The sequence below is a fragment of the Sphingomonas piscis genome (genome assembly GCF_011300455.1).
GTDB classification, from domain to species: Bacteria; Pseudomonadota; Alphaproteobacteria; order Sphingomonadales; family Sphingomonadaceae; genus Sphingomicrobium; species Sphingomicrobium piscis.
In genome coordinates, this window is record NZ_CP049869.1 from 282,074 (window position 1) to 339,744 (window position 57,671).

Sequence of the window (57,671 nt, forward strand, 5' to 3'; positions counted from 1 at the left end):
TCCGGCGAGGCGTTGCTGTCAGGGCGCAACGTCACCGTCGTTGCCAACGGCGCCAGGTTTGAAGGTCCAAGCTGCCGCCTGACACTCAGTGCGCAATCGAGTGCGATAAGCATCGTCGGCCTGAGCCTGATCGACACGTCCGGCGATAAGGAAACTTACCTGCTCAACGTTCTCGGCTCCGCCTGCCGGTTCCAGGATGTGCACCTTGAGAAACGGCCGGCCGCCGGCGGCTACATCGCCTATTGCCGTGAGAATACGATCGACAACCTCTTCGAGAATCTGTCGTTCGCCGGCTCGAACGGGGTATTCCTTGGCGGGCGCGATCACCGGATCATCGGCGGCTGGGCGAGGTCGGCGGGCGGCGACGACTGCTGGGTGCTGAAGTCGACGATCTACCCCTGCAGCAACATCCGCATCAGCGGCTTTCGCGCACAGGGCTTTGCCGCACTCGTGTCGATCGGGTCCGAGGTGGGGCGCCGCGCCGGCGTCACCCCGCTCGGTCCAACCCTGGTCCGCGACGTGCTAGTGGAAAATTGCCAGGCCTCGGAGTGCAGCTATTTCGCTTATATCAAGCCGGGCGGTGTGGGTGCCGGACGGGCGGCGTACGACTGGCAAGACGGCGTGGTCGAAGACGTGACCATTCGCAATTGCCAGTGCGACGACGCAAACGGCACGCGATTTCGTGACGGGGTGTATGTCAGCCCCGGACGAGGAGCCACCGTGCGAAGGCTCGTCATCGACAATCTCCAGATCCGGGCACGGGCGAACTCGCCCCCGTGCAGGCTGTTGCCGGAGTTTATCTGCACGTCCTCCCGATCACCGCGCACGATGGGCGCGGCGCGGTCATCGAGGATGTGACGGTCTCGCGCCTTCGCTGCATTGACCCAGTTGGCGGCGCACCGCCCAGCAGCGGGCATGGCGGGGGTCCGATCCAGCATGCGGTGATCGTCGAAAAGCAGGATCCGCGCATCGGTCGCATCGGGCGCGTCACCATTGCCGATGCGTTCGCCGATGGCATGTCGCGCAGCGCAGTGGTGATTGGAACTGCGGTCGATGGCCCCGTCCGGGTCAGTGCCAGCGAGTTCCGGAACTTCGCCGCCGGAATTGCCGCAGCCTACGACAAGCAGGCCATACTTGGCCGGTCGCCGGTTGTGGTGGAGCGAACCCGAGCAACGCCCTCACCAAAGGCGCCACCGGGTACGCTACCGCTGCACTGAGTTGCGCGGCGAAAGTTTCCCGACCAATCCTGCGGCGATCAGCAAGGAGCACGCGTTGCATATTCCTCGCCGGACCTTTCTTGGAGCAGCAATGACCCTTTTGGCCTCCACCGCCGTTTCCGCGCAGCAGTGGGGCGACCCGCCCCTGCCCGCCGGCAAGGATCCCGAGACACCCTCGTGGCCTCCCCGCGAGCGGCTAGCCCTTTGGCCCGGCCGCCCGCCCGGCGGGCCGGCACAGCCGATCGCGCTCGACTGGACGATGAACGGGCCGACCGGCGGCCGGCAGCTCTGGGTTCGCGGTGTCGAAACGCCCGAGATTAACGTCTTCCGAGCACCAGAACCCGATGGCTCGGCGGTGCTCGTGATCCCGGGCGGCGGGTACGACTTCGTCTCCGTTCAGAGCGAAGGCCTGGAGATTGCGGATTTTCTGAACACGAAAGGGACGACTGCTTTTGTTCTGACCTATCGCCTGCCCGGTGAGGGCTGGACCCCTTGTCACCTTGCGCCCTTGCAGGACGCGCAGCGGGCGATGCGGCTGATCCGCGCCAAAGCATCGACCTTCGGCATCGATCCGGAACGGCTCGGCGTTCTGGGCTTCTCGGCCGGCGGGCACCTCGCGGCCGACCTCACGGTGTCTCACGGCCAGAGGGTGCACGACGCCGTCGACGCGGTGGACAGCTTGTCGGCGCGTCCAGCCTTCTCCGGCCTCATCTATCCGGTTGCGACGGTCCAGCCCGGTGCCAGTCACGGCGGATCGCGTGATAAATTGCTAGGACCGAACCCCAGCCAACCCCTGGCGGATGCGCGTTCACCGCTCCGGCATATCACGGGCGAGACCGCACCCACCTTCCTGGTCCACGCGATCGACGACGATCTGGTGCCGGTGGCCAACACGATCGACTGGTTGGCCGCATGCCGCGCCGCCGAGGTGCCGTGCGAAGCGCACCTCTACTCGGAGGGCGGACATGGCTTCGCGCTGCGCGCGCCAAAGGACAGTTCCGCGTCGCAGTGGGGCGAGATGTTCGCCCGCTGGATGCGCAAGCACGGGGGCTGAGTTGCGGCCCGTCAGCGAAGGCCGATCAACTTGACTATTAACTCTACATAGGTAGAGTTAGTCAATGCAGCGACGTAGACGACTTTCTCCTCAGGCTCTTTTGTTGCTGGATGCGCTCGCCGCTAGACCGGCGGATTGGCAGTACGGGCTGGAGTTGGCCCACGTCACTGGGCTGCAATCTGGAAGCCTCTATCCGATCCTCATCCGCCTTGCCGACCGGGGTCTTCTTGAATCGCGTTGGCTTGAGCCGAGCGAGCCGGGCCGGCCAGCTCGGCACGCCTATCGGGCCTCCGCTGCAGGGTTGAAGGCGCTTGTCGAGGCGCAAGCAGCGGAACGAACGGTCAGAGAGGCGTTGGCATGAGCCGCTTGGCGGCTCTCATCTTTCGCGCCGCACGGCAGATTGCGGGCAGGAAGCGCTCTGAGTGGATCGATGCGATGGAGGCGGAAGCCGCCACCTTGCGGGGCAACTCCGCACCATGGGCGTGGGGGTGCCTGTGGTCAGCGATCAGGGATCGTGCAGCCAGGGATTGGTGGATCGCGACAACCCTCTTTCTTTTCCCGATCATTCTTGTCGCGTGGAGAGGTTACGTCTTCTTCTCGACGGCATCCTTGCTTAACAAGGGCGTGATCACCGATCTGGCTGCCGTCGGTTTCTGGATCGTCAGCCCCTTCCCACTCGTGCTGCTACTGGCGCTCTTGACGCGAGGAACTTCGGGCAATACCCTCATCATTACCTCCTTCCTCGCGATGGAGTGCTTCAACCCCGTGATGATGTGGATTTATTTGGACGTGTCGCCGCTCGTCTGGCTCGGTCCGAATGCCAACTGGTACAAGGCCGATCCTGGCATCACGATCAAACCGCTCGCCGGCATTCTACTCGACGGGGTGGTATGGTTCACCGCCGCATGGATCGGTTCACGTCTGAGGATTAAGCTTGCGAAGCTTGGCTAAAGAACAAAATATGGCTGCCAGGTAGCTCCTAAGCCTCTGCCGCGCGAATCAGCCCACGTCCGTTTGATCAATCCAGCGCGGCGTGTTGCGGGCCGGCACCGCCCGCCTGGCTTCCTTTGCGCATCAGGAACAGCAGCGGAAGGACGGCAAAGGTGACGATCATCATCAGCTTGAAGTCGTCGAGATAGGCGATGAACACCGCCTGGCGGGTCACCTCCCCGTTGAGGATCGCCATTGCGGTTTCCGTCGGCAGGCCGAGACCCGAAACGATGCTGGTATCATTGGTCGGCGTGTTGGTCCCGATCTGGCTGGCAAGGTCGTTGTGCGCAACCTGGGTCATGCGCACGAGCTGCGAACTCACCACCGAGATACCGATCGAGCCGCCGATGTTGCGGGACAGGTTCAGCATCGCCGCCGCCGTGGTGCGCAGCCGCGGCGCGAGAGTCTGGAAGGCGAGGCTCTGCAGCGGGACGAAGATGAGGCCGAGGCCAAGGCCCTGGACAAGACCGCTGACGATGACCGGCCGGGACGGTTGGTCGAGCGCGAAGCCAGTCATCATCCACAGGCTTGCGCCCATCAGGACGACGCCGAGGCCGACCATGATCCGTGCGTCGACCTTGTTGCTCAGCCGTCCGGCGAGCAGCATGGACACCAACGTGCCGACGCCGCGTGGGACCGTGAGGATCCCAGACTGAAGCACCGAATAGCCGTAGATGTTCTGGAGCAGGGGCGGCAACAGCGCGAGACCCGCCAGCAGGAGAACGCCCGTCACCGCCATGAACAATAGGCCGGTCGAGAAATTGCGGTCCGCAAACATGCCCTTTTCGAACAAGGGCTCCTTGCCGGTGATGGTATGGACAACAAACATCCAGAAGGCTCCGGCGGCAATTCCCGCCTCGGCGATGATCTCCCAGCTTTGGAACCAGTCCTCCTGCTCGCCACGGTCGAGACAGAGCTGGAGTGCCCCCACCGAAATGGCCAACAGCAGAAAGCCGAACAGGTCGAACTTTCGTTTGATCACGTCCGTCTTCGGTAAATAGCGCAGTAGCATGAAGGTACAGAGGACGCCGACCGGCAGGTTGACGAGGAACACCCAGCGCCAATTGTAATTTTCGGTCAGCCAGCCGCCGAGCATCGGTCCGAGGATCGGCCCGATCATGATGCCGCCACCGAACAGGGCCATGGCCTGCCCGTGCTTCTCGGGCGGGTTGATGTCGAACATGGTCGCCTGGGCCAGCGGCACGAGAAACGCGCCGCTGACGCCTTGCAACGCACGGAAGATCACCATCTCGCTGAGGGAGGTCGCCATGGCGCAGAGCACCGAAGCGACGGTGAAGCCGATCACTGAGATGACGAGCAAGCGCTTGCGTCCGACGCGGTCCGACATCCAGCCGCTGATCGGCAGGGCAATCGCGGAGGCGACAATGTAGCTCGTCAGCACCCAGTTGATCGTGTCCTGAGTGGCGCTGAGGCTGGCCTGCATGTGCGGCAAGGCGACGTTGGCGATGGTGGTGTCGAGCACCTGGAGCAGCACGGCCATCATCACAGCAATAGTGACGATGACGCGCTGCCCGGACGGGAGGACGTGACTTGCCGGCTGCGACACGTTTCTAGCTTTCGAGACGAACCGTCACGTTGGCGGACAGACCGGCAATCATCGGCCGCTTGGGCACCTCGTCGAACTTGATTCGGACCGGCACGCGCTGGGTGACCTTGACCCAGTTGCCGTTGGCATTCTGCGCCGGGATGACGGAGAATTGCGCGCCCGTGCCGGCGCCAATGCTCTCGACATGGCCTTTGATCTTAAGGTCAGGGTAAGCGTCGATCTCGACCGTGGCCGGCTCTCCGGGAAGCATACGGGCGAGGTCCTTCTCCTTGAAGTTCGCTTCCACCCAGGCATCGCTGCCGTGAACGATCGACATCAGGCCCACGCCCGTGACGACGGCGGTGCCGAGCTGAACCCGGTCGGCGTTGGCGACGATGCCGTCCATGGTCGCGCGCACTTCCGTCCGGGACAGGTCGAGGCGAGCCTTGTCGACCGCAGCTTGCGCAAGCGCGATGCTGGGCTGCTCACCCGGAGCGATGGCGGCCTGGGCATTGGCGGCGCGAGCACGGGCATCCTGTAGTTCCGTCTCCGACTTGCGAACCTCAGCAACCGCGTCGTCATGGGCAGCGCGCGTTGTGAAGCCCTGGCGCAAAAGCTCGTTCTGTCGGGCTAACGCGCGGCGATCGATCTCGAGCTGCGCCTGCGCGCCGATGATATCTGCGCCCGTACCCGCGGCTTGCGTGTTCAACTGGCGAGTCTGAAGCCGGGCAGCGGCGAGCTGCGCTTGAGCTTGCTCGAGCGCGACGCGATAGGGTTGCGGGTCGATGCGGAACAGCAATTGTCCGCGCTTCACGCGATCGCCGTTCTCGACGAGCACCTCGACCACCGGCCCATTCACCTGCGCGGCAACGGAGACGATGTCCTGCTTCACCGCCGCATTGTCGGTGGACACCGTCTTGCCGCTGGTCAGCCAGAAATAGCCGCCCGCGAGCAATAGCAGCGCCGGTACGACCAGCATGAAAAATAGGCGGAGCACGTTGCGCCTCGGCTTCGGACGGGCGTCCTCGACGACGGCAACCGTGTCCTGGTCAACTTCGGCGGGCGTTCCCTGCATGGCTTCGCTCTTCATCTGGTTCATTCGTTCGATGCCTTCTTCGTCGTACCGCCGCCGGAGACGAGATTCTCGCGCACCCGAGCAAGCGCCCGCTGCAATTGTTCCAGCTCGGACTCCTCGATCCCGCCGAACGCTTCACGTGCCAAATCGTCCGCAAGCAAGCGCAATTTCCCGACCAGCGGTTCCGACTTCGGTGTCAACGCCAACCTCCAGGCACGCCGGTCGGCGGGGTCGCGGCGGCGTTCAACCATTCCGCTGTCTTCCAGCCTGTCGACGATCCGGCAGAGGGTGATCGGTTCGACGTCCAGCAGGTCGGCAAGTTCAACCTGTCGCAGGTTGGGATGACGGCCCAGCTTCACCAGCACCCGCCACTGCGCCCGGGTTACGCCAAGCGCCGCCGCACGGCGATCGAACGCTCGCCGCAAGGCGTGCGCGGTCTCCCCAATCTGCAACAGGTTCGTTTCCATTCGCAACTTATATGATAAGCATGCTTATTGAATCAAGGGGCGACGGCGGTAATGCTCGGCCCATGAACGACGATCAGCCTTCCGACCTTCGTCCCGCCACCCGCCTCGTGCAGGCCGGACGCCGCAAGGAATGGACGGGGGACCTGATCAACGTGCCCGTCGCTCGGACCTCGACCATCCTTTTCGACAGCGTGGCAGGGATGAACGCTTCCTATCCGCCGAAGGACGGACGGGGCAGCTATGGCCGCAATGGCACCCAGACCCACTGGTCGCTGGCCGAAGCGCTGACCCAGTTTGAGCCCGGCGCGGCGGGTACCAAGCTGTTCCCCTCCGGAGCGGCCGCGGTCGCGATGGCGCTGCTGACGGTACTGAAAAGCGGCGACGAGCTGTTGATGATCGACAGCGCCTACGGCCCCACCCGAAGCTTCTGTGACGATGTGCTCGCCAAGCAGGGCGTCACCACCATCTACTATGATCCGCGCAGCAGCCCCGAGGAGATCGCCGCGCTGTGCACCGATCGGACGGGCGCGATCTTCCTGGAAAGCCCGGGATCGCTGACCTTTGAGGTTCAGGACGTGCCAGGCATTTGCGCAATGGCTCGAGACCGCGGCATCCCCACCTTGGTCGACAATACCTGGGCAACCCCCCTCTTCTTCCCGGCGATCGAGAATGGCGTGGACCTTACTATCCTCGCGTGCACCAAATATATCGGCGGGCATTCGGACGTGATGCTCGGCTCCGTCACCACAACCGAGCGCTTCCACGATGCGCTGGTGCAGACCTACCGCTCTTACGGGCAGCATGTCAGCGCCGACGACGCCTTCCTAGCTTCGCGCGGTCTTCGAACCTTGGGCGTTCGGTTGCAGGCGCATCAGGAAAATGCGCTGGCCGTCGCCCGCTGGTTGAAAGGGCAGCCGCAGGTAGATCTGATCCTTCACCCGGCGTTCGAGGAGTGCCCTGGTCACGAATATTGGAAACGGGACTTCAAGGGCGCAAGTGGGCTGTTCTCTTTCGTCCTGCGCGCCGGCGGGCCGAAGGAAGCGGCGACCATTGTCGATCGCTTCAAATTGTTCGGCATCGGCTTCAGCTGGGGCGGATATGAAAGCCTCGCCATTCCAACCAGCCCGCACCGGAGCACCAATCGCGAACTGAAGGGCCGCGCGATCATCCGGCTGCAGATTGGCCTCGAAGACCCTGCGGATTTGATCGCGGACCTGGAGCAAGCCTTCACGGCCTGAAAAGCAAAGCCGCATTCCGCTGCAACTGCTGGCTAACGAAAGACCACCGTCCGGACGCCGTTAAGGAACACCCGCCGTTCGGCGGTCCAGCGCACGGCTCGGGCGAGGACCTTTGCCTCGACGTCGCGGCCGATGCGGATCATGTCCTGCTCGGTTGCACGATGATCGACGCGCTCGACATCCTGTTCGATGATTGGCCCTTCATCGAGATCGCCGGTGACGAAGTGGGCAGTCGCGCCGATCAGTTTCACCCCGCGGTCGTGCGCCCGCCGGTAGGGCCGTGCGCCTTTGAAGCTGGGCAGAAAGCTGTGGTGGATGTTGATGCAGCGGCCGAGCAGCCGCTCCGACAAGCCGCTCGACAGGATCTGCATATATCGAGCAAGGATCAGATAATTGGCGCCGCTTTCCTGGAAGAGCGACCAGAGCGCCTCCTCTTGATGCTCCTTCGTCTCGGGAGCGACCGGCAGGTGATGGAAGCGGACGCCATGCCACTCGGTAAGGCTTCGCAAATCATCATGGTTCGAGACCACGCCTACGATCTCCACTGGCAACAGGCCCGTGTGCCAGCGGTGCAGCAGGTCGTTCAGGCAATGGCTGCCCTTGGAAACCGCGATCAGCAGCTTGGGCCGGTGATCGGCCGCCACCATGTCCCAGTCGAGCGCGAACATGTCGGCGACCGGTGCGAAGCCCGACCGCAATGCCTCGACCGAAGACGGAAACGTCTCGGCGGCAGCCCGAAACTCCACCCGCATAAAGAAGCGGTTGGAGTCTGGGTCCGCATATTGCTGGCTGTCCAGGATGAAGCCGCCGATCACCGCCAGGTGGCCGCTGACGGCGGCGACGATCCCGACGCGGTCCTCACAGGATAACGTCAGGATAAATCCGCCGCTCACAGCGGCAGGCCGACATAATTTTCCGCGATGCTGGTCTGCGCAGCGGCGGAGGCCGCGATATAATCGAGATCGGCGATCTGCATCCGCCGCTCGAACGCACCCGTCTCCGGAAAGCGGTGCATCAGGCTGGTGAGTTGCCAGCTGAACCGTTCCGACTTCCACACCCTTGCCAGCGCCTTCGACGAGTAAGTTGCAATCTCGTCGTTGTCATTCGCACGGAAGAACCCGATCAGCGAATCGGAAAGATAGGCGACGTCGGACGCCGCGAGGTTCAGCCCTTTGGCGCCGGTCGGCGGAACGATGTGCGCGCTGTCGCCGGCAAGAAACAGGCTGCCGTGCCGCATCGGTTCGAACACGAAGGAGCGAAGCGGTGCGATGCTTTTCTCGATCGCCGGACCGCGCGTGATGTTCGCGGCTGCCTCCGGACCGAGCCGAACCGAAAGCTCGTCCCACAGCCGCTCGTCGGGCCAGTCCTCCAGCTTCTCGTCGACCGGTACCTGGATGTAATAGCGGCTCCGCGTCGCCGACCGCATCGACGCGAGCGCGAAACCGCGGTCGTGGTTGGCGTAGATCAGCTCGTGATTGCACGGCGGCACGTCGGCCAGGATGCCGAGCCAGCCGAACGGATAGACTTTCTCGAACACGCTGGCGACGCTCGCCGGAATTGCCATGCGCGACGGCCCGTGGAAGCCGTCGCACCCGGCGATGAAACGGGCGTCTATGCGGTGTTCGGATCCATCCATTGTGTAGGTGACGAAGGGTGCATCGCCCTCGACGTCGTGAAGCGTGACGTCCGCTGCTTCGTAAACGATCTCGAGTCCGCGGTCGTCCGCCGCTTCCATCAGGTCGCGGGTCAGTTCCGTCTGGCCGTAGACCATGACCTGCTTGCCCGTGAGCGCGGCGATGTCGATGCGGATCAGGCGTTCGCCATCGGCGAGATTGAAGCCGTCGTGCGGAATGCCTTCGGCCTTCATCCGCGCGTCGAGCCCGAGCCGCTCCATCAGCCCTGTCGTGACTCGCTCCAGTACGCCGGCGCGAATGCGGGACGCGACATAGTCTGCCGACTGGCGCTCGACGACGACGACTGCGATCCCCTCGGCGCGCAGCAGATGGCCGAGCAGCAGCCCCGCCGGCCCTGCACCGATGATCGCGACCTGGGTCTTCACTGGCCTAGCTGCCGCTCCAGCGCGTCGAGTACGCGGTAGCAAGGCAGGACCTGCGCCACGCTGGCATTCGGCTCCCTGCCCTCCCGGATGGCAGCGACGAATTCACGGTCCTGAAGCTCGATGCCGTTCATCGACACGTCGACTTCGCTGACGTCGACCGGCTCCTCGCGTCCGGTCACCAGATCGTCGTAGCGGGCGATCCAGGTGCCCTTGTCGCAAATGTAGCGGAAGAAAGTGCCGAGCGGCCCGTCATTGTTGAAGCTCAGCGAGAGGGTGCAGATAGCGCCGCTCTCGCTCTTGAGCTGGATCGACATATCCATCGCGATGCCGAGGTCCGGGTGAAGCGGTCCCTGCAGCGCCTGCGCCTGGACGATAGGGCCTGCCTGATAGGCGAACAGGTCGACCGTGTGCGCGGCATGGTGCCACAGCAGATGATCGGTCCAGCTGCGCGGCTCGCCCTTGGCGTTGATGTTCGTGCGCCGGAAGAAATAGGTTTGAACGTCCATCTGCTGGACGGCGAGTTCACCAGCCGCGACCTTCTTGTGGATATACTGGTGGCTCGGGTTGAAGCGACGGGTGTGGCCGACCATTGCAACCAAGCCGGTCTCCTGCTGCTTGGCGAGTACCGCTTCGCCGTCGGCGAGATTGTCGCACAAAGGGATCTCGACCTGGACATGCTTGCCCGCCTCCATGCACTGGATCGCCTGGGCCGCGTGCATCTGCGTCGGCGTGGCCAGGATCACCGCGTCGAGGCCAGGCTGCTCCAGCGCGTCCGCAAGCTCGGTCGTTGCATGACCGATGCCGTACTTCGCGGCCACCGCCTGGGTCGGTTCCAGCCGCCGTCCGACCACCGACACGACCTCGACGCCGCCGATCAGCTTGAGCGCGTCGAGATGCTTTTCACCAAATGCGCCGGCCCCGGCGAGTGCGATTTTCATGTGTTGCTCCGTGAGGGTTCAGGCTGCGGGTTCGAGCACGAGGTGCCCGATCGCCGTGTTGCTGCAGGGGACGTGGTAATGGCGGTGAAGCGCGCGAGTGGCCGGGCCCATGGTGCCGCGCATGATCAGCCACATGACCATCTCGATCCCTTCGGATCCGGTTTCGCGCAGATATTCGATATGCGGGATGTGGCGCAGGCGATCGCTGTCCCCGATCATCCCGTCGAGGAAGTCGTTGTCCCATTCCTTGTTGATGAGGCCGGCGCGCGCACCCTGGAGCTGGTGGCTCATGCCGCCCGTGCCCCACACCTGGACGTTCAAGTCCTCGCCATAGCATTCCACCGCGCGGCGGATAGCCTCGCCCAGCGCCCAGCAGCGATTGCCCGAGGGCGGCGGGTAAGTAACGACGTTCACGGCCAGCGGGATGACCTTGACCGGCCATTCCTCCACCGCCCCAAACATCATGCTGAGCGGCACGGTCAGACCGTGGTCGACGTCCATCTCGTTGATGATGGTCATGTCGAACTCGTCGAGGATCAGGCACTGCGCGATGTGCCAGGCGAGGTCGGCATGGCCGATCACGTCCGGCACCTTGCGCGGTCCCCAGCCCTCGTCCGCCGGCTTGTATCGCTCGCCGCAGCCGATCGCGAAGGTCGGGATCACCTTCATGTCGAAGGCGGAAGCGTGATCGTTGTAGACGAGAATGACGACGTCCGGCTTCTCGGACTTCTCCCACGCACGGGTCCATTCGTAGCCAGCGAAGATCGGTCCGAAATAATCGTCCTTGTCCTTGCCGAGATCGTGCGCGACGCCGAGCAAGGGAACGTGGCTGGTCGCGACGCCGGCGGTGATACGGGCCATTAGCGCTGATCCTTCTTCGAGCGGACGCCCTCGGGCGAGCGGCCGCCGGCGTTCATCATCGCCTGATAGTCCTCGACCGAGACTCCGGTCATGGTGCTGACCGCCTGCACGAAGCTGAGGCCGTCGGTGGAGAAGACCTTGGACAGGAAATAGATGTTGCCGCCGAGGTCGAGCAGCTTGTTGTAATCGCGGTTCAGCACCGCCTGCTTCTGCTCATCGGTAAGCTGCCACTCATCGAGATAGGCCCGCTCGTCGGCCTTCCAGCGCTCCCGATTCTCCGGCTTCATCAGGCTCATCGCGAATTGGTTGAGGTGATAGCCCTGGCGTGCCCGAGCCGCGGTGAAGACGCGGGTGCCCGGGATATCCTCGAACTCGGCAAGATAGGCGTGGATGTCGCGCGGTTTGGTCACAATCCTCGCTCCTTCAGCTTGGCGTCGAGCCGCGGGAAGACGCGGCGTGCATTGCCTTCGAAGATGGCGTGGCGCTGCTCCTCGCCGATCGGAAGCGCGTCGATGTAGCGCTTGGTTTCGTCGAAATAGTGGCCGGTCGTGGGATCGATGCCCCGCACGGCGCCAACCATCTCGCTTCCGAACAATATGTTCTTGGTGTCGATCACCTTCGCCAGAAGATCGATCCCCGGCTGATGATAGACGCAGGTGTCGAAATAGACGTTGTTCATGACGTGGGTCGCAAGATCCGGCTGCTTCAGCATGTCGGCCAGGCCTCGATAACGGCCCCAGTGATAAGGCACCGCGCCGCCACCATGGGGGATGATGAAGCGCAGGCTCGGGAAATCGCGGAACAGGTCACCCTGAATCAGCTGCATGAAGGCGATGGTGTCGGCGGCGATGTAGTAGGCGCCGGTGGCGTGCATCGCCGGATTGCAGCTGCCCGACACATGGATCATCGCCGGAACGTCCAGCTCGACCATCTTCTCATAGAACGGGTACCAGTAGCGGTCGGTGAGCGGTGGATGCTCGAACTTGCCGCCGGCCGGATCGGGGTTGAGATTGCAGCCGACGAAACCGAGTTCATTCACGCAGCGGTCCAGCTCGGCGATGGAGCCCTGCAGACCGGCCTTCGGGGACTGCGGCAACATGCACACCCCCACGAAGATGTCCGGGTAAAGGTCGACGCACCGCTTGATGAGGTCGTTGTTGACGCGCGACCAGGCGAGCGCCACGCCTTCGTCGCCGACATGCGGCGCCATGGCCGAGGCGCGAGGGCTGAACAACGTCATGTCGGCGCCGCGTTCGTGAAGCAGCCTGAGCTGGTTTGCCTCCAGCGTTTGGCGAATCTCGTCGTCGCTGATCGAAGGATAAGTCGGCGGTGTCTCACCCGCCTTGAACGCCGCCTTCTGCGCCTCGCGCCAGTCGCTGTGCGCGGCGGGAGCGGTCGTATAGTGACCGTGGCAGTCGATCACGAGAGTCATGCGGCCGCCCTCATTTGTTGTAGCTTGGCGGCGAGGCCGTTCTCCGGCGCGAGCTCCAGCGCGCCTATCCGGCGCTGCCGCTCGGCGGTGGCGCGGCTCATGACGGAACCGCTGCCGAGCGCGTCCAGCGTCTTGACCACCTCGTCCATCTCGGCAGCCCGTCGGGTGCCGTGCACCATCATCCGGTCGAGATTATAATCGAAGCGCCCGGCCCAATTCTGGGCCTGCCACGAGGCGTCCAGCGACGCGACGACTTGGTCGAGGACTCCAGCCGCATCCGCCGCGAGCGCACATTCGGCGGACAGCGCCTCCATTCCCTTCACCACTACCGAGCGGATCATCTTCACCGCCGACGCGTCACCGACACTCTCGCCGGCAATGTCGACGGAGGAAAAACCGATCTTGGCGAGCGCGGAAGCGCCTTCGGCAGCGTGCGGCCCAGCGACCAGCAGCGGAACGCCTCGCGCCTTTGGCTGCACCGGGGCCATCACAGCAACATCGACGTAGCGCCCGCCAGCGGCCTGAATCGTCCGAGCGGCCGCGCGCTTGGTGTCCGGAGCGACGGAGTTCATGTCGAAGTAGAGCGCGCCGCCAAGCGAGGCCTGCGCCACGCTCTGCGCAGCCGCAAGCGCCTGGTCGGCAGTCACCAGGGACAGGACCAAAGCCGCGCCCGATGCCGCCTCTGCGTGGCTTGAACAGCGGCGTACGCCCGCCGCCTCCATGGCAGCGACCATCGGATTGTCGTCGCGCAGGTCGAATGCGCGGCCAGGATGGGCCAGGCCACGCGCAAACGTCGTTGCCGCTTCACCGAAACCGATCCAGCACATCTCCATGGATCAAACTGCTAGGATCGCTTGCTCCACCTTCCCAATGCGAAGGCCATGGCTGCGATTAGATTTTACGAAGACTGCACGCCAAGCTCGGCGAGGAAATGCCGTTGCAGCGGCGTCGGGCGCCAGCCGGCGCGGGTGGTCACGCCGATCGTCCTGACGATGTCGGGCGGCGCCGGTCCGATCACGGTCAGCCAGCCCGCCTCCAGTTCTACCGCGACCTGGTCCGGGGACAGGAGGGTCAGGAAGTCGCTCGACATCAGCAGTTGCCGAATGGTGATGACCGACCCGCACTCGACCGGCACGCGCGGAACTGAAAGACCATGACCCGTGAACATGCTTTCCCAATGGTCTCGCAATGGCGCGCCTGACGCGGCAATGGTCCAAGGGTAGGAAGCCAGTGTTTCAAGAGACGGGCGACTTCCCGCCAACGGGTGCCCTGCCCGCGCAACTACCACTGGCCGGTCCTCGAACAATGGCTGCTGATTTAGGTCCGGCCCCGCCGAAGGCTCGCGCAATGCGCCGATCAGAAGGTCGAGTTCGCCCTCTCGGAGAGGGCCGACCAATTCGGCATGGCTGCCTTCGGCAACGACGACACGATAGTCTGGAAAGCGGGCGTGGAAACGTGCAATGGCCGAGGGCAGCAGCCGCGCCCGGCATAAGGGCATGGCACCGATCGCGATGCAGCCGGTCTCCCGCCCCGCCAGCGCCGCCACCTCCTCCAGGCCTGCCTCGAGTTCTGCGCCCGCAAGCGCCAGCGCTCGGGCGAGGCCTCTGCCTTTAGCGGTCAACGCGACCCCGCGGCCGCGTCGCTCGACCAGCTCTCGCCCAAGCGCCAGCGAAAGGTCGCGTACAGCGCGGTGGAGCGAAGGCTCGCTGGTGCCGATCGCCTGCGCGGCGCCTGCGTAACTGCCCGCGCGCGCCAGGGCGAGAAAGGAGCGCATCTGGGCAGCGGTGACCCTTGGACTCGCAATGCGGTGGAGGGCCGCCTCGATCCGTGGCACGAGCAGGTCGGCGGCGGCGGTTGGCGTCATCCCGCCGCTGCTGCGTTCGAACAGAGACAAACCCAATTGCTGTTCCACCCGAGCCAGGCCCTGGGTAATCGCCGGTTGGGTCAAATTGACCTCTCGCGCTGCCCCGCTGATGCTTCCGTGGCGATGGATGGCAAGCACCGCGCGAAGGTGGCGAAGGTTGAGGTCCGTTGCGCGCATCGGAACTGGACTTAGCAAATATTTATACGGGCGCGACAGATTTCGGTTCCTTGGTCGGACAGGCGGCGGCAAACACGCACCGTCAATCCTGGGAGAGCGATCATGAGCGGCGTGGTGGTGCAGAATATCGAGCGCGCCGAGCTTGCGCTGATCGACCGGCTGGCGGGCTTTGGGGTGGCGACCGTTCATGAGGCTCAGGGCCGCAAAGGCCTGCTTGCGCCCCACATGCGGCCAATCCAGAACGGTGCGCGGATCGCCGGTTCGGCGGTCACCATCTCCGCACCGCCTGGCGACAATTGGATGGTGCACGTCGCCATCGAGCAGCTGCGGGAGGGCGACATTCTTGTGCTCGCCCCGACCAGCCTCTGCGCCGATGGCTATTTCGGCGATCTGCTGGCGACTTCCGCCCAGGCGCGGGGCTGCCGCGGGCTGGTAATCGATGCCGGCGTGCGCGACGTCCGCGACCTTCGTGAGATGAACTTCCCGGTTTGGTCGGCGGCCGTTTTCGCGCAAGGAACGGTGAAGGCAACTTTGGGCTCGATCAACGTTCCGATTGTATGCGCTGGCGCGGCCATTGATCCCGGCGACGTGATCGTTGCGGACGACGATGGCGTCTGCGTGGTCAAGCGCATCGAGGTGGCCGAGGTGGCCGAGAAATCCGCCGCCCGAGAAGCCGCGGAGGAAGGCAAGCGCAAGCGGCTGGCCGCCGGAGAACTCGGCCTCGACATCTACGACATGCGCGGAAAGCTGGAGGCGATGGGCCTACGCTATGTCTGAGGGCGTTCCCGTCATGTGGATGCGCGGAGGCACGTCCAAAGGCGGCTTCTTCCTGAAAGAGGATTTGCCCGCCAACACCGCCGAGCGGGACGCCTTTCTGCTTCGCGTCATGGGATCGCCCGACCCGCGCCAGATCGACGGCATGGGCGGCGCCGATCCGCTCGCCTCCAAGGTGGCGGTTGTTTCCCGTTCCGCCCGAGAAGGTGTCGATCTCGATTATCTGTTCCTGCAGGTTTTCGTCGACGAAGCGATCGTCACCGACAAACAGAATTGCGGCAATATGCTAGCGGGCGTGGGCCCGTTCGGGATCGAGCGGGGCCTGGTGCCCGCCTCAGATGGGGAGACCAAGGTCTCCATCTTCATGGAAAACACTGGACAGGTCGCCATCGCGACCGTGCGGACGCCCGGCAGCAACGTCCGCTACGACGGCGACGCGCGGATCGACGGTGTGCCCGGCACCGCGGCACCGATCCCGGTCGAGTTTCGCGACACGGCTGGTTCCAGCTGCGGCGCGCTCCTTCCAACCGGAAATGCAGTTGACGTTATCGACGGGGTTCGCTGCACCCTGATCGACAACGGAATGCCCTGCATCGTCCTAAAAGCGGCGAACGTCGGCGCCACCGGCTACGAAGATCGCGACTCCTTGGACAAGGCTGAAGAGGTAAAGGCGAGGATAGAGGCGATCCGCCTGAAGGCGGGGCCGATGATGAACCTTGGCGATGTTGCGGAGCTGTCCGTACCGAAGATGATGCTGGTTGCGCCGCCACGCAACGGGGGCTCTGTGACCGTCCGCAGCTTCATCCCCAAGCGCGCGCACGCCTCAATCGGGTTCTAGGGGCGGTGAGTGTTGCCACAGCCTGCCTCATCCGCGGCTCCCCGGCAGCAGAGGTCGCGACCGTGCCGGATGGAGCGCGCAAGACGCTGTCGGTCGAACATCCGACCGGGGAGATGAGCTGCGTCCTGGAAATCGGCGACGACGGCACGGTGATCAGCGCCGGCATCCTGCGCACGGCACGCAAATTGATGGACGGAGTGATCTTCGCATGAGCCGGACCAAGACATGGGTCGACCGCCCTTCGCAGCCGACCTGGACGCCGCCGCCCGGCGCGGTGGATGCCCATGTTCATGTCTTCGGCCCGGAGGCCGAATTCCCTTTCAGTCCGAAGGCCAAATATCATCCCGAGGATGCGACGCCCGAGATGCTATTCGCACTTCGCGACCATCTCGGCTTTTCCAGGAACGTCATCGTCCAGGCGAGCTGCCACGGCACGAACAATGCCGCGACGCTGAACGGGATCGCCATGTCGAAGGGACGCGCACGCGGTGTCGCGGTGGTCGACCCGAACATTTCAGACGACGAACTCCAGAGCCTGCACGACGGCGGCATCCGCGGCGTACGCTTCAACTTTCTGAAGAGGCTCGTCGACGATGCGCCCAAGGACAAGTTCCTCGACATTGCCCGCCGTATCGCTCCGCTTGGCTGGCACGTGGTCGTCTACTTCGAGGCCGATTTGCTGGAGGAGCTTACGCCCTTCCTTGAAGCCATCCCGACCATCGTCGTCGTCGACCATCTCGGCCGTCCCGACATCGCGCAGGGCCCGGACGGTGCGGAAATCACGGCTTTCCGGCGCCTGCTGGACACGCATCCCACCATCTGGACCAAAGTATCGGGAGCGGAGCGGCTGTCGATCCACGGCCCACCATTCGACGACTTCGTCGAGGTCATCCGCCCCGTCGTGGAAGCGTATTCGGACCGGGTGCTGTGGGGCACCGACTGGCCGCATCCGAATATGGAGCATCGCATTCCCGACGACGGGCAGTTGGTCGACATCTTGCCGCGCCTGGCTCCAACCGCGGAGCTGCAACGCAAGCTCCTCGTCGACAATCCGATGCGGCTCTACTGGCCCGAAGAGATCTAGCGCGCCGCGCATGTGATTGACGCCGCCCTGCAAACATGGCTTGCAGGGCCCCAATGTCACGCGATCAAGTCAGTGTCGGCGCGCTTGCGCCTCTCGTCGGTTATCACCTTCGCCGAGCCTGGGGCGCCTTCTCCGCCGACTTTACCGCGGCGATGGAGGGCACAGGCCTTCGTCAGGTCCCGTTCGCCGTTCTCTCGGTTGTCGCCGCAAACCCGGGTATCAACCAGGGTGCGGTCGGGCGCATTCTCGGCATCAAGCGCGCGAACATGGTTTCGCTGATCAACGAACTGGTGGAAAAAGGCGTAATCGACCGTGCCGTCGACGCCAACGATCGCCGCGCCTTTTCGCTGAACGCAACGCCCCAAGGCAATGTTCTCCTCGCCGAGGCAGTGGGTCGTATCGAGCGGCATGAACAAGGCATGCTGGCGGACATGACGCCTGCCGAACGTTCAACTCTGCTAGACCTCCTGGCGCGGATAGAACGGCGCAGCCCGCCGACCGAAGCGGACGACGGCGCCGACGCTTAGGCGTCAGTCGGCGAGGATCAGCGCGTCCAGAGCGACGACGCCCTTCCCCTTCGGGTAGACGATCAGCGGGTTGAGATCGACTTCGCGGATCGACGGCGTCCCAAGCAGGATGCGCCCGAGGATCTGGATGACAGCGGCGGCGGCATCGACATCAAGCGCCGGCGAGCCGCGGTAGCCGTCCAGCAGCGCGCCTTGTTTGAGTGCGCGAAGCTCGGACGCGATGGCTTGGGCCGTTAGATCGCATGGCAGCAAGCGAATATCGTGAAGCAGTTCCGCTGTGACCCCGCCGAAGCCAACGAGGACGACCGGTCCCCAGTCGGGATCGTTGCGTGCGCCGACGATCAGCTCGGTGCCGCGCTCCCCCATTGCTTCCACCAGCGCGCCATCTAGTGAGATGCCGGCATCATAGGCCGCTACGTTGGCGAAGAGGCGATCCCAGGCGGCGGCGAGCGCGTCATCGTTCGCAATGCCGACGATCACCCCGCCGGCGTCGCTCTTGTGGCTGAGCTGCGCAGACTGTGCCTTCAGGACCACCGGATAGCCAAGGTCTGCTGCAATGGAACGCGCCTGCCCGGCGCTGGTCGCAAGCGCGGACTTGGGGAATGGGATGCCCGCCGGCGCAAGCAGCTCCTTCGCCCAATACTCCGGAACGACGCCGCTCGGCAGGTCGAGGCGGATTGGGTCGGCACCCGACGTCGCGAAGTCGCGCTCGGCACGGCGGCTGAGGTGGCGAAGTGCGCGGAAGGCGCGGTCCGGTGTGGGGAAATAAGGGACGCCGGCCTGGCGAAGTCCCGCGATATATTCGGCGGGCACCTCCGCGCCGTCGTCGAGCCCTGCGAAGATTACCGGCTTGTCCGGCGTTAGCCCTTCACCGCTTCGATGATCGGCGGGAATTTGCGGGCGCTGGTCGCCGGATCGGTCTGGATGATGCCGAGCACCAGCGCCGCGTAGCGGTCATCCCTAAGCAGAGGCTGGATGGTTCGGCGGTAGAGATCCGGGTCGACCAGAGCCTGGGCGGTGAGGTCCATCGGGTTGGACACCGGAATGAAGTCAGGAATGGCCGCGCGAAGGGCCTCCGCCGTCGCTCCGTCGACCGCCGGTAAGTCGAGGCCGATCTGCTCGGCAAGGTCCAGGGTCAGCGCCTTGAAGGCGCCGGACTCCGTCAGCACCGCGGTTCCGCCTATGCCCACCGGTTTGGCGCGGGCGACCAATTCCATGACGTCCCCAAGCGCCTCCAGGCTGTCGACCAGGATCACCCCTTCGCGCTCGACCTTGGCGCGCATCAGCTGCCAGTCGCCGGCCATCGCTCCAGTGTGGGTCGCCGCGGACTCGCGCGCTGCGCTGGAGGTGCCCGGGTGCAGAAGGACGATGGTCTTGCCCGCCTCGCGGGCCTGCCTGGCAAGATCTAGAAAGCGCGCCGGCCTACGGAACTGCTCAACGATCATTCCGATCACCGGCGTGGCTTGGTCGTCGATCAGGTGCGCGACATAATCCTCCACTCCACTCGCTGCTTCGTTGCCGGTCGAGACTGACAACGTGATGCCAAGATCCTTGGCCATCAGCGTCGTGCCAAGCACCACCGCCATCGCGCCGGACTGGCTGACGATCCCGACGGCAGGCTTACCCGCCAGGTCGAGCACTGGCGCTTCGACGAAGGTTAGCGGCACACCGGCCGCGTAGTTTACGAGGCCGAGGCAATTCGGTCCTTCGACCGTCATGCCGCTCGCCGCAGCGATGCGCGCGACCTCTGCCTGCGCGGCAAGCCCCTCTTCTCCGCCCTCTGCAAAGCCGGCGGAGAAAATGATCGCCGAACCAACGCCGCGCTCAGCGAGCGCTCGAACTGCATCCAGCACTGCCGGCCCAGGGATTGCCAGCACTGACGCATCAACACCGTGGGGAAGCTCGGCAATCGACTTCAGGCAGGGTCGACCATCAATCTCGTCACGCTTCGGATTGATCAGGTGGATCGCGCCGGAATAATTGTGCCGTTCCAGGTTGCGGAGCACGCTGTTGCCCAGCGCACCCGGCGTCGGCGAGGCGCCGACGATCGCTACCGACCTCGGCGTGATCAGACGAGACAGTTCGGCCATGATGTTTTCCTTAGGAGGCGTAAGGTTCAGGCCTTTACCCGGTCCTTGTCGTAGGCGCCGAGACCGGGCTTGTAGGTCTTCTCGTCGATGAACTGGCGGATGCCTTCCTTGCGGCCGTCGTTGTCGAACGAATTGGCGGCCTCCTGGGCGCGGACCAGATAATCCTCGGCATTCTCATAGGTCATTTCCGACACGCGGCGGATGGCGTCCTTGGTTGCCTTAAGCGCCACTGGGTTCTTTTGGAGCAGGACATTCGCGACTTCCTTCACTCGCGCCTTCAGCTGATCGAGCGGCAGCGATTCATTGACGAGGCCCCACTCGGCCGCGGTCTTGCCGTCGATATTCTCGCCCATCATCGCGTGGTACATCGCCTTGCGGAACGGCAGCAGTTCGACGGCGATCTTGGTCGCGCCGCCACCGGGCAGGATGCCCCAGTTGATTTCCGACAGGCCGAACTTCGCCTCGTCCGCGGCAAAGGCGAGATCGCAGGCGAACAAGGGACCGTAGCCGCCGCCGAAGCACCAGCCGTTGACCATCGCGATGGTTGCCTTTTGGTACCAGCGCAGGCGCCGCCACCAGCCGTACGCCTCGCGCTGCGCCTGGCGCGTGGCGCCGAGGCCCTTGGCTTCGTTTTCCCGGAAATATTCCTTAAGGTCCATGCCGGCGCACCAGGCGGATCCCTCCCCGCTCAGCACCAGCACGCCGACGTCGTCACGAAATTCCAGCGTATCGAGCACTTCCATCATGTCGCGGTTGAGCGTCGGGCTCATTGCATTGCGCTTGTCGGGGCGATTGAAGCGCACCCAGGCAACGCCGCCTTCGACGTCGTAAGAAACCACGCCGTTGCTGGAGGTCTCGGTCATATTCTTGTCCTTTCGATGCGCGCTTTCCAGCGGCGCCTATTCAACGATGTAGAAGTCGACGATCACGTGGTCGGGCTGACGGACACCGCGCCCGACGAAGGTCTTGGTGCGAAGCCACGCATGTGCGCCCGGAGGGGGGTCGAACACGGGCGTGGCACGGAAATAATAGCTGCCGGGATCGACGGCCTCACCGCGCGCGATCTTGGCCGTGACCTCGGCACTTGCGACCCGGACTCCGTCATTGGTGATGCCGATGACGGTGCCGTCCGAAGCCTTCAGAAAATATTGGGCGTGAAGCTTGGTCAACCCGCCGGGGTAGATGGTCTGCCAATCTCCGCCGCCGCTCATCACCGTGCCGCTGAACCGCGGGCCAGAGACGCTTCCGCCGGTGATCGGGATGAAGCGCTTCCGGCCGCCATCAATGGTGCCCTGCTCCACCGGCGCAGCAACGTCGATGCGCGCCGAAAAGGCATAGGTGAGGGTCGGCGCGGGCGCCGACTGACCCATCGCGCTCCCCGCAACGCTCGCGGCCAGAACGGCCGCCCCTGCCCCGCGCATTAACCGCATCATCAGATCGGATAATGACCCGGCTGGGTTTCGATGGTGATCCAGCGCAGCTCGGTAAAGGCATCGATCCCAGCCTTCCCGCCGAAGCGGCCGTAGCCGGACGCCTTCACACCGCCGAACGGCATCTGCGCCTCGTCGTGCACGGTCGGGCCGTTGACGTGGCAGATGCCCGACTTGATCTGCTTGGCGACGCGGAGGCCCCGTGCCGTGTCGCGGGTGAAGACCGCGGCGGACAGGCCGTATTCCGTGTCGTTGGCAAGCTCGATCGCATGCGCTTCGTCGCGGGCGCGGGTGATGCCGACGACCGGGCCGAAGCTTTCGTCACGGAACAGGCGCATGTCCTGCGTGACGCCGTCGATCACATGCGCCGGCATCAGCACGCCATTGGCATCGCCGCCGACCAGCTGACGGGCGCCATGGCCGAGCGCATCCTCGATCAAGCCCTTTACGCATTCAACGGTGGACTTGTCGACGACGGCGCCGAGCGGGGTCTTCCCCTCTCGCGGGTCGCCGACGGGCATGGACCGCGCCTTTTCGGCGAACTTCTCGGCAAAGGCATCTGCGACGGATTCGACAACGATGATCCGCTCGGTCGACATGCAGATCTGGCCCTGGTTCATGAAGGCGCCGAAGGCGGCGGCCTTTACCGCCTCGTCGAGATCGGCGTCCTCAAGGACGATCATCGGCGCCTTGCCGCCGAGCTCGAGAAGCACGGGCTTGAGATGTTCGGCGGCGCGCTTGGCGATGATCCTGCCGACGCCGGTGGAACCGGTAAAGTTGATCCGGCGGACATGCGGATTGTCGATCAGTGCGCCGACGATCTCACCCGCGTCCTTGGGCGCATTGGTGACGATGCTGACCGCGCCTTCGGGAAGGCCCGCTTCGGCAAAGGCTTCGGCGATCAGGCTATGGGTGCGGGGGCATTGTTCGCTGGCCTTCAGCACTACCGTATTGCCGCAGGCGAGCGGTACGGCGACCGCTCGGACGCCGAGGATGATCGGCGCGTTCCATGGTGCGATGCCCAGCATCACGCCGACCGGTTCGCGAAGCGCCATGGCAATGCAGCCCGGCTTGTCGGACGGGATGACCTCGCCGCCAATCTGCGTCGTCAGCGCCGCGGCTTCGCGGACCATGCCGGCCGCTAGCATCAGGTTGAAGCGCGCCCAGCCCTCGGTCGCGCCAATCTCGCCCATCATCGCGTCGACGAACTGGTCCGCCTTCGCCTCGAGCGCGGCCGCCGCCTTGTTGAGCATCGCGCGGCGGGCGTTGGGTCCGAGCGCCGACCAGGCGGGGAATGCGCGCGCGGCAGCTTCGGCAGCGGCGTTCGCGTCGGCAACGGTGAATGCCTTGGCGGTGGTTGCTTCGGCTCCGGTGACGGGGTTGTTGCGGGTAAAGGTCGTAGAGCCGGTTTCCGGCGGTGCAATCGTGGCCATCGTCTCTCTCCAATTAGCTATGTTGTATAACGTATAAAACGAAGCCGCAAGCACCTGCGTAAGCGCGGATGAGCCTAGGCAGACGCCTCGTCAGGCTGACGCCACCCGCGCATGCCGAGCAAGGTGATGCCGCCGACGACGGAACCGAGCGCCATCAGGATCGCGACCGTTTGCAGACTGTGGCCTGCAGCGAACAGCAGCCCGGCAACGGCCGGCGCCAACGCCGACCCGCCGCGTCCGACGCCGATCACCACGCCCGTCGCGCTGGCGCGAACGCCGGTGGGAAAGCTTTGCGCCATCAGGGCATAAAGTCCAACCACGCCGGCATTGGTGGCGAACCCGGCGAGGGCGGCGACGGTGGACAACTGTCCAAGGGTCGTCTGTTCGTTGCCGAACAGGATCACCAGCGCCGCCGACACTGCCATTGCGACGATCGTCAACCACAGCAGCGGAAGCCGCGACGTGAGAAGGCCGAGAAGCAGAGAGCCGGCCGCCCCGCCGATGCTCGCCCAGACGAGAACGCCCGCCGCTTCCGAAGGATGGAAGCCCATGTCGGTCACGATCTTCGGGATCCACTTCAGAATGAAGTAGAAGGTCATGATGTGGGCAAGATAGGCGATGGTGAGGAGCACCGTCGGGCGCGCCAGTTTCGACGAGAACAAGGCGGAGGTCCGAACCCGCTCCTTTTCGCTTTCCGGCTCCGGCAGCGCATCCACCGGAGCTTGGCGCATGCGTCCGAGCACGCGGTTGACCCGCTCCAACGCGTCAGCCGGACGGCGGTGCATCAGGAAGGCGATGGATTCCGGCGCAAACAGCAACACGATCGGGATGAATGCGGCACTTGCCAGGGCGCCGAAGACGAACACCGCGCGCCAGTCGAAATGGGAGAGCAGAACGGCGGAGATCAGGCCGCCGATGATTGTTCCTACCGGGTAGCCGGCTGCCATGAGGACCACGGCAAGCGAGCGCCGCCGGCCGTTCGCCGCTTCCGCCACCGCAGCATTGGTGGACGCCAGCATTCCGCCGATGCCCAGTCCGGTCAGAACTCGCCAGGCGGAGAGGACGGGGATCGAGTTCGCGGTTGCCGCGCCAAGCATGCCGACCGACATCAGCCCCAGACAGACGAGAATCGTTCCACGCCGGCCGATGCGATCGGCGAGTCCGCCCAGGAACAGCGACCCGAGCGACATCCCGATGAGTTCCATGGACAGCACGAAGCCAAGGGCGGCGCGATCGATACCCCATTCCTGGGCGATCCCGGGAGACGCGAAGCTGATCGACAGGACGTCGAAGCCGTCCAGGGCATTCAAGCCGATCATTGTCGCCACCACGCCCCATTGGAAGCGCGACATCGGCGCGTCCTGGATCACGGCACGCGGATCAGTGGTCATCGTCCTCTCCCTTATGTCATCGTTGTGCGGAGCTTTGTTATGGAAGGCAACAATGATGTCAGCCGTAGATGCGCTCCAGCAGCGCTTCCAGCTGGATCAGCTCTGCCTTGGAAAAGCGGCTCTTGAGCCAGTCTTCATGCGCGCCGATCGCGGCCTTGGCGCGTCTCAGCATCGTCTTACCTTCTTCCGTCAGCGCGAAGGCGATGCGCCGACGATCGGTGGTCGATGGCGTCCGCCCGAGCAGGCCGCGGCGTTCGAGTGAATGAACCAAGGCCATGGTGGTCGCACGGTCCATGTCCAGCGCCCGGGCAAGATCGGCTTGTGCGGCACCCGAACGGTCACCGACCAGCCAAAGCACCGAAATCTGCTTCTGGGTGAGCTCAAGATCGGAGAAATGCTCGCTGAAGTGCCGCTGGATCGCACCATGCGCCCGGCGCACTCGCAGCCCGAGAACGCCGCCGAGGTCGTCGCCCTCTTCAACCGGCAAACGCGCCCTCCGCGGCTGCAAGGCGCGTAATGATCTGGCGCGCACGCGCGCTGCCCTGGTCGATGGAGAAGCCGCGCAGGCGCAGGTCAGGGTTCATGTCGATCGCCTTCTGCTGCGCTTCCAAGACTTCCACATCCTCGTCGAACACTTGGCCCTGCTGCGCCTTGAACCGCGCGGTGAAGCCCGCATCCTCGATATCGAAGTTGCGCGCCATGCCCCAGAAGTAATGCGTGGTTCGCTCGGTTTCGGGAGTCATGGCGTCGATTACGAAGCCCCGCACGCCATGATCATGCGTCTCCAGAGTTGCCCCGGCTTCGACCGGCGCCACGCCGACGTCGATCAGCACGGACGACGGCGCGACGAACTGGCAGATCTGCCAACGATCGACCGGTCCGCTGGACCGCAGCGCGTCGCGCCAGAAGGGCGGCGGATCGATCCCTGCCATCCAGCGGCTGACATAGACCTCATCTTCCTCGACCCGCGTCTCAATCGGCGTTTCCAGGATCTCATGCTGTCCGATCGAGCCCTGATGGACGTACGTTTCGTGGCTGAGATCCATGAGGTTGTCGATGACCAGCCGGTAATCGCATTCGATCCGGTTGTAGCCGCCGTCGAACGTCCATCCCGGCGCGCTGCACGGCCAGAAGTCAGGCACCAGCGACTCGTCGGCTCTCTCCGGATCGCCGATCCAGACCCACACCAGCCGGTGGCGTTCGACGACCGGATAGCGTTGCGTGCAGATGGCCTTGGGTACGCGCTCCGACTTGATCGGCATCTCCTGCGCAGCCCCGTCCGGGCCGACAAGCAAACCGTGGTAGCGGCAGCGGATCGAGTCGCCCTCCTTGAAACCGAGCGACAAGGGCAACAGCCGGTGCGGGCAGGCATCGCGCAGCGCCACCACGCTCCGGTCGAGCTTGCGATAGAGCACGATGCGCTCATTGCAGATCGTCCGCGCCATCGGCGACCGGTCGACCTCCGAATCCCACGCCGCGACATACCATCGGTTCGGCACCCAGGTCATTGCACTCTCCCATCCCAAGCTGTTAAGCGGACTTGGTGTATTGTAAGTAGAACATACAATATTGGAGCAGGAGAGTCCAAGCATGCCGACACCGCCATTTCGCGCCGACCATGTCGGCAGCTTCCTTCGTCCCAAGGCTCTGCTCGATGCGCGCACTGCCTATCGGGAGGGCAGTATCGATTCCGACGCGCTTCGTGCGGTTGAGGATGAAGCGATCCGGGACGTCGTCCGCTTCCAGGAGGATCTCGGGCTTCAAGGCATCACCGACGGCGAATTCCGCCGCACCTATTTCCACACCGACTTCCTGCTTCAGCTCGACGGCGTCGAGGAGGCCGGCGGCACGCAGGTGAAGTTCCACCAGCATGGCGGCAAGGAGCTGGAATATGCGCCGCCAGTCATGAAGATCACCGGCAAGATCTCACATGCCCGGGACATCCAGCGCCGCGATTACGAATTTCTCGCGAGCGTCACCACCAAGACGCCGAAGGTCACCATCCCCTCGCCTACCATGCTGCACTTCCGCGGCGGGCGTGAGGCAATCGACGAGACCGCCTACCCGAACCTAGACGACTTCTACGCGGACCTTGCTGCGGCTTACCGTGCCGAGATCAAAAGCCTGGCGGACGCCGGTTGCCGCTACCTGCAGCTCGACGACACCAATCTCGCCTACCTTTGCGACGACACGCAGCGGGAGAATGCGCGGCGCCGGGGAATGGACCCCGACGCGCTGCCGCGCCTCTATGCCGACATCATCAACCAGTCGATCCGCGACAAGCCCGACGACATGACCGTCTGCGTCCACCTGTGCCGCGGCAATTTCCGCTCCTCATGGGCTGCGGAAGGCGGTTACGAGCCGGTTGCCGAAGTGCTGTTCAACGCATTGAACGTAGACGGCTATTTCCTGGAATATGACGATCCGCGCTCGGGCGACTTCGCGCCGCTGCGCCACGTGCCGAAGGGCAAGACGGTGGTGCTCGGCCTCGTCACCACCAAGCTCGGCGAGCTGGAATCTAAGGACGATGTCCAACGCCGCATCGACGAAGCGGCGCAGCACATGCCGCTCGATCAGATGGCGCTGTCGCCGCAGTGCGGCTTCTCCTCGACCGTCCACGGCAACGACATTGCGGTGGAACAGCAGGCGGCCAAGCTGCGCCTGGTCATCGACGTCGCCACCGACGTCTGGGGCGGCGTCGCCTGAGTGAAACGGGGCCGCTCAAGTGAGCGGCCCCGCCTCTTTTAGAAGCGCCCGGACAGCTGCAGATACCAGTTGCGCGGACGGGCATACATGCGCTCCGCATATCCCAGCGTCGCAAGCGAAGCGTTGCCCTGGATAAGGTAACGTTCGTCGAAGATGTTCTGGACGCCTGCAGCGATGTCGAGCCTTTCCGAAAGCCTCAGCGTCACTGAGCCGTTGCCGACGAAATATCCGTCCTCCTCGATCAACGGGATGCTGCCGGTGATGAAGGTTGTCTTCGACGTGAAGCTGCCGTCGAAGCGCGGCGTCAGCATCCGGCCGCTGCCGAGATCGAAGTCGTAAGCGACCCCGAAGTTGGCCTGCGTGTCCGGCGTCAGCGGCAGGTCGTCGCCAGGCGCCACCGTGGCAGTCGCGCCCGGCACTTGGGTCACGCTGCGGATCTTGTCGTAAAGCAGACTGAGGCCCGCATCGACCGACAACCCGCCAGCGCGGTAGCTCGCCTCCGCCTCGAAGCCGCGGATGCGCGCCTTGCCGGCGTTGAACAGGAGCGGCACGACGCCCTGGCGGAAGATCAGCTGGATGTCGTCGTAATTGGCCTGGTAGGCGGCGACGTTGAAGCGGACTGGCCCGACATTGGTCTTCACGCCGACCTCGTAGCTGGTGACCTTTTCCTCATCGAACGGCACCGGAAGATTGCCTGCGGGGGCAGCATTGTAGCGCGTGTTGAAGCCGCCCGACTTGAAGCTGCGCGCCCAAGACGCATAGGTGCTGATGTTCGGGCTCCAGCGGTACTGGATGCTGGCCGAGCCGGTAAGCGCGTTGAACTTGCGCTTGAACGGCTCGTCGAAAATGAACAGCGGCCCACCCTCGGATGTCGCCAGCGTCGGCAGCGGGTCCGGGTCGGGAAGCGTCGCCGGAAACAGGTTCAGCACCGTCCCCTGGTAGCGCTTGCGGTCCGTGGTGTAGCGGAGGCCGCCGCTGATCTCGAGGCCATCCGTCGGCTTGACGCTGACTTGCCCGAACCCAGCGAGGGACTCCGTCTTGAGATTCGATAGCTGCAGGTCGCGCGACCCGGGGCCGCCGGCGAGGATCGAAGCTATGACCGGGGGCGCAGGCGGAAACGCAAGCGGCACGGTCGCGCGCTCGTCCGTCTTCTCATTGAAGTAGTACGCACCAAAAATCGCGGACCAGATGCCGCTTTCCAGGTCGAGTTGCGCTTCCTGGCTGAACTGCTTCGATTGGGCGGCAACGTCGGTGGTGATCAACGTAAGCGGCGTGTTGTCGGCGTCGCGAATGCCGCGCGATTGAGTGTTGCGGTAGGCGGAGATGAGCTTGATCGCCGCGACATCGCTCAGGCGATAATTGGCCGTCGCGGCTAGACCCCAGACTTCGGAGTCACTCCGCACAGGGGCGTTGCCGCCGTTCCGGAATGGCCCGCGCTCCTGCAGGTCGTTGGCGCAGCGATCATCGTCGATCATCGGGACATTCGGCGGACCACGACGGGGACCAGCAGCCGGTGCAAACGGGATGGTCGCTCCCGGGCAACCTGCTCCGACGCTTGCGATTGCGGCGACCGGTGCCTGCTCATTGATCCCCGCGAACACGAACGGAGCGCCATTCTCCTTGCGCTTGCTGTAGTCGCCGCGAAGGAACAGGTCGAACGCGGGTGACGGTTCCCACTTCAGCGCGGCGTTAAACTGTCGGCTGTTATCGTCCCCGAGGTCGAGTCCGTCGAAGTCGCGGATGACGTAGCCGTCGCGCTTGCGGAACCCCGCGGAGACGCGCGCGGCCATGGTGCTGGCAATCGGGATGTTGAGCGCTGCGAAGCCTTCGCGCAGACTATCGGCGCCGACGCGCAGCCGTCCGCGCCCGCTCCACTCGCCGATGATCGGCTGCTGCGTGCGGACGAGAATGGCACCGCCAATCGTGTTGCGGCCGAACAAGGTGCCCTGCGGTCCGCGCAGCACCTCGACACCGGCGATGTCGCCGAAGTCGATGGCGCCGCCGACCGCGCGTCCAAGATAGACTTCGTCGAGGTAGATGCCGACACCCGGATCCACGGCCGCGGTCGGATCGACTTGGCCCACGCCGCGGATGAAGACGACGGATGACGCATTGTTGCCCGACAGCTGTCCGGCCGGCTTGAACTGGAGGCTGGGCGTGACCCGCTCCAGGTCCTGCGTCTGCTGGATTTGTCGGTCTTCCAGTACCTGCGCGGTGAAGGCGCTGACGGCGACGGGCGTGTCCTGAAGCCGCTCGTTTCGGCGCCGGGCAGTGACGACGATTTCCTGTGGGTTGGCATCCCTGGCCTGTGGGTCCGCTGCGACGTCCGCCGCACTTGCAGCCGTGTCCTGAGACCATGCCGCAGATGGCAGAGCCAACGAAGCAAAAACGCCCGCCACACCACAGAACAGACGAGCGCGTGAGCGCCGAAGACCTTCAGCCATGAAATCCTCCCTGCGGGGTTGTTGTCACCCCGTCAGGTTGGAAGCTCGCATCGCGATTTGTTTCTGTCAATAACTGTTATGCTGGTTACCTATTCCGCCCCGCCCTGCAACTTGTGAAGAAGCCGCCCGAGCTCCGCACGTTCGTGCTGATTCAGACAGGCGGCAAAGCGACGGTCATGCGCAAGGACACGTGTCCTCAGATCGGCCAACAGCGCATTCCCGGTCTCGGTGAGATTGATGCCAAAGGAACGGCGATCGATCGTGCTGGTGCGCCGTTCGACACACCCCCTTCCCTGCCAATAGTCGATAGCAAGCGTCACGGCCGATCGCGAGAGCTGCAACGCCTCCGCGAGTTGCACCTGTTGCAAGCCAGGATTGGCGCCGATCAGTTCCAGCAACGAATAGCGCAGCGGCGTTATTGAGCGGTCCCCGACGGCACGCTGAAAATCGGCATCCCCGCTGAAGTTTGCGCGCGCCACTGCGTGCGACAGCAGTTCACCGAGCAGCCCGGGGTCGACGGCCGTGCCGCCGCCGATGCGAGGATCGCTAAATCCCACTGCCGAGCCACTCCAATATCTCCTCGCGGTGCTCGTCGAGCTTCGGCGGCCGACCCTTCGTCTGTGCTCCCTCAGGCTGCAACCGGAAGCCGGGACCAGGAATGGTCATCCCGTCCGATCCGTTCGGCAAATCGAGGTTGAGCATGGACTCCGCCCGGGCGAGCTTCGCGGCTTCATCGACGCCGCGCACCATGCCGCAGGGAATGCCCTCGCGGCTCATCACCCGTTCCCAATCCGCCGCATCCCGCTTGACGAGTTCGGCCGCCACTAGGGCATACAGCGCGTCGAAATGCTCGATCTGCCCGGCACGAGTCGCAAACCGCGGGTCCTGCAGCCAGTTCTCCCGGCCAAGCAGCCGCGCCAGAAGCGCGAATTGACGCGGCTGGACCACACCAAGCGAGATCTGGCGGCCATCGCGCGCGGTGAACAGCGAGGCGGTCGGAAGTCCGCTGTAGCCGGTGTTGCCCATGCGCGGCATCGGCTTGCCGGTCGCGAAATAGGGCGTCACCGCCGACGTCATGAAGGCTAGGCTGGCGTCGAGCATCGAGACATCGATGTAGCCGCCACCGCCGCCGTTCGCCTTGCGGAACAGTGCGGAGAGGATGGCGATCGCCGCCGTCTGTCCCGTCAGCGTGTCGACAATCGGAAAGCCGATGCGCATCGGCGGATCGCCATCGCCACCGCTCAGCATCATCATGCCGCTGGTCGCCTGGACGATATTGTCGATCGCCGGCCAGTCGCGTTGCGGCCCGTCCTGGCCATAGCCGGAAACCGAGCAGAAGACGATGTCCGGGTTGAAGGCGCAGACCTGCTCGTAGGAAAAGCCGAGCCTGCCGATCACGCCGGGGCGGAAGTTCTCAAGCAGCACGTCGGCGCGTTCGATGATGTCCCGCGCGATCTTGCGGTCCCCGTCATACTTGAGGTCGAGTGCGATCGACTTCTTGCCCGCATTCGCCGCGATAAAGGCGGCGCTCAGCCCACCGAGGCTCTCGTCGGCGCCATAGTTGCGGAAATTGTCGCCGCCCTTTGGCTCGATCTTGATTACCTCGGCGCCAAGCAGCCAAAGCAGGTGGGAGGCGTAAGGCCCCGCCATGACATGGCTGAAATCGGCGACCCTGACGCCGGCGAGAGGCTTGCTCATGGACGCTCCGGAAATTGCTTGCGCTGGACGGTCCAGCCGTAGGTAGTGCACAGGATGCAGTCAGGGCCGGTGAACCAGCGGCCGGCGCGCTTGTCGGCCTTCAGCTGCCAGTCGAGCCACTTGGCCCCAACCCGCGCCCAGTCACCGCCATTGGCGAGCGCGAAGGTGCCGCCGTGGCCTACGGGCAAGCTAGCCACCACGACGGGCAGGTGCTGGATGCGGTTGAAGTCGTCCATTCCATTGGGGAAAGCGACATCTTCCGGACCGCCGAGGATGTAGGCCACGGGTGTGTGCAGACTGCGAAGGTCCGACTTGCGGATGTTGACGCCGCTTCGGCCGGTGCCTGGACGCTCGTAGACGCCGCTGGCGAAGGCGACCACCGCGTCGACGCGCGGGTCGGCGCCGGCGGCCAATGCCTGTAGGCCTCCGCAGCTGTGACCCATCACCGCGACCCGCGACAGGTCGATACGCCGATACAGCGGATCGGAGCGCCGGGCGTTCGCCTGCGCCGCATAGTCGATGCCGCCGAGCAGCTGCGTAACGCTGGTCTCGTCGGCCGTGCGCGTTGGCGGCCCGGCCGGGGCCGTTGCAGCTGGCAGAGGGAGCCGTGCCGCCACCGGCGGCTCCTCCTTCGGTGCGCCATTGGCGATGACGATGTAGCCATGGCTCGCGATTTCACGAAGGAAACGTGCAGCGCTCAGCCCATTGTTGCGGCACCCACCATTGCCCCACAGCACCACCGGCATCCGCGCACGTGGCGGAGTGACCGGCCGGAACACGGTGTAGCCCGGCGCATCCGCGCGCGCTTCTGAAACCGCCGGGTAAGGTCCCGTGCCCGACGGCGCCCCGACCTGCCGCATCTGGGCAGTGGCGCTTACCGGAATGGCAATTGCCAGCAACGCAATCAGCCGCATCATTGAGCTCCTCGGCAACGGATGTCATCGCGTCCGGCGATGCTCGCCCGAACCGTTCGGAAGGCACGTGTGCCGTCGATACCGAATGCGGACAGGCCAGCGGCGTTGCGCTCCGCATCTGCGAGGTACAGACGGTTGAACCGTTGTTGCTCGGCTTCCGCCATCGGCACGATCGCCACACCCTTCTTCCGTGCGGCGTCGAGCCCCCGCGTCGCGCCCGCTTCGACTTCCTTGGCGAGCGCGGCTTCCCAGACCGCAGTGGATACCTCCAGCACGCGGCGGTCCTCCGGACTCAGCCTGTTCCAGACGCGCGCGCCCATCGCGCGGGCGGGATAGGCACCGCGCGGCACGGCCAGCGTGTTGAAATGCTTGGCGACCTCGGCAAAGTGGAGGGCGGCGAAGGTGTCGGCAGGCGCGACCACACCGTCGATCACGCCCTTGGCCATTGCCGAGTAAACCTCTCCCATTGGCATGTTGACCGGGTCGGCACCGAGGCCATCGAGGACGGTGAGGAGCTCGCTCGGTGCGCGAAGCCGGAGGCCGCGTAGATCCTCCAGGCGGCGGATGGGGCGGTCGCGGGTGACGATTCCCGGGAGCGAGCCGCCCTGGACTGCAAGGACCTTCAGCCCCTTGAGCTCGGTCTGGACCTGCGGATCGGCGGCCTCGAGACAGCGATAGACCTGCACCTGCGCCGGCACGCTGTAAACGCCGCTGTAGAAGCCGGACTGCGTTCGAATGAGATGGGTCCCGCCGCGAACATAGATTGGCGTGATCAGGCCGATGTCGGCAACGCCGTGCCGAAGCTCCTCCATCGACATTTCTGACGACAGCAGACCCCGGACCAGATCGGGCGGATGCGCAGGCGCCCGCCCGAGCGCTGCTCGACGAATTTCATCCACGTCTGGTCAGCGCGGCTGAACGGGTGCCCCGGCGCATAAGGCGTCGCGTAGACCAGCTCCGTCACCCCTGGGGCACCTGCCGCTGGCACGCGCCAAGCAGAAGAAGGAGGAGAAGCGCGACGAACCTCATGCAAGGCCCCGAGAGGTCAGGAAGTCGGCGACGATGCCGACCATCTTGTCGTGGTCCCAGTTCTTCGCATCGACCATGTCGGCATCAAGGGCGAGCACGGGCACGCCGGCGGCCTCAAGCGAAGCGGCGGTGAGCTTGGTGCCGGACTGCGACAGCCGGTTGTCCGGCGGAAGAAGCACCATCGCTGCGTCGATACCGCACCGTTCCGCCTCGCTCGTCATCCAGCCGTTCATCCACGGTGGCAGGTGAAGAACTTCGTTCATCGAGCAGATGCGGCTGGACAGCGCGTCCATCGGCGCATCGCCGAAGTCGCGGATATATTGGGGACCGGTGAACGGCAGGTACATCGACCAGACGAACACGGCGCCCATCCTTTCCTCCAGCGCCTGGTAGAAGCCTGGGTCGTGCCACAAGCCTGCACCGATCCACATCAGGCGCACCCGCTCGTTGGTTGCAGCGCCCAGACCGCCCGCGACCCGCTCCAAGACTTCGTCCCGGAACTTGCGCGCATGATCCACCGCCCAATCGGAGCCCCGATGCCATTGCGGGATCATGGTGTTGGACATCTGCTCGGCGATCGAAACGGGGCATGGCCGCGCCTTGCCGATCGCTTGCGCCGCTTCCCAAAGGTACGTTTCCTGCTCGTTGATCCGCTCCATCAGATGATGGAGCTTGGCATCCTCGAACTTACGGCCAGTGCGGTTCTCCAGCAGGGTGATGAGGTCCCGCATTTCTTCGACCAGCAAGGCGATGCGATCCGCGTCGTAGACGTCCCGCCATTCCGTGTTGGACCGCGCGAACCATTGCGGGTCCTTGTGTGGCCAGGCGGGCGCTTCCAACGGGAAGAACTCCGATCCGAGCGCCTTTGCCCATTGTCCGAACACATGCTGGATGCAGTCGCAGGTCAGTCGCGCCACCAGCACCGTCGGCTTGGGAAGGCCGCCCCAAGGCGCCGTTGCGGGATCATTGGCGAGCGTGCAGGCGAAGCCAAGCGAGCAATATTTGCAGCTGTTTGCCGGATAGCCCCCGTCGGCCAGCACCTGAAAGTAGCGTCCGGACAATTGCTTGGCCGCGATATAGGCCGACCACCATTGATTGGTGACGATCGGGATATCCATCACATGAAAGATTTCATGCGGGGTGTCGGCCTGCACGATGGCAAATGGCTCGCCGTCGTCCACTACGCGCTTACGAAGCTCGGCACCGAAGGCCTTCTGGTATGCGTTTGCCTCCGCCGTACAGGCCAAGGTCTTGCGGATCCGCGTTCCCTGACCCTCGCTCACTCGAACACTCCTGATTGCCTGAGCGCGTCGACCTGCGCCTGCGATAGCCCGCAAAGGGTGCGCGCGATTTCCTCGGAATGCTCGCCCATCCTGGGCGCGCGGAAAGGCTGCTGCCGGTCCCGCGACAAGGTGATGGGCGTAGCCACATGGCCGAACGGCCCCAGCAGCGGATGGTCGAGGGTCACAAGAGCCTCGCGGTGCGCGATCTGCGGGTCGCACTCGATCAGGTCCTCCGCGTCCTGAACGACGCCGGCGGCTACGCCTGCGGCCTGCAGTTGCACCGCAATGGAATGGTCGTCGCGCTCGGCACACCATTGCGCGACATCGGGACCAGTGATCGCATTCAGCCGCGCACGATCCATCGCATCGAACAGGCTGATGGCGACCCAGCGATCTTCGCCAGCGGCCTTGAACACGTCCTGAAACAACACTTGACGGTCCGCATTGCCGCTCCGCTGCGGACGGTCGCCCGCCCTTGCGGCAGCAATATAGTCGCGCATCTGCTGCACGCAGATTTCGTACATGGACGCATCGATGTGGCAGCCGCGCCCTGTTTCCCGCCGATGCTGGAGCGCCGCCGCGACGTTGGCAGCCATGACGTAAGGCACGATGACATCGCCGTACGGCACCGCCCCCGGAATGACGGGATCGCGGTCCGGGTATCCGGTCAGGTACGTGCGACCGGACAGCGCGCCGCCGGTGCCGTCAACGCCCCATTCCTGCGCCAGTGGTCCGGTCTGACCGAAGACGCTGCCGGACACCATGACAATCCCGGGGTTGCGCTCGGCCAACCGGTCATAGTCCAGCCCAAGCTTCGCCATGGTGCCCGGCGAGAAGTTCTCGACGACGACATCGGCCCAGTCGATCAACGGGTCCAAAATGTCCCTAGCGCCCGGCGCTTTCATGTTGAGCGACAGGCTTCGCTTGGAACTATTAAGGTGCGCGAACCAGGGCTTGTCATCGAACTCGCCCGCTTTGGAGGCGGAGACTTGCACGTCCATGCGCGACAGGTCGGGCCGGGTGCGGCTCTCCACCTTAACGATGTCCGCACCCAGGTCTCCAAGCGTCTTGGTGGTGATCGATCCGACCAGCGCCCAGGCAAAGTCCAGCACGCGAACACCCGCGAGTGGACCCGGTCGATCGCCCGTGTGCACGGCCGGCGCGGCCGCACTGCTTCCCTCGCGGATGGTAGCAAACCGCTCCGGCAATCCGGAGGGCGTGTCGAAGAAGGCGCGCGCCTTGAGGTGCGGGTCGGCGAGTACGTCTGCCGGTTCGTTGACGACACACGCATTGATTCCGCGGCGGCGGCCTTCGGTTGCGATCTCGGCCTTGGTGCGAGTGACGAAGAAGGCGGCGATCGCGGTCTCCCACTCGGCGCGCGTCTCCGCCGGCAAGGTCGAGCGGTTGTACTTCAGCCAGTCCGTGCCGCGGAGCGGATTGTCGACGCCGACCTCGTCCATCCAGTCGGACAGGCCTTGGTTCGCAGGCGCACCCAACCGGCCTGTCATCAGCGAGTGGAAGCACCAGCCATCGGCCAACTTCCAGATCGCCCGCACGGTCGCCTTGCCATAGGCGAGCGCGCCACCGACGCGGTGAAGCTTTCGCTTGTCGAATTGCCAGACGAGGATGCCGTTGACGTTGCGGCTGAAGGCGACCTGCTGAATCGAAACGTCGACATGCTGACCCTTGCCGTGCGTCCCGCGCGCATAGTGAGCGGCCATTGCGCCCGCAGCCGCCACCATGTCGGCGTGGAAGGTGCAGGCGTCTCCCGCTTCCTTCACCGGTGGCCGACCGGGCTCACCCGTGACCCGAAGCGCGCCGCCCATTGCCGATGCGATCAACTCGCCGCCTCGCCAGTCCGCGCGCGGGCCGTCGGAGCCGAAGGGTGTCACAGAAACGTGAATGGCGCGGTCGGGCACGTCGACGTCGCCGATGCGGTCGCGCCCGAGATCGTCGATGATGAAGGAGGCGTTCTCGACCGCCCCGTTCAGATCAGCGCCGAGCGACGCCAGGATGCGCGCCAGCGGCCGCTCCGCCATGTCGCCGAGCACGGCGACGCGATGTCCTGCAAGCGGCTTCACCGTCCGCACTCCCCAAGAAAAGCCTCGATCTCGTCGGACGCCCCGTCCCGTGCGCCCCAGTCCCGGCGGGCGAGCAGCAACACCGGCAGTCCCAGTTCGGTCAACGCCTGTCGCGCAGCAGGTGCGTTCCACACGCGGGACTCATCCTCCTCCGTGTACCAAAGTATCGCAGCGGAGACGCCCGCCGCGCTCGCCCGATCCGCGACCATGGCAGCCTGATCGCAGAACCCACGCTGATCGTCGGGACGCGCTTGCAGCTGCCGGGCAAGCGCGTGGAAGGGATCGCCCGATCCTTCCTCCACCCGTGGTCCAAGCTCCTGCCAATCGTCCGACAAGGTCGGACCGATCGGCTCAAAGCCGGCTGCATGGATTGCATCGTGCAAGCGGCGGTCAGGCGGGGGCGTTCCGGTCAGCAAACATGCCCTGCCCGCGGCCTTGGACGGCGGCCCGTCGCGCTGCCCGTTCGTTTCGATGATGGATTTTTCCATTACGTCGTCGGGGACGCCCAGCGTGTCGGCCAGCTTCCGCAGCGCCGCTGTCAAATGATCGAGACTGCTTGTCCGCGGGATTTTGGTGATGTCGAGCAGGACGGCCTCCGGGCCTGCGATGGCGCCAGTGCGCTGCAGCTCGCAGATGTAATAGTAGAGCCGTTGCGCCGCATCGTCCGCGCGGCTGAACACGACCATGTCATGCCCGTCGAAGGCCCCGTCTGCCCATTGCTGAAGAATGGAGCGTGCCCACAGCGGGAATTTGCTTTCGAGCCATCGATCCGAATCCGGGGTGGATGCGTCGACATCCCACCCAAGCGGTCCGGCATAGCGTCCGGTCGCCAACAGCAGGTCCTGGGGAAGGCCCGGCCCAACGCTCGCGATCGTCATTGGCTCACCAGGTCCGGAAGCCACAGCACCGTTGCCGGCAGCAGGATCAGGATCAGTAGATGCACGAAGTCGCTGGCGAGAAACGGCAGAACGCCCTTGAAGATCTTGTTGATGGACACATCCTTCGCGACGCCCTGGATGACGTAAAGGTTCATGCCGAGCGGCGGGTGGACGAAGCCGATTTCCATCGCGCGGGTGATGAAAATGCCGAACCAAATTGGAGTCATCCCCGCATCCACGACGATCGGAAGAAGGATTGGCGTGGTCAGCAACATCAGGGCCAAGCCATCCAAGACGGAACCGAGCAGCAACAGGAACAGGGTGATAAGGACTAGCGTCGCGAAGCTGCCGAGATGCATGGATCGGACCGCGTCGCCAAGCGCATCGGTCAAGCCCGTGACGCTGACGAAGACGGAGAAGATCAGCGCGCCGATGATCACCAGAAGGATCAGGCCGCTCGTCTGCAGCGTAGTCTCGAACGCATCGCGAAGCATGGCGAGGTTCAGTCGCCGCCGAATGGTTGCGATGATCAGCGCGCCGGTCGCTCCGATCGCGGCCGCTTCGGATGGGCTGACCCACCCGATCGTGATTCCGCCGATCACCAGCGTGATGAGAATGATCATGTCCCAGATCCGCGCGATCGACCGCAGCCGCTCGCCCCAGCTCGCCCGCTCGCTCGTCGGTCCAAGGTCGGGACGGAAGCGGATCACCAGCCAGATCACCGCCATGTAGAGCAAGGTTTGCGTGATCCCGGGGATGATGGCGGCGGTGAACAGGGTGCCGATCGATTGTTCGGCGATGATCCCGAACACGATCAGCGCTCCCGAGGGCGGGATCATCTGGCCCAGCGTTCCCCCCGCAGCGACCGAGCCCGTCGCAAGCGCGTCCGAATAACCGCGCTTGCGCATTTCCGGCAGCGCCACCGAGCCAACGGTGGCGGCTGTCGCCAGGCTGGAGCCATTGATGGTGCCGAAGCCGGCGCAGCCGGCCACGGCAGCGTAAGCGAGGCCTCCGCGCCGATGGCCGAGGAATTTGGCGGCGGCATCGAACAGGTCCCGGCTTGCGTCCGCAGCGAAGAAGAGCTGTGCCATCAGAAGGAACAAGGGGAGCGTTCCAAGCTCGTACTTCGTCAGCACTTCGATGACGACCACACCGGCCTTGATCAGTGCCGGCTCGGTGCCGATCACCAGTGCCAGGCCGCCGATGCCGACGAGACCGAGCGCAACGCCGATCCGGACCCCGAGCAATAGCATGACGAGCAAGACAAGCACGCCAATGATGCCGGTTGCGGGTGTCGCCATCATCTGCGCGTCTCCCGCACAAACGCTCGGCGGAACGCGATCAAAGTAACGATCAGCAGGCTGACGTTCGCAAACAGGCGCAGCCAGAGCCACGGCACATGTGCGATCTCGCTTATTTCATGGCTGTTCCACAGGTCGATCGCCAGCCATCCCGACCCGATCAGCAGGCATAGCAGGAACAATGCGGTGAGGAGGTTGGACAAACTGTCCCAGGTGGCACGAGCTCCCTCGCCGATTCGATCGACCACGAGCCGCACCCGGGCGTGGCGATCGACAGCTGTTGCGAGGATCAGCGCGATGCATCCGGCCACGAGCACCGCGGCCTGGATCAGCTCGATCGAGCCGCGAAGCGGCAGGCCCACTTGCCGGCCGATCACCGCCACGGTGTCGAAAGCGGTTGCAGCAAGCAGCGCAGCACCGCCGAACCACACCGCAATGCTACGAGCGCCGGTCATGCGGCAAGCCGGATCATGTTGTCGTCACCCACGATGATCGGGGGCAAGCCTGCGTCGCGGGTGATTTTCTCAACATAGTTTCGGATCTCCGACGCGCGCTGGGCATCGGCAAGGATCGGGCGGCCCGGCGCCTCGACATGCACGGGAATGATCCCGGCTCGTACTTCGCCGGTGTCAGTCAGGACGATGCGACCAAGGAATGCGTTGACCGCTTCCGGGTGAAAGGGTGCCAGCGTGTAGGCAGGGTCGGGTTCGAAGCCGAACATGCGCTTGCGCCGCTCGGCCCATTCCCTGCGGGCGGGATGGTCCTGTGCGGGGCTGAGGGCGGAGGTGACGACGCAAGCATTGCCAAGCCCGTGGAAGATCGGGCGGCCGCGCCGGAATTCGATGCCTCGGATGATATGCGCATGGTGCCCAAGCACCGCGTCCGCGCCCGCATCGATGGCCGCATGTGCGAGTGGCCGTTCGTAAGGCGCTAACCGGGCGGGGACGTGAACGATGCCTTTGTGAAGGGCGACCAGCACCAAATTCGCGTCGCCGCGAACCGTTGCAATGTCACTCTCCAGGATCTGCAGTGCCTCGTCCGAGACATGCTCGAGCGGGGCCGCCGGCGCGATCGGTGACCCATCCGAGGTTTCGACGCGAAGGTAAGCAGACCCGGCGCGGTCTTCCGTCGCCCAGCCAATGGCTGGGCCCACGCAATTGTAACTCAGCACGGCGATCCGGACACCGTCGCCCTTGGTGAAGGCGGGCTTGCGCGCTTCAACGAGGTTCGCGCCCGCCCCGGCATGACCGACGCCCACGTCATCGAGGTAGCGAAGCGTGTCCTCGATGCCCTCGGCTCCGCAGTCCGATATGTGGTTGCCGGCGAGAGTCACGATGTCAAAACCTGCCTCGGCAATCGCAGCGACATTCTCCGGCGGTGCGCCGGGCGCCGGAACATCGCCCTGCAACTCCTGGCCGCGCCGCGTATGCGGCACTTCCAGGTGCGCGATGGCAAGGTCCGCCGCGCGGACGGCCGGGGCGATCCCCGCCAGCCAGTGGCCAGCGTCCGGCTCATCGAGCACAAGATCGCCGGCCACCACGATGTTCAGAACGTCTGTCATTCGCCTCTAAGTATCAGAACTTCGTGCGAATGCTCGCGGCGACCATGCGTCCGATCGGATTGGCCGCGGAGGCGTCATAACCGCCGCTGCCGTTACCGCTCGGGGCGATGTTCACGTAAGGCGGCTTTTGGTCGAACAGGTTGCGGACCTCGACACCCAACGCGACGTTGGCACCGACCAGGTTGTAGGAGTCCGGCCCACCGAGGCGCCACGTCACCGCCAGGTCAACCGGCGTGAAGCTGCCAACCTTCTGGTTAGGCTTGATCGCGTCATTGGTGTAGCCGCCCACGTGGGTGACGAGCAGCCGGGTCGACATCGGGCCATGATCCCACACGACGCTGCCGCGGGCCTTGAACTTCAGGGGACGGAAGATCAGGTTCCGCTGATCGAGCAAAGGCCCGCTTGGCGTGACCGCCACCTTGTAACTGGTGAGATAGGTGCCGCTGGCGCTGAAGCGCAGTGAGTCCGCGCCAAGATCAAGGTCATAATCCGCCGTGAAGTCGATGCCACGGGTCTTGGACACGCCCAGGTTCTGGCTGCGGCCATCGACGAACAGGTTCACAGTTGCCGGTGACGCCCCGTTGACCACGACGCCGGCGGCCACCAACTCGTTGAAGCGCGCCTGTGCCTCCGCACCCCGAAGGATGATGCTCGTACCCGCATACTGATCCTCGATGTTGAGAATGGCGAGGTTGGACAGGTTGGCGATCACCTGGTTTTCATATTTCACGTCCCAGAAGGTCGCGCCGAGCCGCAATGCCCGGATGGGCGTAACGTCCGCACCGATCGACCAGGTCCGGGCTTCTTCCGGCTTGAGCTCGAGGTTCTGGCCCGACAGCGCAACGCCCGGAAGCGGCGCACCACCGGCGGGGTTCTGGTAGTTCTGCGGAAACAGGTTGTTCGAGTTGCCGTAAATCTCCGGGATGGTCGGCGCACGGAAGCTGGTGCCCCAATTGCCACGGAACTTGACGCCATCGATGGGCGCCCAGTTGACACCGATTTTTGGGTTCGTGGTCCTACCGACGTCGCTATATTTGTCGCGCCGGATCGCGGCGTTCACTTCGAGCCTGTCGAACCCCGGAATGGCATTGGTCGCGCCGAAAATCGGTATGAACAATTCCCCGTAGAAGGAGTCCACGGTTCGGCCGAACTTGCGGAAGGTTAGCGGCGTTGTCGGCGCACCGCGGGCAATGCCGAGCGCGACGTCAAAGTCCTGCCGCTCGTAGCCGGTTGCCAGCTTCACGTCGCCGCCCGGAAGCGAGAATAAGCTGCCGTTCAATCGGGCTTCGTAGGCCTTCAGCTTGCCGTTGGTCGGCGCCAGGAAGATGGCGTTCGCGATGCCGTCCAGCACCGCTTGCGACGTGCGCCCCCCACCGTAGGGGTCGAATGCAGTCGCCGGGTTGTTGCTGCGCAGGGCCGCGTTGAGCGGGCCATTGTTGATGCCGGTGTGGGCATCAGAATAGTCCTTGGTCTTGCCGTAGCCCGCAAGCGCTTCAAACTGCCAGTCGTGGGGCAGCTTTACGCGGATGCCCGGGGTGACCTGCCAGCTTTTCGCGAACCCGCTGGTGTCGCCCGGCGGCACCTCGGTGAACTCATAATCGATCGTGTAGCAACGTGAACCGGCCGGCGCACCGACCGATGCCGCGCACAGCGGCGGAGTCACGCCCGGCGGCGCGACGTAGAAGGCGTTTGACGATGGGACCGTCAGCGCCGCAGTCGGGTAAGCGCCGTTTCGGTAGAAGGAACGCTTCGAGTAGAAACCGTCCACGAATACCGACACCCAGTCGTTGACGTCGAAGGTTCCCGTCCCATTGACCGAATTATAGGTCTGTTCCGGGCTGAGGTCCTGATTGTTGAGCTCGTTGCAGCGGTTGAGAGTTCCAGCAACGAGGCTGCCGGCAGTGGCCTGCGTTACCCCGCTCTGCGGTATGGCAAAGGTCGTCGCGCCGACGCGAATGTTGCCGGGAGAGCAGCGGGTGATGCGATAGTCGCCACCGCCGAAGTTGCGCTGGTCGCTGACGAAGAAGTCGCGGTCGTCGCCGCTGAGGTTGGTGCGCTTCACATGTTCGTAGGCGAGCATGATCTGACCGCGGTCGAAGGTTTTGCCGCCCGCAACGCCCATCGCATATTCGCGGAAGCCGCCCTGCGTTGCGAAGCCGCCGCGCGCAAAAGCCTCGACGCCGTTCAGCGAGCGCCGGGCAACCACATTGACCACGCCCGCGACCGCGTCCGAACCGTAGATTGCGGAAGCGCCGTCGGCGATGACCTCGACGCGCTCGACACCTAATGTCGGAAGAACGGACGGGTCTGTCGAACGGCCGTTGTTAACGACGCGGTGGCCATCGATCAGCACCAGGGTCGCATAGGGACCGATGCCGCGCAGATTGACCGTGTTACCGTAGGTAATGTTGCCGTTGCCGCCGGCTTGGCCGCGCGAGTTCTCCGACACGCCAAGGTCGAAGTTCTGCGGGATCTCCTTGATCAAACGGTCCAGCGTCGGTGCGGCCGAGCCCTCGATGTCGCGACGCCCAAGCGCCGTGACGGTCGAGCCTACGGGAGCGGTGCCGCGAACCCGGCTGCCGAGAACAACGATGTCCGCTCCCGTGGTCGTGGCCGGTGGTGGTCCCACCGTGTCGGGGATCTGGTCGCCTTCGCCCTGCGGCGTTGCGGCTGAATCTTCAATAACCGGCGTCTGCGTCGTCGACTGAGCGAACGACGGTGCAGCAATGGCTGCGAGGCTGGAGCCAACTAGCAACAGCTTACCGAGCTTCACACCTTCAGTGTTCATTTGCCCTCTCCTTATCGCCGGCTTCGTGGCCGACCTTTGTTTTAGCGAGCCAACGGCAGTTCGATGCGCGATGGATCGCGGCCCCCATGCAGCACGCCAATTCGCGGCGGCGGCGTGATCTGGATGTCCTTGAGATTGCGCTGACGCGGATCGGCGCCGGCGATGGTGAACCGAAGCCGGGCGCCCGCTGGGACGATCCGCGACACCGGCGTCAGCGTCATCGACACTGCCGCTTTCTCACCCGGCGCGAGCGGCAGAAGATCCTTGGTGAGCCCGGAATGCCATGGCAGGCCGAAGTTCTTGTAAGGAGCCTCGGCAAGCTTGCGGTGCGAAAGCTTGAGCCGGCCGAAGGAGATGACCTCCGCCTTCCCCTTGGCGTCGATCTGGTCGAGGTAGACGAACAGGTCGGCGTCGGGGCTCGTCGAGGTCACCGTCAGATGAGCCACGGGGAAGCCGACGAGCGTCATCGGCGCGGTAACCGGCCGGCTCGTGAAGCTCAGTCCATGCTTGTCCATCGGCTGAGGCCAGAAGCCGAAATATTCCGCCGGCGGCAGCTTGTAGTCCACGGTGAACGCGGCGGTGCCTGCCACCCCCGGCGCCGCGCCAAGCTGCCGTCCCGCCTTTCCGCCGGTCAGGAACCATGGCAGCGGCCGAGACTCGACTCCGGGGAGTTGATCCGAGCGAACGTAACCGTTGCTGCCTTCCAGCCAATAAGTGGCGCGCGGCTCGCGATCGATGCCGTTGTCGACGCCTTTCAGATAATGGTCGAAGTAGCGGACCACCTCGCCGGTGAAGTCGAACCCTTGCGGCGGGACACAATGGCTGCCTGGGCCGGCGAGGAACTTCGATCCGAGGTTGGTCGCTCCGAACAACGTCTGTCCGGTGGGTTCGTCCTTCAAATTGCCCCAGAAGTAGGTGGCGATGCCGGCGCGCTTGATGGCGTCCATGTACGCGTAGACTCCGGCCTCTTGCCAAAAGGCATTGCCAGTCAGTGGGGAGACGCTGTCGCGATTGGGCATCCCGTACCAGAGCGGTGCCATCGGCGTGTTCGCGGCATGCTCGGCCACGGCCGCGCGGAGCTGCGTACCCTCCTCGTCGCCGTCGACGGGCAAGCTGGCCAAGTCGACCGATGGCGGCTCATCCGGGCGCGTGTTGAATTGCGCGGTAATGCCGCCTGCGCGCACGAAATCATATTTGTCGAGGTCGGACGCGCCGATGAACACGGCCTTGAGTGACGGCGGCGCGGTCGACGCCGTATGGAAGGTCGTGCCGCCGAGGTAGGAGCAGCCGATCATGCCGACCTTGCCGTCCGAGAAGGGACGCCGGGCAAGCCATTCGACGAGGTCGTAGCCGTCGCGTGCTTCGGTGCGGTCCTGGAAGCCGCGCCGATGGCCGAAGGAGGCGCCCTTGCCGCGGATGTCGGCAACCGCGACCACGTAACCGGCGCGGATCAGGGAGGCGAGCGCAAGCTGGTCGTTCAACGCCGCTTCGACGACCTTGCCGTCCGTTTCCCTATAGCGCGCGCGGTAAGGCGTGAAGACGAAGATGACGGGGCGCTTGCCCGTGGCGGCGCGGCCGTTCTCCGCCGGCCGATAGATGTTGACTGCGAGCTTGGTTCCGTCGCGAACGGGAACGTAGATGGACTCGCGGACATGCGGGGGCGGCGTGGGCGCGACCGGTTGCGCGAAGGTTGCCACAGGCGCGGCACAGATGAGCAGCGAGGCCGCGCACAGGCCAAGGACCTTCGTCTTCATCCTCACAGCTCCAAGCAAACTTTTATTGTTATGGCATGAAGCTTTCCCAAGCGGCGCTTCAATGCAAAGGAAAAATGAACGACAATATTGTTGACAATCTGAAACTAGGCCATGAGCTTCTGGTCTGGAGGTCATCATGGTGCAGTTCCCCGGCGGACCGACGGGCCTTACCCCATCGAGCCAGCAAGTGTCCGAATGGATCCGCGACCGTATCCGCCGCGGGCAGTTCGTCCCCGACCAGCGTTTGGTGGAGGTGGACATCATCCGCAGCACCGGCTCAAGCCGGGTTCGCGTGCGCGAGGCGCTTCAGCGGCTTGCGGCCGAAGGGTTGGTGACGATCGAGCCGTATCGCGGCGCCTCGGTGCGAAGCATCAGCATCGACGAGCTTCGTCACATCTATCGCGCACGTGTCGCGCTCGAGGGAACGGCTGCCGCAGATTTCGCGACAAACGCCAGCGACGGGCAGCGCGAGCGCTTGCAGCAAGTGCAGGACGCGCTTGAGCAATGCATCGTCGACCGCGCGCCGGAGCGGTTCGGCAAACTCAACTCGGAATGGCACGGACTGCTCGTTGAGGGCTCGGGCAACACCATCATCGGCGAGTTGCTGCAGCGCCTGAGCGTGCCAATCCATCGATTGCTGTTCGAAAGCTTCTACGACGCTGACCGGCTGCGTACGGCAAACGACGATCACCGGCGTATCCTAAAGGCGATCATGGCGCGCGATCCCGATGCGGCCGAGCGGGAAATGCGCGCCCATGTCGACGCCGGCTTCCGAACCTTGTCCGCGATCGAACGCGACTATCAGGTCTAAGAGCGGCCCGACGCTGGCACCAGCGGCCCGCCCGGAACAGCAAGAAAGGCGATCAGGCTTGCCGCAAGCACTCCAAGGGGCATCCCCCACAGAGTGGCCATCTCAGCCTGCGCAGCAATTGTTGTGATGAGGGCAGTGACGCTCATCTGCAACGCACCCGCGAGGCTGGAGCCCGTCCCGGCGAGCCCCTCCTCCGCATGCATCGCACCGGACACGGCTGCGGGCACGGCTATGCCGCCGCCGCAGGCGACCAGCATCATCGGTCCGAGCAGGGCGGCCAGCGACTGAAGTCCGGCCAGAAACGACAACATCATCAGGATCCCGCCTGCCAGGATCACGCCGGCACCGCTTCGAAGGCCATGACCACGCCGCTCAAGCAACCGGACGAGGAGAGTCCCGGCGATGGCCGAGCAGGCAATGAGGAAGTAGCAGAGGCCGGCCTCCGCCGGGGCCAGGCCATATTGGCTGCTGAGCAGGAACGGCGAGCTGGACAGAAAGATGTAGAGGCTCGAACTCGCCGCCGCGCCGATAAGGCAGAAACGGCGAAAACGCCGATTGCGAAGCAGGCGTCCATAGGCTGGCAGGACCGACGACATGTGGACGGGTTCGCCGCCTCGGCTTTCGCCCAGCGTTCGCCACACCAGCAAAGCGGCAACCGTTCCGAGGACCGCAAGCAGAAGGAAGATCGCTCGCCAGCCGAAACTGCTCGCGAGCAAGCCGCCGATCACCGGCGACACTGCCGGCGAAATCAGCACCACAGTGGTGAGCGTCGCCACGCGGCCGGCGACTCGATCCGGGCTGCTGAGGTCGGACACGATGGTCCTTGCCGCGACGATCGCCGCAGCACCGCCAAGCGCCTGAACTACCCTCGCCGCCACCAGGAGTTGAACGCCCGGGGCGGCAGCCGATGCAGCCGAGCCGAATGCAAACATGATCGTGCCCGCCAGCATCACCGGCCGCCGACCAAGAACGTCAGATGCCGGACCCGACACCAGTTGGCCCAGCCCTATTCCGAGAAGGTAGAAGGTAAGCGCCGACTGGATGGCGGTCGGGGTTGATCCCCAATCGCGGGCCATCAACGGAAAGGCAGGCACCACCATGTGGATGGCCATCGACCCCAACGCACCTGCGGCCGCGAGAAAGAGCAGCAGTGGCGGCGAGTAGCTGATCGTTCGCCTTCTCATTTCGATGCCCCTTCCCCGCCGATCTAGCGGCGGGTCATGGAACGGCCAATTGGAAGCCGGTCAGAAACATAAGCAGCCCCGAAGTGTGCGGTTGCACGATACCCTTAGCTTTCACCTATGAGCCGCATGGGCTTTGCATTGGCCGGAACGAACAAGTCGGTGCAGTGCGGCGCGCAGGAGGAATGACGTGAAGCGACAGATCGGACCCTTCGAGGTCGAGGCGATCGGCCTGGGTTGCATGCCTCTAAGCCATGCCTACGGAACGCCGCCCGAAAAGTCGGCGGCAACGCGGCTGCTCAACGAGGCGCTTGATCTTGGCTACGACTTCTTCGATACGGCGGCCCTGTACGGCTTTGGCGCCAACGAGGAACTGATCGGCGAGGCGATCGGCCACCGCCGCCACGACTACATCCTGGCGTCCAAATGCGGAATGACGGGCGTGGACGGTCAGCGCGTGATCGACGGCCGGCCGGAGACGCTGCGGCGCACGCTGGACGACAGCCTCCGCCGGCTGAAGACCGACGTCATCGACCTTTATTATCTTCATCGTTGGGACAAGACCGTGCCGATCGAGGATTCGGTTGGCGAGCTCGGCCGCTTTGTCGCGGAAGGCAAGGTCCGCGCCATTGGATTGAGCGAAGTCTCGGCCGCGACGCTCCGCCGGGCCCACCCCGTTCACCCAATCGCCGCGCTTCAGAACGAATATTCGCCATGGTCGCGCAATCCCGAACTCGGCGTCCTAGCCGCTACCAGGGAAATCGGCGCCGCGCTGGTCAGCTTCTCGCCGGTCGCGCGCGGCTTCCTGGCCGGGTCCGTCACCAACCCGGACGGCTTGCCCGACAAGGACATTCGGCGTGCCATGCCGCGCTTCCAGGCCGATAATCTCTCGACGAACCTCAGCATTCTCGAGCGATTTCAGCGACTGGCCGACAACTCCGGCTGTAGGCCCGCACAGCTCTCGCTCGCCTGGGTTCTCTCGCGCGGCGACCATGTAATCGCCATCCCGGGCACAACCTCCTTGCAGCACCTTCGCGAGAACTTCCAGGCGCGGTTGCTTGAGATCGACGCGGGCGTACTGAAGCAAATCGATGGCCTGTTCGCGCAAGGCAGCATCGCCGGTGCGCGCTATGCACCCGCAACGCTTGCCGAGATCGACAGCGAAGAATACTGATCTTACCTCTTTGTAAGCGCTTGCATGAGCGCTAAGGCGGCAGTCATGAGCTCCGACTTCGACCCGCTTCAGCCCGAGACCTTCGACAGTCCGCACGAGACTTACGCTGCGCTCCGCTCCCACTGTCCTGTTGCGCACACCGACGCATGGGGTGGCTTCTGGGCACTGACCAAGCATGACGATGTCGCCGCTGCCGCCACCAACAGCGACCTCTTCATCACGTCGAAGCAGAATGTCATTCCGAAGGTCGCATTTACCGGTCGGCGGCCCCCGCTCCACCTCGACCCGCCCGAGCACACGCCGTACCGGCGGGCGATCGCGCCGTTGCTGACCTCCCGCAAGGTGGCTCGGTTCGAGCCGATCATTCGCGAAATCTGCGCTGCTCTTCTTGCTCCGATGGTGGAGCGCGGCGGCGGCGACATCTGCACCGAATTCTCGTCGCGCATGCCGGTGCTTACCTTTGCGCGGTGGATGAATCTGCCGCCCGACCAGGTCGAGACCCTTGCCGAGGTCGGCCGCCGCTTTAATGTCGCTGTCCAGTCCGCAGACGAGGTTGGCACGAAGGAATCGAGCCTGTTCCTCTACGACATGGCGCGGTCGGTGGTCGCGGACCGCAAGGCCAATCCGCTAGACGTTGACGAGGACCTCACCACTTCGCTGCTCGCCGCCCGGGTCGACGGCGAACCTTTGCCCGAAGACATGATTGTCGGAATGATCCGTCAGGTGCTCGTTGTCGGCATCATCGCGCCGACGGTACTGATCGGCTCCATCTGCGTGCACCTGTCGCGCGATCGTGCGCTGCAGTCCCAATTGCGCGGAGATCGGTCGCTCGTCCCCGCCGCAATCGACGAGTTCCTGCGCCTCTACACCCCGTATCGCGGCTTTGCGCGCACCGCGGTCGAAGACGTCACCATTCGTGGCCGCACCATCTCTGCCGGAGAACCGATCGCTCTTGTGTATGCTTCGGCCAACCGCGACGAGGAGGTGTTCGAAGATGCTGATCAGTTCCGCCTAAACCGGCCCAACATCAAGGACTCCATTCACTTCGGGCGCGGTGTGCACCATTGCCCCGGCGCGGCGCTTGCGCGCCTCGAGCTGATCGTCGCCCTCGAGGAGATCCTCGCGCGGACGAACGGCTTTTCTCTCGCCGGTGAGCCGGTGCCAACGCGTATGCCGGAAATCGGCGCGCTGCACGTTCCACTGACGTTTGAGTAATCCGTTGGCGGAAGGCCTGACGAAAGCGTTGGCGACTCACCTTGCTGACTTGCGCTTCGAAGACCTGCCGCCCGCCACGGTCCTGGCCGCCAAGCGCGTCATTCTCGACGGGTTGGGTGTTATCCTAGCCGCGAGCGGTGAGAGCGCGGACGTGGCGCCATTTATCGCAACCGCCGCGGGGCAGCACGCCGAACCGGGGGCCTCGATCCTCGGCTGTGGGCTCCGCACAGCGCCCGGGGCGGCCGCTTTCGCCAATGGCGCGATGAGCCATGCGCTCGACTTCGAGGATGCCTTCGATCTCGCGCCAGTGCACCCGAACGCCTCACTTCTTCCGGCGCTGTTCGCATCGGTCCAGGCCTATGGACCGATCAGCGGACGCGAGGCGATCGTCGCCGTCGCAGCGGGCTGTGATCTCGCATGCCGGGTTGGCCTGAGCCTCCGCCGCCCGATGGAGGACGGCGGTTGGTATCCTCCGCCGATCCTCGCCGCCTTCGGCGCCACGGCCGCCGCGGCGCGTTGCCGGCAACTCACCCCGGGTCAAATCGCCGATGCTTTCTCCCTGCTGCTCTGCCAGGTGAGCTGCCCGGGCGAGATCAAGCACAGCCCGGACACGGTGATCCGCGCCGTCCGTGAAGCTTTTCCGGCGCAGGCGGCCATCACTTCGGTTGAGCTCGCCGCCCGCGGCGTTCGCGGGTTCGATGCGCCCCTCGAAGGCAAGGCCGGCTTCTTCCGGCTTTACGTGGGTGGGGATTATGACCCGGCGGCACTGCTGAACGATCTGGGCCGGCATTTCTGGATCGATCGACTCAGCTACAAGCTATGGCCTGCCTGCCGCGGCACGCATGCCTATATCGAAGCGGCACAGAAGGTTCGGGCCGACCACCGTATCCGTTGGCAGGACATCGCAGGTATCGATCTTGATGTCGGCGAAGTGCAGCAGATGCTCGCCTTCCCCGAAGACCGAAAACGTGCGCCGGCGACTGCGATCGACGCCAAGTTCAGCCTGCCGTTCACCGTGGCCACCGCGATTGTAGCGGACGACGTCACGCTCGACAGTTTTCGCGTCGAGCAGCTCGAGAATCCGGACGTGCTCGCCCTCGCGCAACGGGTCCGAAGCCACTCGCGCCCTGACTGGGATCGGCGCTTTGCCACTGCCGGTGCGCTGCGGGTGCATTTGCACAACGGGGAGAGTTTCAGCGCCGAGATCCTAGACCCTCTCGGAAGCCCCGATAGGCCGCTATCCGACAATCAGCTTCGCGCCAAGTTCATCAACTGCGCGGCGCGGGCGCTCCGGCCGCTCGCCTGCACCCAGCTTCATTCCATAGCCGACCGGATCATGTCGCTTGAAGCGGAGAGCGACATGGGCAGCCTGCTCGACCTGCTCTAGCCGATGCGGCTGGCCGGGATTATGCCGGACTCATGAGCGAGGCCGACCTTCCGCCAAAGCTAGACGACGTCGCCGCGAAAGCCGGCGTCTCGACGGCGACCGTGTCGCGCTTTTTCAACAATCCCAACGTCGTTGCGCCGGCGACCGCCGAGCGGATCCGGACGGCGGTGGAGGCGACCGGCTATATCCCCAATCTCATGGCCGGCGGACTGGCCTCCGCCAAGAGCCGGCTGGTCGCCGTGCTGATCCCGCACATCGCCGAATCCATCTTCGGCGACATGATCGAGCGGATGGTCGAAGAACTTACCGCCTCGGGCATCACCGTCATGTTGGGAGTCACGGGCACGCAAGCGCACCGCACGGAAGAGCTGATCCGCGCGGCCATGAGCCGCCGCGCCGATGCGATCATCTCCACCGGGCCGGTGGACGACAAGATCCGTGCCCTGGTTCAGCGGAGCAAAATCATCTTCATCCAGGTGTGGGAGTTGCCGGCCGATCCGATCGACATCGCCGTCGGCTTTTCGCACCGGGATGCCGGCCGCGACATTGCACGCTTCCTCATTTCGCGCGGCTACCGGCGGCCGCATCTGGTGACCTCCGACGCTGGCCGCCTGAAAGCACGATCCGACGCCTTTCGGACAGAATGGTCGGCGCAGGCGGGAAGCACCCCGACGGAAAGCGTAGTCGACATGCCGTCCCGCTACGGCCATGCGCGGCGCGTCTTCGCCGAGATCAAGCGGCTTTCCGATCCGCCCGATGTCGTCGTGTGCGGTTCCGACCATCTCGCTCAAGGACTGATCATCGAGGCTCAGGCCAGCGGCTTCCGAGTCCCCGACCAGCTCGGCATAGTCGGCTTCGGCAACGCGTCTATTGCGGGAGAAATGCGGCCGACCATCACCACCGTCGATATCGACGGTAGCCGTATCGCCCGCGAGGCCATCGCCGCCCTTGCGCGCCCGCGAGCCGAGAGGAGCGAGGCCGAGCGGCGGATCGACGTCGGTTTTCGGCTCATCGCCCGGGAGAGCGCATAGCGCTTTGCGAACTTCCACATGTAAGCTTATGCAAACGCTTGCACCTGGAGGTCCGCATGACATCTCGCCCGTTCGCTACCATCCTTGTGGCATGCTCGCTTCTGACTGCTCCGGCACGCGCCGAGGTCGCAAGCGGAACGCTGCGGGGCGGAGCACAATGGACGGCGGAGACGCCGCCACAGTGGAACGGAACCCTGCTGCTCTACAGTCGGGGCTACTCCTTCAACCTGCCGCCGGCTGAGGCGGCTCCGACCGCGCTCAGGGCGGAACTGCTCAAGGCGGGCTATGCCATCGCCGGTTCCAATTACGGCGCATCCGGTTGGTCGGTGGAGCAAGCGGTTCCTGCGCAGATCGAGACGATCGCCGCCTTCGCGGGCCGCTTCGGCCGCCCGCGGAATGTCATCGCCTGGGGCTATTCCATGGGCGGTCTTGTGACCACGGCGCTGGCGGAGCAACGGTCGGCCGGCATCAGTGGCGCGGCGCCCTTCTGCTCCTCCATGGGTGGCGCAGTGGGCATGATGAACATGGGCCTGGACGGCGCCTTCGCCTTTAGGACGCTGATTGCGCCGCGGTCCGACATTCGCCTGGTTGGGATCGACGATGACCTGACCAATGCCAAGCGCGTCAAGGCCGCGATCGACCGGGCAACCACCACCCCCCAGGGACGTGCGCGAATTGCGTTGGCCGGGGTCCTGGCCGGTCTGCCGGACTGGACATCCGGGGAGGCGCCGCCGGCGACTGACGACGAGCGTATCCGCCAGATGGCGGCGGTGGTCGGACCCGGAAGCTTCCTTCCGCGCGTCGACCAGGAGCGACGCGCCGGCGGCAACTTTTCTTGGAACAGCGGGGTCGATTATCGAAAGCAGCTGGCGCGCTCGGGGCGGCTCGCCTTCGTTCAGGCGGCTTACCGCCGGGCGGGTCTCGACCTCAGCGCCGATCTTGCGCGTCTCAGCGCTGCACCCCGGATCGCCGCTGCACCCGGTGCGGTTGATTACATGATGCGCAACTACACGCCGACGGCACGCCCGTTGGTGCCGATGGTGGCCGTCCAGGCCGTCGGCGACGGCATCACCTCTCCATCGCTCCAGCAGGGCTATGTGGACGCGGCGCGCGGCGATGTCCGCTCCCTCTGGCTGCGTCAGTCAGGCCATTGCACCTTCAAGCCGGCGACAGTGCTGTCGGCGCTGAACTATCTGCAACGGCGGGTCACCTCCGGACGCTGGCCCGCGCGCCCGGCGGACTTCGCAGACCATCGCGCCCCGCCGATGCTCCGCCCCTGCTATCGCGGTCAACGCTGCCGGTAAAAGCTTCTTCAACGCTGCTGTTGCAAGCGCTTTCATTGCCTGATACTTTGTTATGAAACAGAACAAGTTTGGGCGAGGATACTCTGGGGTCGTACACCTTTCTTGGTGCCGGTGATCTGGCAATGGATCGCGACGACTATGATGAGTCGTTCGTTGCGACACGCGACCTGCTGAACGCCGCCGATATCGTCTTCGGACAGATCGAAACCAGCTTTGCAGCCAATGGCGTTCGCCTTCCCCAGGCTCGCCATGCGGTGCTCGCCCGCCCGGATGGTGCTGCCGCGCTGAAGCGTGCGGGCTTCGATATCATCTCCATGGCGGGCAACCATGTGCTCGACTGGGGCAATGAAGCCTTTTTCGAAACGCGCAAGAATCTGCAGGATGCCGGACTCGCAGTGGTGGGTGCCGGGGCAAACATCGCCGAGGCTCGGCAACCCGTCGTCACCACCCTTTCCGACGGCACGCGCGTTGCGCTGCTTGCCTACTGCAGCATCCTGCCGATGGCGTATTGGGCCGATGAGCGGCGTCCCGGCTGCGCTCCAATGCGGGCCTTCACGGTTTATGAGCAGATCGAGCACGACCAGCCCGGCACCCCGGCGCGGATCCACACCTACCCGCACCGCGATGACCTTGCGGCGATGGAAGCCGACATCCGGGCCGCCAAAGCCGACGCGGACATCGTCATCGTTTCGCACCATTGGGGCATTCACTTCGTTCGGGCGACGATCGCCGACTATCAGCGCGATGTCGCAAGAGCGGCGATTGCTGCTGGCGCGGACGCCATCCTCGGCGGCCACCCCCACATCCTCAAGGGCTGCGAGCTGATCGACGGCAAGCCGGTCTTCTACTCGCTGTGCAACTTCGCGACCGACCTCCGCATGGACCCTGCGCACGCCGCGTCCAAGAGCTTTCAGGAGATCAGGGTGCTCGCAGAGGAGTGGGAGCCTGACTTCGACAGCCTGTACAATTTTCCGAAGGCCTCGCGCCTCTCGATCATAGCCCGCCTCGTGATAGAGGGCGGCCGGATCGTCCGCGCCGGCTTCATCCCCCTGCACATTGGCCGTGATGCCATCCCAGTGCCATTGCCGCGGACGGACGCGCGCCATACCGAGGTCGTCGACTATATGGCGGCGGTGACCTCCGAGGCCGGTTTGAATGTGGCCTACCGCGCCAACAACGACATGGTCGAACTGGTGCAGGCGGCATGAGCCGGCTCGAGCGCCTGCCACTGGAAGGCTACGTCTTCCTCTACCTGCTCGCCTATCTTCCGAACGTCATCATCACCAAGCTGGTGACGAGCACGCTGCATGCCGGGCTCGGCCGTCCGCTCACCGGCCTTGAAACCCTTCCCGCTTCGCTGATCATCAGCACGGTCCTTACCTACATCTTCATCTGGGCGTCCGGGTGGCACCGCGACGCGCACAGCGTGCCCGTGCTCGGCGCGCGCTTCCCGGTGCCCACGCGCTACACCTTCCTGTCAGGACTCGGCACCGCGCTGGTCCTGTTCACCGTGCCTTTGTCCTTCACCTTCGAAGGCGTCAGCATCCCGTTCATCCAGCTGCTGATGCGCGGCGACATTCTGGTCATCGCGCCGGTCGTCGACCTGATGTTCGGCCGCAGGGTCCGCTGGTGGAGCTGGGCGGCGCTCGTGCTGGTACTGCTCGCGCTCGTTATCACCCTCAGCGACCGTGGCGGCCTCCATCTCCCGCCGCTCGCGATCCTTACGGTGGTCCTCTATACCGTGGGTTACTTCATCCGTTTGGCCGTGATGACGAAGGTGTCGAAGAGCGGCGATCCCGCCTCCGTTCGCCGCTACTTCGTGGAAGAGAAGATTTTCGCGCTGCCCCTCTCCGTGGCGATCCTCGCGGCGATCTCCGCCAGCGGGATCGGGTCGCAGTCGGGCGCGCTCAGCTGGGGCTTCATCGCGGTGTGGACCGACCCCGTGATCCTGCCCCTGTTCGCGATCGGTTTCACCCTGACCATCATCTCTGTGCTGGCGATCATCATCCTGCTCGACCCGCGGGAGAATGCCTACTGCGTTCCGCTCGAGCGCGCGGCGAGCCTGATCGCGGGCGTCGGTGGCGCACTGCTCCTCGCCTGGGGCTGGGGCCTGCCGATGCCGCGCGCGGCCGAGCTGGTCGGCGCCGCAATCCTGATCGGCACCATCGTCCTGCTTTCCGTTGCCCCGAGACTGGAGCGCCGGACCGCGCCCCTCCGGGCGGAAAGGCCCTGACGAAATTGATGGCCTCAGCCGGCGGAACAGCCGGAGGGGCATTTTGGAAGAGGACCGGTTAATGACCTTTCGAGCATCGCTGAACACCCGCACCGCGATCGGCTCCGTTGCCATGCTACTCGCCAGCCCTGCCATGGCGCAGACGGCACAGCCGGTGACGCAGGAAAGCTTAGATCAGACTGCGGACCAGGACAGTGTTCCGGCAACCGCGCCGGAAACGCCGGTCGCAGACATCAACGATAATGCTGCCAGCGAGATCGTCGTCACGGGCAGCCGCATCCGCGGCGTCGCACCCGTCGGGTCCAACGTCATCGCCGTGACCCAGGAAGAGATCGCGCAGGCGCCAGTGAACAGCACCAACGACCTGCTCCGCCGTGTGCCGCAGGTCATTTCACTCGGCGCCAATCGTCAGGGCGGCTCGGCCCAGAACGGCGCCGCGAACGCGACCCGGGGCGCCGGCATCAACCTTCGCGGCCTGTCCACGAATGCGACTCTGTTGCTTTACGACGGCAAACGCTTTCCTCCGCAAGGCACACAAGGCCAGTTCACCGATCCGTCGGCAATACCGTCGATCGCGCTCAGCCGCGTGGAAGTCGTCGCCGACGGTGCCTCGGCGATCTACGGCTCCGATGCCGTTGCCGGCGTCGTCAACTTCATCCTTCGCAAGGACTTCAACGGCATCGAGGCCCGCGCGCGCTACGGCATCACTGACACTGACTACAAGGAAAGCCTGCTTGCGCTGATCGGCGGCCGAAAATGGGACGGCGGCTGGGTCATGGCCGCGGGCGAATTCACCAAGAACACCGACTTACTCGGCGGAGAGCTGGACTTCTACCGCAACAACAATCTCGACCGCGGTGGCCGCGACCTCCGCAGCACCAACTGCGATCCCGGCACGTTGACAGCGGGCGGGCGCACCTACGCCATTCCGCAAGGCGGCTTGACGACTGCCAACGTCGGCAGCCTGGTGCCGAACACCCGCAACCAGTGCGAATTCCGCGATATCGAGCAGGTGATCCCGAACCAGAAGCGCTGGAGCGGCGTCCTTGCCGCCAGCCAGGAGGTCACCGACCGTATTCGGGTCTTTGCCGATGGGTTTTATTCGAAGCGCAACGGCACCTTGCTGTTCAATTCGACGGTGAACGCCACCGTACCGCGCACCAATCCCTTCTTCGTGTCGCCGGTCGCCAATGCGCAAACGGTGACGGTCCAGACCAACTTTCTCGACGATCTCGGGCCAATCCCGAACCCATACCGCTCCAACACCTGGAACGTGTCGGCCGGGGTCGAGGCCGACCTGTTCGGCGACTTCCAAGGCACGGTCTACTACGCCCACGGCAAGTCGGAGGAGGTTGCCGATCGCAAGCGGTCCGGTGTCAACGGCGGCGCGCTGAATGCCGCTCTTGCCGATACGAACCCGGCGACCGCACTCAACGTCTTCGGCGGTCCGAACAATCCGGCCACCCTGGCGAAGATCACCGACAATTACTTCGTGATTACCGGCAGGACCAAGCTGGACGTCATCAACGCCAAGATCGACGGCTCGCTTCTCTCGCTTCCCGGCGGGGATGTCCGCATCGCCGTGGGCGGTGAGCATCGCGTCGAATATACATACACCGACTTGTGGATCGGCACGTCCGCGGTCAACAACCATGTGACCGATGACGGCAAGCGTAACGTCGACGCGCTCTTCGGTGAGCTGTTCATTCCGGTTGTCGGCGCGGGCAACAGCCGTCCGGGTCTCGAGCGTCTGTCGCTCAGCATCGCCGGCCGCTACGAGAAATATAGCGACTTCGGCAGCACCAAGAACCCGAAGCTCGGGATCAACTATTCGCCGATCGCGGGCGTGACCCTCAAGAGCTCCTACGGCACTTCCTTCCGAGCGCCGACGTTCACCGAAGTGTCCACCGTTGCCGGTGGCGCGGGTCTCTACTTCGACACACTTCCAGGTCCGGGCGGTACAAACCTCCAGGGCATCGGCATCGCCGGCGGCAACCCCAGCCTGAAGCCTGAGAAGGCGAAGACCTTCTCGGTCGGGGTCGAAGTCACACCGGCACTCGTGCCAGGCTTTGCCGCATCGCTGAACTATTTCTTCATCGACTATACCGACCAAATTCAGGCGCTGCGCGGCACCGCCGGCCTGCTCACCAACCCGATTTACGCGTCTTTCGTTCAGTTCAACCCGACTCAGGCGGAGATCCAGGCGCTGATCAACTCGGGCCTGCCCATCAACGCGCAGATCAACCCGGCCTTGGTGACCTACATCCAGGACGGCCGCCGCCAGAACCTCGGCACCTCCAAGATGCGCGGGCTGGACTTCACCGCCGCCTACAACTGGAACTGGGGCGACCTGGAGCTCGATGCCGGAATCCAGGGCACATACATCATGGATTACCTGTTCGAAGCCGTGCCA

At 64.6% G+C, this 57,671-nt stretch carries 52 protein-coding genes and 1 pseudogene (2 of these 53 running past the window's edge); 20 read left to right on the plus strand and 33 right to left on the minus strand.

Going from position 1 to position 57,671, the window contains the following annotated elements; all coding sequences use genetic code 11:
- From G7077_RS01450 to G7077_RS01470, 5 genes are all read left to right on the plus strand, one after another.
- Positions 1-858, plus strand: partial view of a glycoside hydrolase family protein gene (locus G7077_RS01450; protein ID WP_166410172.1) — the 3' portion only. Its footprint begins 177 nt before the window's first position; the window shows 858 of its 1,035 coding nt (coding positions 178-1,035); its start codon lies beyond the left edge, outside the window; its stop codon occupies positions 856-858.
- Positions 855-1,217 (plus strand): hypothetical protein, encoded by a 363-nt coding sequence (locus G7077_RS01455; protein ID WP_166410173.1) that lies wholly within the window; start codon positions 855-857, stop codon positions 1,215-1,217. Before G7077_RS01450 ends, G7077_RS01455 begins: the two co-directional genes overlap by 4 nt.
- Positions 1,218-1,308: 91 nt before the next feature.
- Positions 1,309-2,271: an alpha/beta hydrolase gene (locus G7077_RS01460; RefSeq protein WP_166410174.1), complete on the plus strand. Its 963-nt coding sequence runs from the start codon at positions 1,309-1,311 to the stop codon at positions 2,269-2,271.
- Positions 2,272-2,335: 64 nt separating this feature from the next.
- A complete protein-coding gene (locus tag G7077_RS01465; protein ID WP_166410175.1) occupies positions 2,336-2,632 on the plus strand; it encodes a PadR family transcriptional regulator in 297 nt (98 codons plus the stop codon).
- Positions 2,629-3,222 carry a hypothetical protein gene (locus G7077_RS01470; protein ID WP_166410176.1) on the plus strand — a complete coding sequence of 198 codons (594 nt, stop codon included), beginning with the start codon at positions 2,629-2,631 and terminating at the stop codon, positions 3,220-3,222. Before G7077_RS01465 ends, G7077_RS01470 begins: the two co-directional genes overlap by 4 nt.
- Positions 3,223-3,289: 67 nt before the next feature.
- Here the strand turns inward: G7077_RS01470 and G7077_RS01475 are convergent, their stop codons facing one another.
- From G7077_RS01475 to G7077_RS01485, 3 genes are read right to left on the minus strand one after another with little or no spacing between them, the layout of a single operon-like run.
- The gene (locus G7077_RS01475) at positions 3,290-4,828 is read right to left on the minus strand and encodes a DHA2 family efflux MFS transporter permease subunit (RefSeq protein ID WP_246167275.1); all 1,539 of its coding nucleotides are present in this window, start codon (positions 4,826-4,828) and stop codon (positions 3,290-3,292) included.
- 4 nt (positions 4,829-4,832) lie between these two features.
- Positions 4,833-5,906 (minus strand): HlyD family secretion protein, encoded by a 1,074-nt coding sequence (locus tag G7077_RS01480; RefSeq protein WP_166410177.1) that lies wholly within the window; start codon positions 5,904-5,906, stop codon positions 4,833-4,835.
- On the minus strand, positions 5,903-6,349 hold the full coding sequence (locus tag G7077_RS01485) for a MarR family winged helix-turn-helix transcriptional regulator (protein WP_166410178.1): 447 nt from the start codon (positions 6,347-6,349) through the stop codon (positions 5,903-5,905). Before G7077_RS01485 ends, G7077_RS01480 begins: the two co-directional genes overlap by 4 nt.
- A gap of 62 nt (positions 6,350-6,411) precedes the next feature.
- Between G7077_RS01485 and metC the strand changes: the two genes are divergently transcribed.
- Positions 6,412-7,587 (plus strand): cystathionine beta-lyase, encoded by a 1,176-nt coding sequence (gene metC / locus G7077_RS01490; RefSeq protein ID WP_166410179.1) that lies wholly within the window; start codon positions 6,412-6,414, stop codon positions 7,585-7,587.
- Between the two features lie 32 nt (positions 7,588-7,619).
- Here the strand turns inward: metC and purU are convergent, their stop codons facing one another.
- From purU to G7077_RS01530, 8 genes are all read right to left on the minus strand, one after another.
- Complete coding sequence (purU, locus tag G7077_RS01495) at positions 7,620-8,480, minus strand: formyltetrahydrofolate deformylase (RefSeq protein ID WP_246167276.1); 861 nt, start codon at positions 8,478-8,480, stop codon at positions 7,620-7,622.
- Complete coding sequence (gene pobA / locus G7077_RS01500) at positions 8,477-9,646, minus strand: 4-hydroxybenzoate 3-monooxygenase (protein WP_166410180.1); 1,170 nt, start codon at positions 9,644-9,646, stop codon at positions 8,477-8,479. The genes purU and pobA overlap by 4 nt, the downstream gene beginning before the upstream one ends.
- Positions 9,643-10,584, minus strand: a complete 942-nt coding sequence (locus tag G7077_RS01505) for a Gfo/Idh/MocA family oxidoreductase (RefSeq protein ID WP_166410181.1) — start codon at positions 10,582-10,584, stop codon at positions 9,643-9,645. The genes pobA and G7077_RS01505 overlap by 4 nt, the downstream gene beginning before the upstream one ends.
- Before the next feature lie 18 nt (positions 10,585-10,602).
- The gene (locus tag G7077_RS01510; RefSeq protein WP_166410182.1) at positions 10,603-11,445 is read right to left on the minus strand and encodes a class III extradiol dioxygenase subunit beta; all 843 of its coding nucleotides are present in this window, start codon (positions 11,443-11,445) and stop codon (positions 10,603-10,605) included.
- Positions 11,445-11,855, minus strand: a complete 411-nt coding sequence (ligA, locus tag G7077_RS01515) for a protocatechuate 4,5-dioxygenase subunit alpha (protein WP_166410183.1) — start codon at positions 11,853-11,855, stop codon at positions 11,445-11,447. Before ligA ends, G7077_RS01510 begins: the two co-directional genes overlap by 1 nt.
- Entirely contained in the window at positions 11,852-12,877 is a 1,026-nt protein-coding gene (locus G7077_RS01520; protein ID WP_166410184.1) for an amidohydrolase family protein, read from the minus strand. Before G7077_RS01520 ends, ligA begins: the two co-directional genes overlap by 4 nt.
- Positions 12,874-13,710 carry an NAD(P)-dependent oxidoreductase gene (locus G7077_RS01525; protein WP_166410185.1) on the minus strand — a complete coding sequence of 279 codons (837 nt, stop codon included), beginning with the start codon at positions 13,708-13,710 and terminating at the stop codon, positions 12,874-12,876. The genes G7077_RS01520 and G7077_RS01525 overlap by 4 nt, the downstream gene beginning before the upstream one ends.
- A 65-nt stretch (positions 13,711-13,775) precedes the next feature.
- Positions 13,776-14,918, minus strand: coding sequence for a LysR family transcriptional regulator (locus tag G7077_RS01530; RefSeq protein ID WP_166410186.1), 1,143 nt, complete (start codon positions 14,916-14,918; stop codon positions 13,776-13,778).
- A gap of 102 nt (positions 14,919-15,020) precedes the next feature.
- On the opposite strand from G7077_RS01530, the gene ligK reads away from it, so the two are divergent.
- From ligK to G7077_RS01550, 4 genes and pseudogenes are all read left to right on the plus strand, one after another.
- Positions 15,021-15,695, plus strand: a complete 675-nt coding sequence (gene ligK, locus G7077_RS01535; protein WP_166410187.1) for a 4-carboxy-4-hydroxy-2-oxoadipate aldolase/oxaloacetate decarboxylase — start codon at positions 15,021-15,023, stop codon at positions 15,693-15,695.
- Positions 15,688-16,742, plus strand: a pseudogene (locus G7077_RS01540) (4-oxalomesaconate tautomerase). Before ligK ends, G7077_RS01540 begins: the two are co-directional and overlap by 8 nt.
- Positions 16,739-17,614: an amidohydrolase family protein gene (locus G7077_RS01545; RefSeq protein WP_166410188.1), complete on the plus strand. Its 876-nt coding sequence runs from the start codon at positions 16,739-16,741 to the stop codon at positions 17,612-17,614. Before G7077_RS01540 ends, G7077_RS01545 begins: the two are co-directional and overlap by 4 nt.
- A gap of 53 nt (positions 17,615-17,667) precedes the next feature.
- The gene (locus tag G7077_RS01550; RefSeq protein ID WP_166410189.1) at positions 17,668-18,141 is read left to right on the plus strand and encodes a MarR family winged helix-turn-helix transcriptional regulator; all 474 of its coding nucleotides are present in this window, start codon (positions 17,668-17,670) and stop codon (positions 18,139-18,141) included.
- A gap of 3 nt (positions 18,142-18,144) precedes the next feature.
- Here G7077_RS01550 and G7077_RS14360 read toward each other — a convergent pair whose 3' ends face one another.
- From G7077_RS14360 to G7077_RS01585, 8 genes are all read right to left on the minus strand, one after another.
- A complete protein-coding gene (locus tag G7077_RS14360) occupies positions 18,145-18,954 on the minus strand; it encodes an acetate--CoA ligase family protein (protein ID WP_343040002.1) in 810 nt (269 codons plus the stop codon).
- A 47-nt stretch (positions 18,955-19,001) separates the two neighbouring features.
- A complete protein-coding gene (locus tag G7077_RS14365; protein ID WP_343040003.1) occupies positions 19,002-20,231 on the minus strand; it encodes a CoA-binding protein in 1,230 nt (409 codons plus the stop codon).
- 26 nt (positions 20,232-20,257) lie between these two features.
- Positions 20,258-21,094 (minus strand): p-hydroxycinnamoyl CoA hydratase/lyase, encoded by an 837-nt coding sequence (locus tag G7077_RS01560; protein WP_166410190.1) that lies wholly within the window; start codon positions 21,092-21,094, stop codon positions 20,258-20,260.
- 36 nt (positions 21,095-21,130) lie between these two features.
- On the minus strand, positions 21,131-21,664 hold the full coding sequence (locus G7077_RS01565; RefSeq protein WP_246167278.1) for a DUF3237 domain-containing protein: 534 nt from the start codon (positions 21,662-21,664) through the stop codon (positions 21,131-21,133).
- A complete protein-coding gene (locus G7077_RS01570; protein WP_166410191.1) occupies positions 21,664-23,094 on the minus strand; it encodes an aldehyde dehydrogenase in 1,431 nt (476 codons plus the stop codon). The genes G7077_RS01565 and G7077_RS01570 overlap by 1 nt, the downstream gene beginning before the upstream one ends.
- Before the next feature lie 74 nt (positions 23,095-23,168).
- On the minus strand, positions 23,169-24,485 hold the full coding sequence (locus G7077_RS01575) for an MFS transporter (protein WP_166410192.1): 1,317 nt from the start codon (positions 24,483-24,485) through the stop codon (positions 23,169-23,171).
- Positions 24,486-24,543: 58 nt separating this feature from the next.
- Positions 24,544-24,972 (minus strand): MarR family winged helix-turn-helix transcriptional regulator, encoded by a 429-nt coding sequence (locus G7077_RS01580; RefSeq protein WP_246167280.1) that lies wholly within the window; start codon positions 24,970-24,972, stop codon positions 24,544-24,546.
- On the minus strand, positions 24,962-25,930 hold the full coding sequence (locus G7077_RS01585; RefSeq protein WP_246167282.1) for an aromatic ring-hydroxylating oxygenase subunit alpha: 969 nt from the start codon (positions 25,928-25,930) through the stop codon (positions 24,962-24,964). The genes G7077_RS01580 and G7077_RS01585 overlap by 11 nt, the downstream gene beginning before the upstream one ends.
- 145 nt (positions 25,931-26,075) lie before the next feature.
- Between G7077_RS01585 and G7077_RS01590 the strand changes: the two genes are divergently transcribed.
- Positions 26,076-27,191: a 5-methyltetrahydropteroyltriglutamate--homocysteine S-methyltransferase gene (locus G7077_RS01590; RefSeq protein ID WP_166410195.1), complete on the plus strand. Its 1,116-nt coding sequence runs from the start codon at positions 26,076-26,078 to the stop codon at positions 27,189-27,191.
- A gap of 38 nt (positions 27,192-27,229) precedes the next feature.
- Here the strand turns inward: G7077_RS01590 and G7077_RS01595 are convergent, their stop codons facing one another.
- From G7077_RS01595 to G7077_RS01655, 13 genes are all read right to left on the minus strand, one after another.
- Positions 27,230-29,635 carry a TonB-dependent receptor gene (locus G7077_RS01595; RefSeq protein ID WP_166410196.1) on the minus strand — a complete coding sequence of 802 codons (2,406 nt, stop codon included), beginning with the start codon at positions 29,633-29,635 and terminating at the stop codon, positions 27,230-27,232.
- 89 nt (positions 29,636-29,724) lie between these two features.
- Complete coding sequence (locus G7077_RS01600; RefSeq protein WP_166410197.1) at positions 29,725-30,192, minus strand: MarR family winged helix-turn-helix transcriptional regulator; 468 nt, start codon at positions 30,190-30,192, stop codon at positions 29,725-29,727.
- Positions 30,182-31,333 (minus strand): CaiB/BaiF CoA transferase family protein, encoded by a 1,152-nt coding sequence (locus G7077_RS01605; RefSeq protein ID WP_166410198.1) that lies wholly within the window; start codon positions 31,331-31,333, stop codon positions 30,182-30,184. The genes G7077_RS01600 and G7077_RS01605 overlap by 11 nt, the downstream gene beginning before the upstream one ends.
- Positions 31,330-32,250 carry a poly(ethylene terephthalate) hydrolase family protein gene (locus G7077_RS01610; RefSeq protein ID WP_166410199.1) on the minus strand — a complete coding sequence of 307 codons (921 nt, stop codon included), beginning with the start codon at positions 32,248-32,250 and terminating at the stop codon, positions 31,330-31,332. The genes G7077_RS01605 and G7077_RS01610 overlap by 4 nt, the downstream gene beginning before the upstream one ends.
- Entirely contained in the window at positions 32,247-33,146 is a 900-nt protein-coding gene (gene dctP / locus G7077_RS01615; RefSeq protein WP_246167283.1) for a TRAP transporter substrate-binding protein DctP, read from the minus strand. Before dctP ends, G7077_RS01610 begins: the two co-directional genes overlap by 4 nt.
- 126 nt (positions 33,147-33,272) lie before the next feature.
- Positions 33,273-34,559, minus strand: a complete 1,287-nt coding sequence (locus G7077_RS01620) for a 2-hydroxyacyl-CoA dehydratase subunit D (protein WP_166410200.1) — start codon at positions 34,557-34,559, stop codon at positions 33,273-33,275.
- Positions 34,556-36,640 carry a CaiB/BaiF CoA-transferase family protein gene (locus G7077_RS01625; RefSeq protein ID WP_166410201.1) on the minus strand — a complete coding sequence of 695 codons (2,085 nt, stop codon included), beginning with the start codon at positions 36,638-36,640 and terminating at the stop codon, positions 34,556-34,558. Before G7077_RS01625 ends, G7077_RS01620 begins: the two co-directional genes overlap by 4 nt.
- Complete coding sequence (locus G7077_RS01630) at positions 36,637-37,518, minus strand: 2-hydroxyacyl-CoA dehydratase family protein (protein ID WP_166410202.1); 882 nt, start codon at positions 37,516-37,518, stop codon at positions 36,637-36,639. The genes G7077_RS01625 and G7077_RS01630 overlap by 4 nt, the downstream gene beginning before the upstream one ends.
- Positions 37,515-38,822 carry a TRAP transporter large permease gene (locus G7077_RS01635; protein ID WP_246167285.1) on the minus strand — a complete coding sequence of 436 codons (1,308 nt, stop codon included), beginning with the start codon at positions 38,820-38,822 and terminating at the stop codon, positions 37,515-37,517. The genes G7077_RS01630 and G7077_RS01635 overlap by 4 nt, the downstream gene beginning before the upstream one ends.
- A complete protein-coding gene (locus G7077_RS01640) occupies positions 38,819-39,274 on the minus strand; it encodes a TRAP transporter small permease subunit (RefSeq protein WP_166410203.1) in 456 nt (151 codons plus the stop codon). Before G7077_RS01640 ends, G7077_RS01635 begins: the two co-directional genes overlap by 4 nt.
- Positions 39,271-40,380: a CapA family protein gene (locus G7077_RS01645; RefSeq protein WP_166410204.1), complete on the minus strand. Its 1,110-nt coding sequence runs from the start codon at positions 40,378-40,380 to the stop codon at positions 39,271-39,273. The genes G7077_RS01640 and G7077_RS01645 overlap by 4 nt, the downstream gene beginning before the upstream one ends.
- Positions 40,381-40,393: 13 nt before the next feature.
- The gene (locus G7077_RS01650) at positions 40,394-43,168 is read right to left on the minus strand and encodes a TonB-dependent receptor domain-containing protein (protein ID WP_166410205.1); all 2,775 of its coding nucleotides are present in this window, start codon (positions 43,166-43,168) and stop codon (positions 40,394-40,396) included.
- Positions 43,169-43,209: 41 nt separating this feature from the next.
- Complete coding sequence (locus G7077_RS01655) at positions 43,210-44,922, minus strand: CocE/NonD family hydrolase (RefSeq protein WP_166410206.1); 1,713 nt, start codon at positions 44,920-44,922, stop codon at positions 43,210-43,212.
- A 136-nt stretch (positions 44,923-45,058) separates the two neighbouring features.
- On the opposite strand from G7077_RS01655, the gene G7077_RS01660 reads away from it, so the two are divergent.
- On the plus strand, positions 45,059-45,733 hold the full coding sequence (locus tag G7077_RS01660; RefSeq protein WP_166410207.1) for a GntR family transcriptional regulator: 675 nt from the start codon (positions 45,059-45,061) through the stop codon (positions 45,731-45,733).
- On the opposite strand, the gene G7077_RS01665 is transcribed toward G7077_RS01660, so the two are convergent.
- On the minus strand, positions 45,730-46,917 hold the full coding sequence (locus G7077_RS01665) for a Bcr/CflA family efflux MFS transporter (protein ID WP_166410208.1): 1,188 nt from the start codon (positions 46,915-46,917) through the stop codon (positions 45,730-45,732). The two genes, G7077_RS01660 and G7077_RS01665, sit on opposite strands and share 4 nt — an antisense overlap.
- Positions 46,918-47,155: 238 nt before the next feature.
- On the opposite strand from G7077_RS01665, the gene G7077_RS01670 reads away from it, so the two are divergent.
- The 8 genes from G7077_RS01670 to G7077_RS01705 all read left to right on the plus strand — a co-directional run.
- Entirely contained in the window at positions 47,156-48,088 is a 933-nt protein-coding gene (locus G7077_RS01670) for an aldo/keto reductase (protein WP_166412250.1), read from the plus strand.
- 45 nt (positions 48,089-48,133) lie between these two features.
- Positions 48,134-49,303, plus strand: a complete 1,170-nt coding sequence (locus tag G7077_RS01675; protein ID WP_166410209.1) for a cytochrome P450 — start codon at positions 48,134-48,136, stop codon at positions 49,301-49,303.
- Positions 49,304-49,307: 4 nt separating this feature from the next.
- Positions 49,308-50,690: an MmgE/PrpD family protein gene (locus G7077_RS01680; protein WP_166410210.1), complete on the plus strand. Its 1,383-nt coding sequence runs from the start codon at positions 49,308-49,310 to the stop codon at positions 50,688-50,690.
- A gap of 32 nt (positions 50,691-50,722) precedes the next feature.
- Entirely contained in the window at positions 50,723-51,721 is a 999-nt protein-coding gene (locus G7077_RS01685) for a LacI family DNA-binding transcriptional regulator (RefSeq protein WP_166410211.1), read from the plus strand.
- Positions 51,722-51,777: 56 nt separating this feature from the next.
- Positions 51,778-53,025, plus strand: coding sequence for an alpha/beta hydrolase (locus G7077_RS01690; protein ID WP_166410212.1), 1,248 nt, complete (start codon positions 51,778-51,780; stop codon positions 53,023-53,025).
- Between the two features lie 68 nt (positions 53,026-53,093).
- Positions 53,094-54,233 (plus strand): CapA family protein, encoded by a 1,140-nt coding sequence (locus tag G7077_RS01695; RefSeq protein WP_246167287.1) that lies wholly within the window; start codon positions 53,094-53,096, stop codon positions 54,231-54,233.
- On the plus strand, positions 54,230-55,258 hold the full coding sequence (locus tag G7077_RS01700; RefSeq protein WP_166410213.1) for a hypothetical protein: 1,029 nt from the start codon (positions 54,230-54,232) through the stop codon (positions 55,256-55,258). Before G7077_RS01695 ends, G7077_RS01700 begins: the two co-directional genes overlap by 4 nt.
- A gap of 61 nt (positions 55,259-55,319) precedes the next feature.
- Positions 55,320-57,671, plus strand: the 5' portion of a protein-coding gene (locus tag G7077_RS01705) for a TonB-dependent receptor (protein ID WP_246167289.1). The gene runs 345 nt beyond the window's last position; the window shows 2,352 of its 2,697 coding nt (coding positions 1-2,352); its start codon is at positions 55,320-55,322; its stop codon lies beyond the right edge, outside the window.

Excerpts from the sequence above, each read along its gene's own strand:
- G7077_RS01640 (WP_166410203.1), bottom strand. The coding sequence starts at position 39,274 with ATGACCGGCGCTCGTAGCATTGCGGTGTGGTTCGGCGGTGCTGCGCTG.
- G7077_RS01605 (WP_166410198.1), bottom strand. The coding sequence starts at position 31,333 with ATGAGCAAGCCTCTCGCCGGCGTCAGGGTCGCCGATTTCAGCCATGTC.
- ligK (WP_166410187.1), top strand. The coding sequence starts at position 15,021 with ATGAGCGGCGTGGTGGTGCAGAATATCGAGCGCGCCGAGCTTGCGCTG.
- G7077_RS01530 (WP_166410186.1), bottom strand. The coding sequence starts at position 14,918 with ATGCGCGCAACGGACCTCAACCTTCGCCACCTTCGCGCGGTGCTTGCC.
- G7077_RS01670 (WP_166412250.1), top strand. The coding sequence starts at position 47,156 with ATGCCTCTAAGCCATGCCTACGGAACGCCGCCCGAAAAGTCGGCGGCA.
- G7077_RS01690 (WP_166410212.1), top strand. The coding sequence starts at position 51,778 with ATGACATCTCGCCCGTTCGCTACCATCCTTGTGGCATGCTCGCTTCTG.
- G7077_RS01665 (WP_166410208.1), bottom strand. The coding sequence starts at position 46,917 with ATGAGAAGGCGAACGATCAGCTACTCGCCGCCACTGCTGCTCTTTCTC.
- metC (WP_166410179.1), top strand. The coding sequence starts at position 6,412 with ATGAACGACGATCAGCCTTCCGACCTTCGTCCCGCCACCCGCCTCGTG.
- G7077_RS01460 (WP_166410174.1), top strand. The coding sequence starts at position 1,309 with ATGACCCTTTTGGCCTCCACCGCCGTTTCCGCGCAGCAGTGGGGCGAC.
- G7077_RS01645 (WP_166410204.1), bottom strand. The coding sequence starts at position 40,380 with ATGACAGACGTTCTGAACATCGTGGTGGCCGGCGATCTTGTGCTCGAT.
- G7077_RS01470 (WP_166410176.1), top strand. The coding sequence starts at position 2,629 with ATGAGCCGCTTGGCGGCTCTCATCTTTCGCGCCGCACGGCAGATTGCG.
- G7077_RS01650 (WP_166410205.1), bottom strand. The coding sequence starts at position 43,168 with ATGAACACTGAAGGTGTGAAGCTCGGTAAGCTGTTGCTAGTTGGCTCC.
- G7077_RS01545 (WP_166410188.1), top strand. The coding sequence starts at position 16,739 with ATGAGCCGGACCAAGACATGGGTCGACCGCCCTTCGCAGCCGACCTGG.
- G7077_RS01585 (WP_246167282.1), bottom strand. The coding sequence starts at position 25,930 with ATGGCGCGGACGATCTGCAATGAGCGCATCGTGCTCTATCGCAAGCTC.
- G7077_RS01520 (WP_166410184.1), bottom strand. The coding sequence starts at position 12,877 with ATGACTCTCGTGATCGACTGCCACGGTCACTATACGACCGCTCCCGCC.
- G7077_RS01480 (WP_166410177.1), bottom strand. The coding sequence starts at position 5,906 with ATGAACCAGATGAAGAGCGAAGCCATGCAGGGAACGCCCGCCGAAGTT.
- G7077_RS01630 (WP_166410202.1), bottom strand. The coding sequence starts at position 37,518 with ATGACGATCGCGAGCGTTGGGCCGGGCCTTCCCCAGGACCTGCTGTTG.
- G7077_RS01575 (WP_166410192.1), bottom strand. The coding sequence starts at position 24,485 with ATGACCACTGATCCGCGTGCCGTGATCCAGGACGCGCCGATGTCGCGC.
- G7077_RS01565 (WP_246167278.1), bottom strand. The coding sequence starts at position 21,664 with ATGATGCGGTTAATGCGCGGGGCAGGGGCGGCCGTTCTGGCCGCGAGC.
- G7077_RS01465 (WP_166410175.1), top strand. The coding sequence starts at position 2,336 with ATGCAGCGACGTAGACGACTTTCTCCTCAGGCTCTTTTGTTGCTGGAT.
- G7077_RS01660 (WP_166410207.1), top strand. The coding sequence starts at position 45,059 with ATGGTGCAGTTCCCCGGCGGACCGACGGGCCTTACCCCATCGAGCCAG.
- G7077_RS01655 (WP_166410206.1), bottom strand. The coding sequence starts at position 44,922 with ATGAAGACGAAGGTCCTTGGCCTGTGCGCGGCCTCGCTGCTCATCTGT.
- G7077_RS01570 (WP_166410191.1), bottom strand. The coding sequence starts at position 23,094 with ATGGCCACGATTGCACCGCCGGAAACCGGCTCTACGACCTTTACCCGC.
- G7077_RS14365 (WP_343040003.1), bottom strand. The coding sequence starts at position 20,231 with ATGGCCGAACTGTCTCGTCTGATCACGCCGAGGTCGGTAGCGATCGTC.
- G7077_RS01610 (WP_166410199.1), bottom strand. The coding sequence starts at position 32,250 with ATGATGCGGCTGATTGCGTTGCTGGCAATTGCCATTCCGGTAAGCGCC.
- G7077_RS01595 (WP_166410196.1), bottom strand. The coding sequence starts at position 29,635 with ATGGCTGAAGGTCTTCGGCGCTCACGCGCTCGTCTGTTCTGTGGTGTG.
- G7077_RS01550 (WP_166410189.1), top strand. The coding sequence starts at position 17,668 with ATGTCACGCGATCAAGTCAGTGTCGGCGCGCTTGCGCCTCTCGTCGGT.
- G7077_RS01675 (WP_166410209.1), top strand. The coding sequence starts at position 48,134 with ATGAGCTCCGACTTCGACCCGCTTCAGCCCGAGACCTTCGACAGTCCG.
- G7077_RS01685 (WP_166410211.1), top strand. The coding sequence starts at position 50,723 with ATGAGCGAGGCCGACCTTCCGCCAAAGCTAGACGACGTCGCCGCGAAA.
- G7077_RS01590 (WP_166410195.1), top strand. The coding sequence starts at position 26,076 with ATGCCGACACCGCCATTTCGCGCCGACCATGTCGGCAGCTTCCTTCGT.
- G7077_RS01560 (WP_166410190.1), bottom strand. The coding sequence starts at position 21,094 with ATGACCGAGACCTCCAGCAACGGCGTGGTTTCTTACGACGTCGAAGGC.
- G7077_RS01510 (WP_166410182.1), bottom strand. The coding sequence starts at position 11,445 with ATGGCCCGTATCACCGCCGGCGTCGCGACCAGCCACGTTCCCTTGCTC.
- G7077_RS01485 (WP_166410178.1), bottom strand. The coding sequence starts at position 6,349 with ATGGAAACGAACCTGTTGCAGATTGGGGAGACCGCGCACGCCTTGCGG.
- G7077_RS01525 (WP_166410185.1), bottom strand. The coding sequence starts at position 13,710 with ATGGAGATGTGCTGGATCGGTTTCGGTGAAGCGGCAACGACGTTTGCG.
- G7077_RS01505 (WP_166410181.1), bottom strand. The coding sequence starts at position 10,584 with ATGAAAATCGCACTCGCCGGGGCCGGCGCATTTGGTGAAAAGCATCTC.
- G7077_RS01635 (WP_246167285.1), bottom strand. The coding sequence starts at position 38,822 with ATGATGGCGACACCCGCAACCGGCATCATTGGCGTGCTTGTCTTGCTC.
- G7077_RS01700 (WP_166410213.1), top strand. The coding sequence starts at position 54,230 with ATGAGCCGGCTCGAGCGCCTGCCACTGGAAGGCTACGTCTTCCTCTAC.